The organism is Bacteroides sp. DH3716P (genome assembly GCF_025914115.1).
Lineage (GTDB): Bacteria > Bacteroidota > Bacteroidia > Bacteroidales > Bacteroidaceae > Bacteroides > Bacteroides ovatus.
In genome coordinates, this window is record NZ_CP083673.1 from 4,593,784 (window position 1) to 4,651,454 (window position 57,671).

51 protein-coding genes (1 of these 51 running past the window's edge) are annotated in these 57,671 nt (G+C 39.8%); 17 read left to right on the forward strand and 34 right to left on the reverse strand.

All coding sequences use genetic code 11. The features are described from left to right. Window positions 1-278: 278 nt before the first annotated feature. The 28 genes from rfbC to KQP79_RS17340 all read right to left on the reverse strand — a co-directional run bounded on the left by rfbC (window position 279) and on the right by KQP79_RS17340 (window position 29,764). Window positions 279-851 carry a dTDP-4-dehydrorhamnose 3,5-epimerase gene (gene rfbC, locus KQP79_RS17205; protein ID WP_061448649.1) on the reverse strand — a complete coding sequence of 191 codons (573 nt, stop codon included), beginning with the start codon at window positions 849-851 and terminating at the stop codon, window positions 279-281. A 5-nt stretch (window positions 852-856) separates the two neighbouring features. Beyond that, window positions 857-1,975, reverse strand: coding sequence for a dTDP-glucose 4,6-dehydratase (locus tag KQP79_RS17210; protein ID WP_061448650.1), 1,119 nt, complete (start codon window positions 1,973-1,975; stop codon window positions 857-859). Continuing rightward, window positions 1,972-2,874 carry a glucose-1-phosphate thymidylyltransferase RfbA gene (rfbA, locus tag KQP79_RS17215; protein WP_061448651.1) on the reverse strand — a complete coding sequence of 301 codons (903 nt, stop codon included), beginning with the start codon at window positions 2,872-2,874 and terminating at the stop codon, window positions 1,972-1,974. Before rfbA ends, KQP79_RS17210 begins: the two co-directional genes overlap by 4 nt. A 13-nt stretch (window positions 2,875-2,887) precedes the next feature. Then, entirely contained in the window at window positions 2,888-3,604 is a 717-nt protein-coding gene (locus KQP79_RS17220; RefSeq protein WP_061448652.1) for a WecB/TagA/CpsF family glycosyltransferase, read from the reverse strand. 89 nt (window positions 3,605-3,693) lie between these two features. Further along, on the reverse strand, window positions 3,694-4,929 hold the full coding sequence (locus KQP79_RS17225) for a glycosyltransferase family 4 protein (RefSeq protein ID WP_061448653.1): 1,236 nt from the start codon (window positions 4,927-4,929) through the stop codon (window positions 3,694-3,696). Between the two features lie 6 nt (window positions 4,930-4,935). Next, window positions 4,936-5,910 (reverse strand): acyltransferase family protein, encoded by a 975-nt coding sequence (locus tag KQP79_RS17230; protein ID WP_195537800.1) that lies wholly within the window; start codon window positions 5,908-5,910, stop codon window positions 4,936-4,938. An 8-nt stretch (window positions 5,911-5,918) separates the two neighbouring features. Then, window positions 5,919-6,878 (reverse strand): acyltransferase family protein, encoded by a 960-nt coding sequence (locus tag KQP79_RS17235; RefSeq protein WP_061448685.1) that lies wholly within the window; start codon window positions 6,876-6,878, stop codon window positions 5,919-5,921. 11 nt (window positions 6,879-6,889) lie between these two features. Next, window positions 6,890-7,804 carry an acyltransferase family protein gene (locus KQP79_RS17240; RefSeq protein WP_061448655.1) on the reverse strand — a complete coding sequence of 305 codons (915 nt, stop codon included), beginning with the start codon at window positions 7,802-7,804 and terminating at the stop codon, window positions 6,890-6,892. A gap of 8 nt (window positions 7,805-7,812) precedes the next feature. Beyond that, a complete protein-coding gene (locus tag KQP79_RS17245) occupies window positions 7,813-8,910 on the reverse strand; it encodes a glycosyltransferase family 2 protein (RefSeq protein WP_081104651.1) in 1,098 nt (365 codons plus the stop codon). Between the two features lie 32 nt (window positions 8,911-8,942). Then, window positions 8,943-9,800, reverse strand: coding sequence for a glycosyltransferase family 2 protein (locus KQP79_RS17250; protein WP_061448657.1), 858 nt, complete (start codon window positions 9,798-9,800; stop codon window positions 8,943-8,945). Between the two features lie 8 nt (window positions 9,801-9,808). Beyond that, window positions 9,809-10,372 carry a DapH/DapD/GlmU-related protein gene (locus KQP79_RS17255; RefSeq protein WP_008999205.1) on the reverse strand — a complete coding sequence of 188 codons (564 nt, stop codon included), beginning with the start codon at window positions 10,370-10,372 and terminating at the stop codon, window positions 9,809-9,811. After that, window positions 10,369-11,526 (reverse strand): glycosyltransferase family 4 protein, encoded by a 1,158-nt coding sequence (locus KQP79_RS17260; RefSeq protein WP_061448658.1) that lies wholly within the window; start codon window positions 11,524-11,526, stop codon window positions 10,369-10,371. The genes KQP79_RS17255 and KQP79_RS17260 overlap by 4 nt, the downstream gene beginning before the upstream one ends. A gap of 9 nt (window positions 11,527-11,535) precedes the next feature. Beyond that, complete coding sequence (locus KQP79_RS17265) at window positions 11,536-12,483, reverse strand: glycosyltransferase (protein ID WP_061448659.1); 948 nt, start codon at window positions 12,481-12,483, stop codon at window positions 11,536-11,538. A gap of 2 nt (window positions 12,484-12,485) precedes the next feature. Continuing rightward, on the reverse strand, window positions 12,486-13,691 hold the full coding sequence (locus KQP79_RS17270; protein WP_061448660.1) for a glycosyltransferase family 4 protein: 1,206 nt from the start codon (window positions 13,689-13,691) through the stop codon (window positions 12,486-12,488). A 5-nt stretch (window positions 13,692-13,696) separates the two neighbouring features. Beyond that, a complete protein-coding gene (locus tag KQP79_RS17275; RefSeq protein ID WP_061448661.1) occupies window positions 13,697-14,971 on the reverse strand; it encodes an EpsG family protein in 1,275 nt (424 codons plus the stop codon). Window positions 14,972-14,985: 14 nt separating this feature from the next. Beyond that, window positions 14,986-15,957 carry a glycosyltransferase gene (locus tag KQP79_RS17280; protein WP_061448662.1) on the reverse strand — a complete coding sequence of 324 codons (972 nt, stop codon included), beginning with the start codon at window positions 15,955-15,957 and terminating at the stop codon, window positions 14,986-14,988. Then, complete coding sequence (locus KQP79_RS17285) at window positions 15,957-16,892, reverse strand: glycosyltransferase (protein ID WP_081104652.1); 936 nt, start codon at window positions 16,890-16,892, stop codon at window positions 15,957-15,959. The genes KQP79_RS17280 and KQP79_RS17285 overlap by 1 nt, the downstream gene beginning before the upstream one ends. 80 nt (window positions 16,893-16,972) lie before the next feature. Next, entirely contained in the window at window positions 16,973-17,986 is a 1,014-nt protein-coding gene (locus KQP79_RS17290) for a hypothetical protein (protein ID WP_264386542.1), read from the reverse strand. Continuing rightward, entirely contained in the window at window positions 17,983-18,864 is an 882-nt protein-coding gene (locus KQP79_RS17295; protein WP_061448665.1) for a glycosyltransferase family 2 protein, read from the reverse strand. Before KQP79_RS17295 ends, KQP79_RS17290 begins: the two co-directional genes overlap by 4 nt. Before the next feature lie 11 nt (window positions 18,865-18,875). After that, the gene (locus tag KQP79_RS17300) at window positions 18,876-19,799 is read right to left on the reverse strand and encodes a hypothetical protein (RefSeq protein WP_061448666.1); all 924 of its coding nucleotides are present in this window, start codon (window positions 19,797-19,799) and stop codon (window positions 18,876-18,878) included. A gap of 2 nt (window positions 19,800-19,801) precedes the next feature. Further along, window positions 19,802-20,755 carry a glycosyltransferase family 2 protein gene (locus KQP79_RS17305; protein WP_081104653.1) on the reverse strand — a complete coding sequence of 318 codons (954 nt, stop codon included), beginning with the start codon at window positions 20,753-20,755 and terminating at the stop codon, window positions 19,802-19,804. 5 nt (window positions 20,756-20,760) lie between these two features. Next, complete coding sequence (locus KQP79_RS17310; protein WP_081104654.1) at window positions 20,761-22,311, reverse strand: oligosaccharide flippase family protein; 1,551 nt, start codon at window positions 22,309-22,311, stop codon at window positions 20,761-20,763. 25 nt (window positions 22,312-22,336) lie between these two features. After that, window positions 22,337-23,317 carry an acyltransferase family protein gene (locus KQP79_RS17315; protein WP_061448668.1) on the reverse strand — a complete coding sequence of 327 codons (981 nt, stop codon included), beginning with the start codon at window positions 23,315-23,317 and terminating at the stop codon, window positions 22,337-22,339. A 78-nt stretch (window positions 23,318-23,395) separates the two neighbouring features. Further along, on the reverse strand, window positions 23,396-24,709 hold the full coding sequence (locus KQP79_RS17320; protein ID WP_061448669.1) for a UDP-glucose dehydrogenase family protein: 1,314 nt from the start codon (window positions 24,707-24,709) through the stop codon (window positions 23,396-23,398). Window positions 24,710-24,745: 36 nt separating this feature from the next. Beyond that, window positions 24,746-27,163 (reverse strand): GumC family protein, encoded by a 2,418-nt coding sequence (locus KQP79_RS17325; RefSeq protein ID WP_061448670.1) that lies wholly within the window; start codon window positions 27,161-27,163, stop codon window positions 24,746-24,748. 24 nt (window positions 27,164-27,187) lie between these two features. Further along, entirely contained in the window at window positions 27,188-28,000 is an 813-nt protein-coding gene (locus KQP79_RS17330) for a polysaccharide biosynthesis/export family protein (protein ID WP_138343524.1), read from the reverse strand. 57 nt (window positions 28,001-28,057) lie between these two features. Continuing rightward, the gene (locus KQP79_RS17335) at window positions 28,058-29,464 is read right to left on the reverse strand and encodes an undecaprenyl-phosphate glucose phosphotransferase (protein ID WP_061448671.1); all 1,407 of its coding nucleotides are present in this window, start codon (window positions 29,462-29,464) and stop codon (window positions 28,058-28,060) included. Between the two features lie 150 nt (window positions 29,465-29,614). Beyond that, window positions 29,615-29,764, reverse strand: coding sequence for a hypothetical protein (locus tag KQP79_RS17340; RefSeq protein WP_008021935.1), 150 nt, complete (start codon window positions 29,762-29,764; stop codon window positions 29,615-29,617). 153 nt (window positions 29,765-29,917) lie between these two features. On the opposite strand from KQP79_RS17340, the gene KQP79_RS17345 reads away from it, so the two are divergent. Together KQP79_RS17345 and KQP79_RS17350 are read left to right on the forward strand one after the other, a co-directional pair. Beyond that, a complete protein-coding gene (locus KQP79_RS17345) occupies window positions 29,918-30,550 on the forward strand; it encodes a BT4734/BF3469 family protein (protein WP_061448687.1) in 633 nt (210 codons plus the stop codon). A gap of 36 nt (window positions 30,551-30,586) precedes the next feature. After that, the gene (locus KQP79_RS17350) at window positions 30,587-32,419 is read left to right on the forward strand and encodes a DUF3987 domain-containing protein (protein WP_061448672.1); all 1,833 of its coding nucleotides are present in this window, start codon (window positions 30,587-30,589) and stop codon (window positions 32,417-32,419) included. Window positions 32,420-32,508: 89 nt separating this feature from the next. Here KQP79_RS17350 and KQP79_RS17355 read toward each other — a convergent pair whose 3' ends face one another. Next, a complete protein-coding gene (locus tag KQP79_RS17355; protein WP_004313208.1) occupies window positions 32,509-32,727 on the reverse strand; it encodes a DUF4248 domain-containing protein in 219 nt (72 codons plus the stop codon). Between the two features lie 220 nt (window positions 32,728-32,947). Here KQP79_RS17355 and KQP79_RS17360 point away from each other — a divergent pair, with 220 nt between their 5' ends. Genes KQP79_RS17360 through KQP79_RS17370 form a run of 3 tightly spaced genes read left to right on the forward strand, consistent with a single transcriptional unit; the run spans window position 32,948 to window position 33,997 of the window. Beyond that, window positions 32,948-33,436, forward strand: coding sequence for a DNA-binding protein (locus tag KQP79_RS17360; RefSeq protein ID WP_008021928.1), 489 nt, complete (start codon window positions 32,948-32,950; stop codon window positions 33,434-33,436). Between the two features lie 35 nt (window positions 33,437-33,471). Beyond that, complete coding sequence (locus KQP79_RS17365; protein ID WP_004297473.1) at window positions 33,472-33,579, forward strand: smalltalk protein; 108 nt, start codon at window positions 33,472-33,474, stop codon at window positions 33,577-33,579. 4 nt (window positions 33,580-33,583) lie between these two features. Then, window positions 33,584-33,997 (forward strand): N-acetylmuramoyl-L-alanine amidase, encoded by a 414-nt coding sequence (locus KQP79_RS17370; protein WP_004313206.1) that lies wholly within the window; start codon window positions 33,584-33,586, stop codon window positions 33,995-33,997. Window positions 33,998-34,000: 3 nt separating this feature from the next. Here the strand turns inward: KQP79_RS17370 and KQP79_RS17375 are convergent, their stop codons facing one another. From KQP79_RS17375 to KQP79_RS17390, 4 genes are all read right to left on the reverse strand, one after another. Beyond that, complete coding sequence (locus KQP79_RS17375; protein ID WP_015531610.1) at window positions 34,001-34,750, reverse strand: polysaccharide biosynthesis/export family protein; 750 nt, start codon at window positions 34,748-34,750, stop codon at window positions 34,001-34,003. A 28-nt stretch (window positions 34,751-34,778) separates the two neighbouring features. Beyond that, window positions 34,779-35,357: a UpxY family transcription antiterminator gene (locus KQP79_RS17380; RefSeq protein ID WP_008018120.1), complete on the reverse strand. Its 579-nt coding sequence runs from the start codon at window positions 35,355-35,357 to the stop codon at window positions 34,779-34,781. A 335-nt stretch (window positions 35,358-35,692) separates the two neighbouring features. Beyond that, complete coding sequence (locus KQP79_RS17385; RefSeq protein WP_149952096.1) at window positions 35,693-36,658, reverse strand: tyrosine-type DNA invertase cluster 3b; 966 nt, start codon at window positions 36,656-36,658, stop codon at window positions 35,693-35,695. Window positions 36,659-36,866: 208 nt separating this feature from the next. Continuing rightward, window positions 36,867-37,838: a type I phosphomannose isomerase catalytic subunit gene (locus KQP79_RS17390; protein ID WP_004313588.1), complete on the reverse strand. Its 972-nt coding sequence runs from the start codon at window positions 37,836-37,838 to the stop codon at window positions 36,867-36,869. 312 nt (window positions 37,839-38,150) lie between these two features. Here KQP79_RS17390 and KQP79_RS17395 point away from each other — a divergent pair, with 312 nt between their 5' ends. From KQP79_RS17395 to galK, 3 genes are all read left to right on the forward strand, one after another. Continuing rightward, window positions 38,151-39,248 carry an aldose epimerase family protein gene (locus KQP79_RS17395; protein WP_008021915.1) on the forward strand — a complete coding sequence of 366 codons (1,098 nt, stop codon included), beginning with the start codon at window positions 38,151-38,153 and terminating at the stop codon, window positions 39,246-39,248. Between the two features lie 52 nt (window positions 39,249-39,300). After that, window positions 39,301-40,611: an MFS transporter gene (locus KQP79_RS17400; protein ID WP_004307295.1), complete on the forward strand. Its 1,311-nt coding sequence runs from the start codon at window positions 39,301-39,303 to the stop codon at window positions 40,609-40,611. A 105-nt stretch (window positions 40,612-40,716) separates the two neighbouring features. Then, window positions 40,717-41,871: a galactokinase gene (galK, locus tag KQP79_RS17405; RefSeq protein ID WP_004297463.1), complete on the forward strand. Its 1,155-nt coding sequence runs from the start codon at window positions 40,717-40,719 to the stop codon at window positions 41,869-41,871. 119 nt (window positions 41,872-41,990) lie between these two features. Here the strand turns inward: galK and KQP79_RS17410 are convergent, their stop codons facing one another. Further along, complete coding sequence (locus KQP79_RS17410) at window positions 41,991-43,973, reverse strand: alpha-L-arabinofuranosidase C-terminal domain-containing protein (protein WP_138343520.1); 1,983 nt, start codon at window positions 43,971-43,973, stop codon at window positions 41,991-41,993. Window positions 43,974-44,348: 375 nt separating this feature from the next. Here KQP79_RS17410 and KQP79_RS17415 point away from each other — a divergent pair, with 375 nt between their 5' ends. From KQP79_RS17415 to KQP79_RS17455, 9 genes are all read left to right on the forward strand, one after another. Then, window positions 44,349-45,488 (forward strand): aldose epimerase family protein, encoded by a 1,140-nt coding sequence (locus KQP79_RS17415; protein WP_004297460.1) that lies wholly within the window; start codon window positions 44,349-44,351, stop codon window positions 45,486-45,488. A 25-nt stretch (window positions 45,489-45,513) separates the two neighbouring features. Then, on the forward strand, window positions 45,514-47,208 hold the full coding sequence (locus tag KQP79_RS17420; RefSeq protein ID WP_004297459.1) for a sodium:solute symporter: 1,695 nt from the start codon (window positions 45,514-45,516) through the stop codon (window positions 47,206-47,208). A 136-nt stretch (window positions 47,209-47,344) separates the two neighbouring features. Beyond that, on the forward strand, window positions 47,345-48,061 hold the full coding sequence (locus KQP79_RS17425) for an NUDIX hydrolase (protein WP_049703387.1): 717 nt from the start codon (window positions 47,345-47,347) through the stop codon (window positions 48,059-48,061). A gap of 5 nt (window positions 48,062-48,066) precedes the next feature. Continuing rightward, on the forward strand, window positions 48,067-48,753 hold the full coding sequence (locus KQP79_RS17430; RefSeq protein WP_008648247.1) for an L-ribulose-5-phosphate 4-epimerase: 687 nt from the start codon (window positions 48,067-48,069) through the stop codon (window positions 48,751-48,753). A 45-nt stretch (window positions 48,754-48,798) separates the two neighbouring features. Beyond that, window positions 48,799-50,325 (forward strand): L-arabinose isomerase, encoded by a 1,527-nt coding sequence (gene araA, locus KQP79_RS17435; protein ID WP_009041110.1) that lies wholly within the window; start codon window positions 48,799-48,801, stop codon window positions 50,323-50,325. A 102-nt stretch (window positions 50,326-50,427) separates the two neighbouring features. Further along, window positions 50,428-52,023: a xylulokinase gene (locus KQP79_RS17440; RefSeq protein ID WP_009041109.1), complete on the forward strand. Its 1,596-nt coding sequence runs from the start codon at window positions 50,428-50,430 to the stop codon at window positions 52,021-52,023. 141 nt (window positions 52,024-52,164) lie between these two features. Then, a complete protein-coding gene (locus KQP79_RS17445) occupies window positions 52,165-54,567 on the forward strand; it encodes a glycoside hydrolase family 127 protein (protein ID WP_061448675.1) in 2,403 nt (800 codons plus the stop codon). Window positions 54,568-54,587: 20 nt separating this feature from the next. Then, complete coding sequence (locus tag KQP79_RS17450; RefSeq protein WP_061448676.1) at window positions 54,588-56,132, forward strand: alpha-N-arabinofuranosidase; 1,545 nt, start codon at window positions 54,588-54,590, stop codon at window positions 56,130-56,132. 142 nt (window positions 56,133-56,274) lie between these two features. Then, window positions 56,275-57,671, forward strand: the 5' portion of a protein-coding gene (locus tag KQP79_RS17455; protein ID WP_061448677.1) for a transketolase family protein. It continues 613 nt past the right edge of the window; the window shows 1,397 of its 2,010 coding nt (coding positions 1-1,397); the start codon lies at window positions 56,275-56,277; its stop codon lies off the right edge, out of view.

Sequence of the window (57,671 nt, forward strand, 5' to 3'; positions counted from 1 at the left end):
TACACCGTCAATAGGGCATTGGCGGCTGTCGGGGATACCTTGGGTATTAAACTTAAACATAATGCTGCTTAATTTTAATTAGTTACTTACTATTAAAAAACAATATATCAACGATCTTCACAGACAGTTGATATATTTAGAATACATATCAGCATTTTGCTAATATGAGGGGGACAGATCAGGAATATACCGCTGTATTTTTCCCAACCTGCAAAATGTAGGGGATTCATGTGTGTAGCATGAAATTAGGGACCTACATATATCGTTATTATTATATGCTATTTATATAAATCCTCTCCATACAGAAATGGAGATTCAAAATCTTTCAATAGTGGATGCTTAGTGTCCTTCTCACTTAAGATAGCCTTACCAGTAGGAATTTTCCAACAAATGCCAAGTGATTCATCTAATATACTGATACCTCCATCATGTTGTGGAGCATAAAAGTTATCACATTTATATTGAAACACTGCTGTTTCACTCAATACAGCAAAACCATGAGCAAAACCACGAGGAATAAAGAATTGACGATGATTCTCCTCTGTCAATTCTACCGCTACATGCTGACCATAGGTAGGCGAACCTTTGCGGATATCAACAGCCACATCCAGCACTGCACCCTTTACGCAACGTACTAACTTGCTTTGGCTGTAAGGCATAGTTTGAAAATGTAGTCCCCTCATCACTCCATACGAGGACATACTTTCATTATCTTGTACAAACTTAATAGGACGTACCTTTTCGTCAAACTCCCTTTGCGAGAACGATTCGAAGAAATACCCCCTGTCATCCTTAAAAAGACGCGGTTCAATGATTACCACCCCTTCAATATTTGTCTTAACAACTTCCATATAGATTATCTATTCTTATACATATCCTCGTAATAGCTCTCGTAAGCACCACTGGTGATATTATCCATCCACTCCTGATTATCCAGATACCACTGCACCGTCTTCTCAATACCCTCTTCAAACTGCAGACTAGGCTCCCAGCCCAATTCATTCTTCAGTTTCGTAGAGTCAATAGCATAGCGTAAGTCATGTCCCATACGGTCCATTACATAAGTAATCAGTTCCTCGCTGTGTCCTTCAGGATTACCTAGTAATCGGTCCACAGTCTTAATAATCACATGGATAATGTCTATGTTCTTCCACTCGTTAAAGCCGCCGATGTTATATGTATCCGCTACCTTACCCTTATGAAAAATCACATCTATGGCCCTTGCATGATCTACCACGTAGAGCCAGTCGCGCACATTCTCTCCCTTACCATACACAGGTAACGGTTTGCGGTGGCGAATATTGTTAATAAACAGCGGAATCAGCTTTTCGGGAAACTGATAAGGTCCATAGTTGTTCGAACAGTTTGTCACAATAGTCGGCATACCGTAAGTATCATGAAAAGCGCGTACAAAGTGATCACTACCCGCTTTCGAAGCCGAATAGGGTGAGTGTGGATTATACTTTGTTGTCTCTTTGAAGAACTCATCGCCATATACTTCGTGTGCAGATATATCCGAAGACTTGCCTTCCGGGTGCGTCAATTCCAATGCTCCATACACCTCATCAGTTGAAATATGATAGAAATGCTTACCCTCATAGCCTTCCGGAAGATACTCCCAAGTTAATCTGGCAGCTTGTAATAAAGAGAGAGTTCCAAGAACATTAGTACGAGCAAAAGTAAACGGATCCCTGATACTACGATCCACATGACTTTCGGCAGCTAAATGAATGACCCCATCTATATGATACTGTTTAAAAATCTTCAGCATCATCTCAAAATCACAAATATCCGCTTTTACAAAAGTGTAGTTTGGTTTATTCTCTACATCTTTTAAGTTAGCCAGATTTCCCGCATAAGTCAACTTGTCCAGATTGATAATATGGTAATCGGGATACTTGTTCACAAACAAACGTACCACATGACTGCCTATAAATCCGGCTCCACCGGTAATGATAATATTTCTTTTATTCATAAATTACTCTTTCCTGTACGTTCCACTTCCTCTACTACCTGCAACAAATACTGCCCATATTGATTCTTCAGCATCGGTGGGGCCAACTCACGCATCTTGCCAGCATCAATCCAGCCTTGTCTAAACGCTATACCTTCCAGACAAGCAACTTTCAGTCCCTGGCGTTTTTCAATCACCTCAATAAAGGTCGATGCTTCACTCAACGAGTCGTGTGTCCCCGTATCCAACCAAGCGAAGCCACGTCCCAGTGTCTGTACTTTCAACTCACTATCCTCCAGAAATCGCTGGTTCACAGTGGTAATCTCCAATTCTCCACGAGCTGACGGTTTAATGTGCTTCGCTACATCTACCACTTTATTAGGATAGAAATAAAGCCCTACTACCGCATAATTCGATTTTGGCTGTACAGGTTTTTCCTCAATGCTTAAGCAATTACCCTCGTCATCAAACTCCGCCACACCATAGCGTTCCGGATCACTTACCCAATAACCAAACACGGTAGCTTTTTGCTCCTTTTCTGCCATGTATACCGCCTCTTTCAACATGGTACTAAAGCCATTACCATGAAAGATGTTATCACCTAACACCAAACAGACCGAATCACTACCAATAAAATCCTCACCAATGATAAAGGCCTGTGCCAATCCATCAGGTGACGGTTGTTCTGCATATTCAAACCTCACGCCATAATCACTACCATCACCCAGCAAGCGCTTAAATCCCGGCAAGTCATGTGGAGTAGAGATAATCAATATCTCACGAATACCCGCCAACATCAAAACTGAAATTGGATAATAAATCATCGGTTTATCAAAAATAGGAATCAGCTGTTTGCTAATGCCTTTGGTAATAGGATACAAACGCGTACCGCTACCACCAGCTAAAACAATACCTTTCATGTCATTGTATAATCTATATCTCTTTACAAATATTCCACAAGAACAACACATTACCAATCAAGTACCTACGCCACATTCGCTTAGGTTCTTTTATCAATCGGTAGAGCCATTCCAACGAATGTTGTTGCCACCATAATGGAGCCCGTTCAGTAGTACCAGCGTAAAAGTCAAACACCGCCCCTACGGTACCCACATGACAATGAATATTCAATTTTTGCCAATTACTGTAAATCCATTTCTCCTGCTTGGGAGCCGTCATACCAATCCATAACAGATCTGGATTTGCCTCATTAATAGCCGCCACAATAGCTACATTATCTTCCTGTGAAAATTCTGGTTTATAAGGAGGTGAATAAGTCACCACTTCCAAGTTCGGATAATCCACTGCTGCCCGTTGTTTAATCAATGCCAAAACATTCTCCGAGCTACCCATAAACATACATCGACCTCCTTTCTCATTAAGGCGATTCATCTCAAAAACAAAGAGATCCCAACCTGCTATTCGTTCTCGCGGTTGGCTTTGCATCTTTAGCCATTTACAAACTTTCACAATGCTTGCCCCGTCAGGGATGAGCGCATCTCCTTTTATCAATGCATTGGCAAAGAGTGGATCCTTTAGGGCAGTGTTGTAAGAATGTGCATTAATTGTGTTTATTAGCAACTTACCTTGCGGTAATGCTTTTAGTTGATTTATACTCTCCATGATAGAGAGTTCTTTTAACTTAATCATATGAAATTAAAAAATTAGAGGATTAATTTCATTCACTTATTTTGCGGATTTTGCGGAAATTATTTCTTAGCTCTCATCAAAACGTATCACTATACGGTGAAAAAGCATGATTTATACAGTTCCAGCATCTGTTTTACCTTATTATCCCAAGACAATTCTTCTTGTCGTTGACGACAATTTAATGACAGTTGTTTTAACAAACTTCTATCTGCTTCTAATTCATTCAATACTTTAGCAAAATCCTTGACTGATTGTATTGGAGATGACAACGTTATCTTACGACCAACTGTTTCATCTATGACTGTAGCCATACCACAAACATCAAAACACACTACTGGCAACTGATTACTTACAGCTTCTAACACTACAGTGGAAGTATCTTCACTCACACTAGTAAATAAAAATATCTGGGAAGAACGCATATTCTTATGCACTTCATGATTTGGTCTATTCCCATGCCATATCACTCGATCAGCAATACCCAACGACACTGATAAAGCCTTTGCTGTAGAAACTTGGTCATCTGTACCTGTACCATAAACATCTAATAAGATTCGTTCATTCTTCGTTGCAGCAATCGCTTTCAAAGCCAAAGGCAACAGTTTCCGAAAATCAAATTTCCCTACCCATAAAACATGGAAAATGGCATTATCAAATCGTTCTGTAGAAACGCATGCCAAAGGGAAACATCCCGTTTCCGGTATTACCACTGATTCCAATCTTTTATATCTTTTAATGGCTCGATAAGAATCTGGTATAGAACTGACTAAAACATCAGCTTTTTTAAAAGCAGCATTTACTCGTTTATCGTATTTCAGCTGAAGCACATTAATAATATTCTTCAATCTATTAAACAGTTTCATTTTTAATCCAGCCCCTTCAAGGTATGCCAATGGGAATTGTTTCAATCCTCCGATAGGTCCCCACACAAACGGAACTTCCTCTATCTTCCAAAGATATCCCGGTTCACGAAAACCAATCATATTGAGTTGATGCACTATATCAATATGATGCATCTTCATAATATCAAGAGTCATCTCATACGTGCGATATTGCCAAGTACGATAGTGTTTATAAAAACGCCAGTCGCCTTGATTCCAACACATCCTTCTCACCTCTTCCGATACCGGATTATAATAGAAGTGCATATTACCACCTTGCGGCAATGTAGGTACTACCGCCTCTATTTTGTCACAGAATTCACCTTCAGTAATGATGTGTAGTTCGCAATACTTAGCCAAGTTTACACACCAATTCCAAGCCATACCCGGTTCGCTACCCATATTCGGTGAACATGCGTAGGCGTTAATTAAAATAGAAAGCATATAAAATTAAATATGAATCTTAGATTTTATGAGCTCTATGATTATAGAACATAGCAAAGAACATCCTAATACAGTAATAAACATCACAAGAGGACTATTTGTAATAAAAGAAATACCATTCAAAAAATAAAAAATGAAGAATGAATGAACAAGCCAAAGATTCATTGAATGTTTTCCAAAGAAAAGTAAGATTTTACCCCCCCCCCCCGTTTTACATATATTAACAATCCCTATACAAAACATAGGAACTATCAGCAACTCTGTAACACCAATAAGAGGCAAATAAGCTCGCACTAAAATCGGTATCACAAGAAGTAACGGAGCCAAGTATATTTTTTCATAGAGCCAATAACATCGTTCATGCAGCCATCCGAAAATATTAAACTTAGCAAAGAAACAGCCCAGCATAAAGATATTCAAATCTATTAATATCATTTTCAGATGCCTCTCCACAATCACCTCCTCATCTAAATGTAATGCGCAGTTTACCCCCCTTGTAAGAATCAATAAACCCAACATCAATAGCAGATAACCTTTCCATCCTAATTTGATCTTACTGACAAAGTAAAATAAAACGAGTAACTCCGCATAGAGCGAAAAAAACCACCATTCCCCATTGCATGAAGTTGTAAGCCCCGATAAATTATAAAAGATGTTTTTTACATCAGGGGCATAATATCCTACAATACAACCGACAGAAATAAATGGTATCGCTACCCACCAAAAAGACAGGTATAATTTCTTCAACCGTTTTCCAATGCTCATCCATGTTACTGTTCCCTTTGCTACTATACATTGCAAACCATACCCTGCCATAAAAAGGTATATAGGTACGCATATCTGAAGTGCCTTGATAATAGGCATTCCCATCCACTGCACACTAGTTGGAATACGTTCAGGAAAACCAAATAAATGAAATAATACCATACAAAGAATGGCTACTCCTTTAATTTGTATAGAATGTTCCTTAGTTAGATTCATCTTAATACTTATACAGCTTTAAACACTGCCCTCCAATCATAATCCATATCCTTGAATGTCTGTGCAAATAGCCTTGCACTGCAACGTAAGATATACGCTGCAAATACTATAATTGCAAACATTACGATTAAGTTAAGCGGAAAGACTGCATTCATCTTATCTGTAAACAAAGCAGTTTGCACCAAATATATCTCTAAGCACAAGCCACCAACCAGTTTGATAATCCAGCCTACTGTACAATGATGATAGGCCTTTTTCATAAAATCAGAGTTGCATAACTTGAAAAAATAGAATACTGTACCCAACAATGGAATCCAAGTCAACATCTGAAATTTATTATATACCGCAATATCTTTAAAGGCATATAGTGCATAAAATGCTACAACACATCCTATCAGTTTCAATCCATCCCATACAAAATGATACTTGTATTCTCGTTGTGAAATACCCATCATCGCTCCCATCAACATAAACATGAAGAAATGAAACCACTTAAAATATCCCGCTCCATACATATTAAAATCCATTGGAGTATTTATTAACATAAAGTAAACAGCACATGCTATTGCTACTGCCATAAATGCTAATCTTAAGTATTTAAACATATAGCGTTGTATAAAATATAACAACACATAATATAACATTATGCAACTAACAAACCATCCCCCTCCGGATAGAAGTACATTGTTTATATTATTTTGATAACCAAATAGTAAAGAACCAAGTATTGCCCATGCAAAAATAGTAGGATAAATACGGTTAATGCGTCGTTTATACCAATTATCAAATCGCCCCATTCTACCCAAAAATAGAGTGAAACCAGAACAAAAGAAAAAAAGAGCATCACCAATTGCACCACCAGTAGCTAATGCACCAAACTTTGGATAAAGTATATCCATATGCGAGTTGGTAATAATCAGTGCAGCAAAACATTTCAAAATATCAATACTAATATTTCTTTGCTTCATTTTTGCCAACTCTATTTAAAGAAAAAACGACAATATTTTTTCAGAATCACACCTATACCTGCCGTAGTAAAACACACAATTGCACCAACTACAAAAGCAATAATATTATTATTTGAAATATGAGCCTTATCATATAACATTCGTATTATAGGCCAATGCATACACAAAATAAAAAGAGAATAACCTCCAAGAAATGATAAACTTTTACGTAATATAAGAATTGACTCTACAATACAACTAATAGACAAAATAAAAGCAATACCCGAAAAAGAAGCTAGTAGATATAACAATATATTATCTGGAAGTTTCATCCAACGGATTCCTATATGTACAGGTATCACCCAAATAAAGAGTGCACATAACAATATCGAAAGCAAACAAATTACATATCGGTATTTTCTAAAAAAAGGTTCTATTTTTAAATAATAATTCCCTGCAAGCAAGATAGGGAGCGAAATACCAGCTTTGGTAATATCTGTATAGTCATCTATTCCATTCAGTCCTAAATAATAGCAAACACCAAAAATTACCCACAACATACAAAAACGCACATATTGAGGCAGTTCATTAAGTAATAAGAACATAATATTTAATGTAAATAATGCTATTAGAAACCAAAGAGGCCCATTATCAAACGAGTCGGGATCATAAAGATGAATTCCGTCAATAGTATTTCTACCCAACATTAATACAGCGATAGAACTGATAACTGCAAAAAACAGGTAAGGATATATCAAAGCTTTCACTTTCTTATATAAACTATTTTCTACTGTATGCGAAGATTTTATAAAAACTCCACTCAAAAAGAAAAAGACCTGTACATAGAAGAAATCAAAGAGATATGAGTAACCAAAAGGAGTGTGACTCAATACAATCAGCACAATACTTAGCCCTCTTGCTATATCCAAAGATATATTACGTTTCATACTATGATTCAAATATTAACTTTTAATCCCATCATTTTAAGAACTCTCATTCCACCTAATAATAAATAAGTCAAACGATATTTCAACATTACAATAGGCAAACGCAATTTTAAAGGCAAGTGGGACACATCTATTTCCTTAATTCCAACTCTAACATCCTCCATATTCATATATCGTTTCAATTCTTTCCTAGAAGAGAAGAAAGATATATCAGATAAACGCATTATCAATTCTAAAGCACTAAACACAATAGTACCAATATAATATGAAAAAATATCTATATTTTTCTCTTTCAAATAAAGATTTCGTAAGATAGCCCTCTGCTCAATACCTATTATTTTATCTTCCACTAGCCCCTTAACATTATTTAAAGACGAAGTCAATAAGCCCTTTTCTTTAATTACATAATTATACAACACATCATCCATCAGCGCTATCGTTTTAGCATAACAAAAGAATCTAGCATTAAACAATTTATCTTCTATTAATTTAATTCCCTTAGGAAATAATATTTTATTATCTATTAGAACAGATCTCTTATATAAAAATCGCCATACTCCAGAGAATTCTTTACTATTCCACAGATGATTCAAGTCTACAAAACTATTTATATTATCTTGAGTTATACCTAAAAAGCGAGGAAGATAGTTATGTATTATTTCGTCATTTGTCTGATATACGTATGGTGATTCAGCTTTGTCATAATGTATACCTCCTTGATCTTCATAAATAGTTTGGAAACCAAAATGTACTGCATCATAATTACCCTCTTTTGCTTTTAAATAAACTTTGGATAACATTCCTTGATTTATATAATCATCAGGATCAAAGAAATACACATACTCTCCTTGAGCTATCTTTAAACCTTCATTCCGAGCTTGAGATAATCCTTGATTCTTAAAAGACAATATTTTGATATAACCTTTCTCTGTATATCCTAAATCATCACATTTTTGCAATAAATTATCTGTACTACCATCATTTATGATTATAATCTCATAATCTTTAAAATCTTGTATCAGTATGCTATCAATAGCTCTTTCTATATATTGTGACACATTATAACATGGCAAAATTATGCTAACAGCGTATTTATTTGTATTCATATGTATTCCTCTTTATTCTAAAAGATGAAGTCTCATCCACGTTTTTCCAATAACCTATATATCCAAAATACGAGTTTATGAAATATATAATTAGAAAATGAAATACCAACCCATTCATTCAGTAAACTGTACTGATAGAAATTACCTTTCAACCTTATTAAAAAATTAGATATTTTACCATCTTCTTTTTTTTCAATAGAATTAAAGCTTTTCAAACCAACAACTTGTTGTCTGTGTTGTCTATAAAGAATTGTACTTTTCTTTAAATTACAAACTACCCCCCCCATTTTAAGAGTCATTAACACTACCCACCAGTCATGCATATAGATTCTATCATCAAAAGGAAGTGCTACCACTTTTGCCTTATCGTTTAGCATAATCGTATTGCCACATATTCGATAAGATACAATAAACCAATTCAATTTATCTAACCAATCAGGATAAAGTTTGTCATATTTATACCGCGATCCCTTCACAACGAAACCATCTTCATCTGCAATAGCCAAATCCGTATGAACTAAAATGGGTGTAGTAGGATTAACACTTTCCATTTCAAGCATCTTTAAGTAAGTAGATTCTATTTTATGAGGTAACCATATATCATCCTGATCAGAAAACATATAATATTCAGAATGAATATTTTCCAATAGCCAAATAAAACTTTTCTTTGCTCCCCTATGCTTAATTTCATCATCAACCAACATAATACGACTATCTTTTTTACAATATTCACGCACTATTTCTACAGTAGAATCAGAAGAGCCATCATCCCTTATGTATAGTGTCCAGTCCTCAAAAGACTGCCCCATAATAGATTCTATCTGATAATTTAAATAACACTCTCCATTATAAGTAGCCATTAATATTGCAATCCTCGATTTATTGTACATATCTTTGATTATTTAAAATTTGCATGACAAATATGATATTTCTTCTCTTCTTCCGTTTCAAACCTATCACGAATCTTCCTTGCTGGTACTCCACCCCATATCTCACAAGACGGTATATCTTTCGTTACCACCGATCCGGCAGCTACAATACTCCCTCTGCCTATTGTAACCCCACTCATAATGATAGCGGCAGTACCAATCCACACATCATCCTCAATAATAGTAATACCATTATCTCCACGCTCACCACTCCATATTGTTTTGCCCGGAATAGAAAATGTATGGTCTTGGCGCCCCACAAAACATACACGACCTGCCATCAAAATATTATTCCCAAAATACACATTGGAAGCTACATTGCAGTAATCACCGAATTGCACATTATGTCCTATCCGTACATCCATATTCTGTGCAAAGCCCGTGCCTTTCATTACTCGTACAAAACCCTCATATTTCACCCATGGATAACGTATATGAAACATATACCACGTACGTAACTGATTGAAAATATAGCGCAATATAAAGTTTAGTTTGCTTGCCCCATTAGGCATATTACTACAATCAATCTTCATCGCTTATATACTTTTTCACAAGCCTCAAAGATGCGGGCCGCCGCCTTATCAGGCGTATAATTACTTTCTATTTCAATCGCCTTTTGTCCCATAGCCGACAAATCAGCTTGATGAAATTTTGCTAATATATCTATAATGGATTCAGGCTTCAAAGGATCGAACTTATACCCATTCACCCCATCTTGCACCAGTTCATAATGACCACCATTATAAATAGAACAAGCCACAGGTTTGCCACATGCCATTGCCTCCGGTATCACCAAACACCAATTATCCTCAAGCGTAGGCATGATAAATACATCACAAAGTGCATAGTATTTATAGAGTTCATCGTAATTGATACCACCCATGATATGAATAGAATTATCCCCCGCATACAGTTCTTTTAGAGGCTTTTCTAAAATCCCTTTACCTATTACCAATAAGTTATCGTTTGGATATTCAGTAATATGCCGCCCCCATACTGCAAGTAATTCCTTGATACCCTTGCGTTCCACCATCTGACCCACGAAAAGGAAAGTCAGTCCATCTTTTAATTTTAATTCTTCGCGCAGAGCGTCTTTGTCTGCCCTAGTTACTTTTTCCACTGCCTGTGATAAGCCAAAACTATCCGCACACATACAACCTTTTACTTTCGGAGTTCTCTTAAAGTGCAAGCCCTCATTCAAATATTCCTCTGTAAGCGTACCATTAATTAGAAAATAATCCACAGGTATACCTACCAATCGGCGATACATCGACCGCCATGTAGGGGAGTTACGTTCCACGTAAGCTGTGCGTTCATAGAACATACAAAGTTTTTTTCGATGTGTCACCGCATAGCGAATACCAGCGGGAGCCCATCCCCCAAAGCCTTCAGTAATAATCACATCTGCCTCCACAGATTTCACAGTCTTATACAAACCTGGTTGCTTCTTTATTACTAACGCACTATTGGCAAAGTCCGACTCATCACTCCCCATTGTCATACGTTGTTCACCACTCATCACAATAGCATGATTACCTAATACCGCTTTCAACTTCCCTCTTACCAGTTCTGAAGTATTCTCTTCTGAACAAATCAAGTAGAAATTACCACTACAAAGTTTATTTAAATTTTCATATACCGGTATTCGGTAATTACCGAACCACGGTGAAATCCAAAGTATTTTCATTGTTTTTCTTTAATGAATGTATTTCCATCCATCCCTATATCCTTTTACATAAGTATTAAAATAGCGCATATCCCGTTTTACGACTCCTTTGAGTAAGGAGAAAAGAGAAGTAAAGAATATGCGTCGGACAATACACAGTATAGATAGCCATTTCTTATCCCTACATTTATAAATGAACCGATGCCAAAAGATTAAACCATTACGAGCCGAAGCATATATATTATTCAATTTTTTATTGTCATCCATTAGCGAAGAACCAGCATCAAGATGTACAAACTCCACCTCACGATTCATAGCAATCACATTACCTCTCAAATAAAGTTTATAGAACATCACCATATCATCTGGTAATGCATACTTGGCATCTTGCAACCATAACTCTTCTTCAAAATGCAACTCTTTCAAGGCTTTTGTACGTCCGAACACACACGTACCATGACCACTTTGACTATAATACTGTTTATTATCTTCTACCGCACTATTCACTATAAATCCACCAGTACGCCATACTTTCACCATGAATGAATCTTTCAAACGTTTTCTAATAGAAACGCCCAATAGCCAATCTTTTATTTTATTAATTAGTGTATATCTACCCCCCGAAATGTTCACTTCTTTTACCAGCGGAGAAACAAAATCCGCTTTACACTTTTCCATAGTATCAAATAAAGAAGCCACAAAATTTGAGGAAAACTCTACATCATCGTCTAAGGCTAAAGTATATTCTGAAGAAGACTCATCAAAACACGCAACACGCTGATTGACCATACCCTTATCTACAAACACAAAACGTTCATACCCCAATTGCTCTTTAGGGCATTCATAACCATTAGCCAAAACAATAATTACTTCTTTAGGCTGAATGCTTTGTGTGGCAATACTATCCAATGTGCGTTGATATTTATCTTCGGCTGTTCCCAACGTACGAATAGTCACGCTATAATCTCTGTTAATCATATTTACTTATTCTTATAATCCTCTACCACTTCCTTATAATAAGGAATCTGCTGCTTTATAATCATATCCAAGCTGAAAGCATTTTTGATACGCTGCTTAGCGCTCAATGAGACATTGGCCCTCTCTCCTTCCGATAAATTAAATATCTGCCTTATTTTATCGGCTAAACATCGAGGATTACGAGGTTCTATCAGAAATCCACTTTTACCATCCTCAATAATTTCACTCATACCGCCCGAACTACTACCTAATACTATTCCTCCGCAAAGCATCGCTTCAATACATACCATAGGCATATTTTCCCACCATGAAGGAAAACAAATTACATCAGCGGTAGTATATCTTTCCATCAACTCCTCACGTTGTACCTTACCTACTAAATTAAACCAAGGTTCATCTCCATACTTAGCATGTAATTGTTCCGCAAAAATTCCAGTTTTTCCCACTAAACTTAAACGAAACTGGCAAGAAGCATTCTCTTGATGAAGTATTCGGCAAGCTTCCGCTAAATCGCCACATCCTTTCCAATCACAAATAGTACCAGCAAAAAGAATCTCTTTCACTTCACGGTATTCTTCTTTTCTCTGAAAGCCCTTCCACGCATTCATATCAATAGGATTATAAATCACCCGCGCTCTGTCTTTCATTACTCCGGCATACTGTTCTGCCCATATTTTGAGCGAAGTACTACATGATGACAAATAGGCAGCTTTTTTCATCTCTTGGAGCTCCTTTTTTCCTTGCCAGTAGTAATGCCAATTATTTTTTGAGAAAGATTGAAGAGAAAATCTATAATGATCGAGTAACATTGGTGTATGCAATCGTACCACCACGGGAATATTCAGTTGATGTAAGAAATACCCTTCTGCTCCATATTCAGGCACTTCTATTATATCCACATCACCTAACGTCCTTATAGCTAGCACAATGCGCTTACGATAACTATAAAAACGATATAGAGGACGAAATTTCTTCCATAAAGAAGGCTTCTCGACTTCAGGAATAAGAAAATCCCCCCCTCTAAGACGTATTACGCATATACCTTCATCATCATACATTGATTCTTGACATGTATTATCCGATGCGCAAATCACTGTAATTTGATGTCCAACTGCATGTAAACCATGTACAACTTCTTTTATGTACGAAGCTATTCCACCACCTCTTAATGAAGGTGGATATTCACGACAGACAAAACAAATATGCATATCTACTATACCGTATAATAATTACCAAATAACAGAAAAATCGGACTCTTAATAATAATATCCACTAGAGAAGCATAATCCCAAACAATTAGTTCGAACTGATAGTAAAACCACAAAATCATCACTACTGCAATCACTTTAAGCAACATATCCCTATTTCTGATATTATCAAAAGCAAAAGGATAAATAAAAGGCATGAAGGCAAATAACATCATAAAATAACGATATTGCGCTAATGGCTGTCTATACATTGCTACTATAGTAAGCAATAATAAAAGAGTAATATTCAGAATAAAGGCACTACTATCAGATAATGTTTTACGTTCTAGCCATAGTTTGCGGAATGCAATTAATGCCATAGGAAGAGCTATTATAAAGACTTGAGCCCATACAAGGCCAAACTCCGTATCATTAAGAGTTTCACTGGTCGCCAAGCGAGATACACCATATGTCAAAGCAGAACTAGTATCTGTTGCTATACCTGATGCCAATCTAGGAGCTATAATAATTAGTATAGCAAAAGCTGCTCCAATAAAAAACAAGCCCTTTTTCGTTAATCTGCGATGTAGAGGTTTGAAAATAAAGAAAGGTACAAAGAGCAACGTTGCAGCATGAGTAAACACTGCACAAACAGCCATAATCCAATCCTTCTTTCGCATTTTACCATAATAGGCATAATTTCCTAAAACGTACATCATAATACACTGGGCAAGAAATTGCTTTTGAATTTGCAAGGTATATTGAAAAAAAAGATAAAAAAACGATAATGTAAAAATCCCGGCTATTATAGGTATATGCGGTTTCTTCATTGATAAACAAAATCTGCGTAATCCCCAAAAAACAAGCAAGTAGTCCATAAAAGTCAACAACGCTGCATACAGAGGATAATAACCAAAGGTAAGATAATATCCCAAATAGTTATATATACCATTCATAAACTCTCCTGAAACTTGCATTCTAGACGAATCTTTAAAATAGTCTATTCCATAGATGTAAACCAATGATTTCCAGAACCCCACATCTGGAACATTCATATAAGCAACATAATATTGCCATTGATCTCCCCCCATACGTTTCGTGGCATTAATAGCTGCAAAATAACCTGCAATAGCAAAGAAACACAGATAATAATCAGATTTAGTCGCATGGGATTTAGTGACCATATAAACTATTATGGTGGGAATAGCAATAAAAGGAGGTGCAATCAAGAATAATATGAAATATCCAATGATATAACCCCAGTTTGTTTTGGAGTCTTTATTTAGGAATTGATGGATCATTATATCTACCTCTATTACATTAATCGATTTAATATCCTTTTAAGAAGAAAAAGACTCCTCCATAACTTAAAACCTTTATCCCCCAACAAAGAGATACATTTCCATTCCACCATAACCGGCCTATTTGTACATTGACATATAATAGCATCTAGATCACCATCAAGAACATTCATATTAGACTTCTCCAAATAAAGATGAATGGCAAGACTTTCTGCAACAGTCTTAAAGGAAGTCCTCAAATTATTAGTTATGTTTTCAGACATTTGAATAATTTCAGTAAACACTAGTTTCACATCCTCATAATTCTTCATTGAAAACTTAGCAGTCACAGCTTCACTATATTTCCTATACCCATACACCTTGATTGGAATATAAAAGTTTTTCTTGCTATATAATAAACTTTTCAATATAAATAGTGTATCCTCATTATAAGTACAATCTGGTAAAAATGAAATATGATGAGATTTAATAAGCGAGGATTTAAAGATATTGAGACACATATAGTACTCATTTAATAAAATTTTGTTCATGAAAGTAGCCGCGTCCAATTCACAACCAACATATTTCTTACGCCTTCTTATATTGTAATTTGGATACAGTTCATTTCCTTCTTCATCTATAGTCTGATGCTCAAATCTCAATAAATCGGCATTTGTTGTTCGAAGCATTGCAGCTATTTTATCTAGTGTGTTAGGATATATTATGTCATCCGCATCCAAGAACATGATATAATTCCCTCTACTTACTTCTAACCCCTTATTACGTGTTGTAGCAACACCTTCATTGCACTTATCTATAAAAACTATACGCTGATCATTAGAAGCATATCGCTGTGCTATCTCCGCACTTTCATCAGTTGATCCATCATTGATCAGAATAATTTCATAATTAGTATACTGCTGATTCAGAATACTATCCAATGTTATCGATAAAAATTGAGCAACATTATATACTGGTACTATAATTGAAATAAAAGGAACACTCATCACTTTTTCAGAAACTTTTTTAGTGCAGCGAGATGTAAAATATACTTAATCCACGGATATAAATAGAGTCTAGGATTTATTAACAACGAAACAAGAATCTTTATCGATGAATATTTGAGATCAATGCCAAAAGGATGCAAATCAAGCCCTGACAAATATAAACTATTTTTACGATTCAATTTTATAGTATTTATCGCATTCGAGTTATGTAATATTTCGAGCCACAGTGGCTTTTCTGAAATATGAATTACAGGCATAAATTCCTCTACAAAGAAATGATCCCAATAAAATACAGTTCGCAAGGGTTTATCCAGCTTTTCGAGCATCGATGTAAAATGATTATTAGGATAATAAAAGCGTTGAGCTATACACGTATTATTAAAATACTGTATCCCCATATCAAAACTTAAAATATGATCAACCGTATCGATTGTTGCATACTTCTTTACAGCCTCTACCATATCACACTCAAAACAATCATCGTTATCAATACGGGTTGTTATCACATATTCTATAGAATCTTCACAATACGAACGAATCAGCAAATTGTAGTATTCAGCCAACCATATTCGCCCCATCATTACACCATAATCATTCTCATTAACAGGAGCAATCTCATTAGCGTATATTACATAAGACGATTCAATTGCTAAATTGGCTATATAATTCATATCAACATAAATTGGCTTAAAATTTTTGCACAACTTCTGTAATTGTTCATTCCGATGTACAAAAGACTTGGGCGTTCTTTTATCAAAAAATACCAACCATATAAAATCTTTATTTTTTTGATTACACATTGAAGAGAAACATGTATTCTCAAATATAGAATAACGTTCATTCAAATAAGAATCAGAAAATAGAAAGTCTACACTATCTTTACGAATGAAAGGTATATTGAAACGAGTTAGGATAAAATGCTTAAAGTCATTCATGCTAGCCTTGTTTTAGCTTCAGTGTTAATACTTATCTAGTTATACTATTACGACAGTTTAATATTTAATTATTTTAAATATTACCCCCCCAATTTAGCAGCATTTAACGAAAATCCAGACGTAAACATACGCTCTTTTTTGCATACATAAATAAAACTACTCCGTGCTAACATCAACATATCAAGAAACTCTTTACTATAATCTGTTTTTACTAATGTACACTGTTTATCAATATGCACTATTTCACCGGAAACAGTAAATACATACGATTTTTCACTAGCGGCTTTGATAAAGTCTTTACTATCAGAAGTCACAAATATCATTTGCTCACCATTATTTTCTTCATAAACCTTATCTATAAGATGCAAACTATCCTCAATGTATTGTTTCCGTTCTGCCACTGACAATACTTCTCCACCAGACGCATCCTCAAAATCACCTAATAATTGCCTAAATCTAAAAGCCATTGAAAGATATGGAGAATAATTATGTACCTTGCTATAAAAAGAAATCTTTTCTTGGAGTCCTTCGGAAGGAACAAAAAGTTCTTTAAATAATTCGGCATATTCCTTATCATCTACAAAGTGAGCATTAGTATAAAAATGAAACTGTTTTATATGTAGATGGGAATCTATAATCTCATTCATCTTTTGATATTGAAACTCCGCTTCTTTTGCTTCAGATAAAGAATATTGCTTATAATAACTGCCCAAAGTAACAGGGAAAGAATCACCCATAAAATAAGATATTTCATCTTGATCTATTTTCCAATCATATTCATTGCAAGTTAAGTATTCATGAATATCAAAAGGAGATTTCCAATAAATTCTAAAATCCATACCCCTTTCTTTTGCAAACTTATACAGATTAATACATCCACGCAATCTATCCGCCAAACCACCATGTGGGAAACGCCCATCTACCATCATAATCAAACAAGGAGCAGAAAACTCACCAACTACTTTGCATGTTCTAGTATAATAATTACCTACATGACTACGAAGAGACTCATTATCCTCCCAAAACATATACGCTAGTTTCGAACAAAACATTTTTAGTATTTTCCTCTTTAAACGATAAAATATACTATTCATCTGAAAAGTTTTAAGAATTTGTATTTCAAATGTTTTTTTACAATGAAAAAAGGGGTCTTATATATATATTTAAAAAACTGTATAAAAAACAATGGATAGCTAATTTTGCGAAGATCTAATAAATACCCCCATATCTCATTATAATATTTAATTTTTCCATGATTCCTTAAGAAAGTATTAACTTTATATCCTACCTTCAAACGAGCTAACAGCCTCTCTTTATCAAGAGAATATTGCAAAGATCCCTGTCTAATTGTTCTTGTATATACTATTTCTTTAGAAATTTCTATTTTTCGCGCATAAAATCCAACTTGTACACTATACCATACATCATTTGAAGCAGGTGTCTCATCGAACATGATATGATACTGATTTATTAACGACATCTTCACCATTTTTGTCCATGGAGGTTGAGACTTGTATCTTAAAGGATCAAATTCATTTTCATGATTACACTCTTTAGCTAATTCCGCCACTTTTAAATCTTGATTTTGTGGAATGAATGTATCACAATCAATCGTATTATTAGTAATAAAAACTACATCTGCAGTAGAATCTTTATATTTATCCAAAAAGACATTCAATTCTGGCGTAAAAAAATCATCTGCATCTGCAAATAAAACCCATTTACTCTGTACTTGTTTTAACCCTACATTACGAGCATAACCTGCTCCATATCCTTCTTTCGTAAATATAACCTCCACAAAAGGATTATTAAGACCCGGGAAATGGCTAAAATCCACTTGACAAGAATCACTATTATCATCAACTACTACGATATGCACATCTTCCCTTTGAGGGATAGAGTCAATACACCGTTGTAATAAAGAGGGTATATTTTTATGAGGAATAATGAAAGTAAAATTACAAAGATGCATAAAATAGTTATCTAATTAAACAGTTTCCACAAATCAAAATAATCAAAAACAGCGTGCACAGCCTTATCATTCAGATTTTTTTCTATATTATCCTTACACAATGCACTAGTTTGCACTTCCTTTATACCAGTATGGAAGCGCATTACAGGCTTATTTAATTTTATTTGCCTGCAATTTGTACCTTGCTTTAAAGACATTGCTTTCAACCAAATATCATCGGCAGTAGGAGCTAATTTCATAAATAAAGTCTCGTCAGTCACTTCTTCAGCCAAAGAATGAGGAGGATATAAGATACCTCCAATTCCTGTAGGAAAATTCTTAATATTACATTCTAATGCCGTCAAATGCTCATCATACCAAGTTACATAAGGTTTTATGTTTCCATTTTTATCAAAGGCCATCTTACTACCACTCATAAACCAAATATATTCAGGTTCCTGTAAATAAGCATTAATCAAATATTCTAAAGTTTCATGTCCATACAGCACATCATCATCTATTGTTATAATTACATCTTCCGAATATTTCCGGAGAGTAGGAATAATCTTCTTATACGAACGGTAATCCGGACAATAAGCTATTTCCACCCCCCTACTTCTCAAATCTTTCAATGATTGTGGCAAATTTTCATCATTATATTCTTGTTCAGAAAGCCATAGTATTATTCTGTTAGGTTGTACGGATTGCATCAAAATGCTATATATTACATAGCATACAGAATATACTCTATCACCATAAGAAGTTAAAGATACCGTCACAGTATGCGTATAGCCTTGGCTATCTACAAAAGGATGCAAATTTACCCCCCCCAATTTGTTAATATTTGCAAATACATCAAGTTTTAAGAATCTAAGTTTATATGAAACAATATCATCTATTATTTCATCAATATACAGCATATTAGAAAATACTCTTTTCAGTTTTGATAACCACATACTCATCTGTTTTTTATGTAAACTATAATTTTATGAATTTTAAAAAGCAAAAGCCCCAACCACATGTTATAATAGCACAATCTAAACTTTCTTATATTCTTTATTTCAGGCAAATAAGAAACGGTCTTATTATATTCAGAGATAAAGAAACTTGCTCTTTCCTTCACCGATATATCTGTTGTAAAATCATTCATATAAGATTCATACAACCTTTTTACTTGAACATAAACATTAAGTAAAGGCACATCGTGCAATATACAATAAGATAATATATTGTTAGCAGAAAGCAACCGACTCTTAATCCATGCCTCCGAGTGTTTCTTATGTGAAGCAGAATATATATTTGTACAATTATAATTATAAACTATCAAATTGAAAGATTGCACTACGCGGGCTTGACACAATGCTTTTATATTGAAGTTTTGATCTTCTGTACAAATCACACCTTCAGGGAAATTTATATCATTATTTATCAATAGAGTACGTCGAAACACATAATTCCAACTTGCCAATTTAAATGATGCAGAATTTAAAATCTCTATTGGTGCACACACCCTATCCTGTTCACGATGCTCTATAATCTTATCCTGCAGAATTGTATTATAACCAAATGTACAAATATCAATAGCTTCACCAAGCTGCTTCAAATTCGTAATAAGAAATTCCATATCACGTTTATTTAACCAATCATCAGCATCCATAAATAAAACCCATTCATTATGGGCCCTCAAAAGCCCTTCATTGCGTGCTGCACTAACACCTTGATTATCCTGTGAGAAAACAAAAATATTGGAGTGCCGACTAGCCATCTGATTGCAAATAGTCAAAGTATTATCTGTACTACCGTCATTTATAACAATAATCTCCGCTTCTGCTTCCATCAGACTCAGACAACTATTTATACAAATACCTATAAAAGGAGCCGCATTATATGCTGCAATAACAATTGAAATCATAACTATTAGTTCTTTATTGGAAGATTTCTATTCTTTATCATATTTCTGATTTTTATCTTGGCAAATAACCGTTCTTGATGGTTCATCCCAATAAAATATACCATAGTAATGACAGATAGTACAGACGATAAGCACACTGTAAGAAAACGAATAAATGGTAGCTCTACGATCAGGTAAAAAGAAATTGGCAGTACAGAAGATAAAATTCCAACGCCCATACATCGAATGATAACATCTACAAAATAATGCTTGGGAGATAAACCAATAAAAGGTTTAAGCATAAAGACTCGAATTATTAATGAGAGAAATAAAATAAGCAAATTTACTATAAAGACAGAATAAGCAGGTGCTCCAAACTTCAAAAAAAGATAAGACAAAGGAAGAATACATAATAATAGAGGGCAGATTACCAGCTGCAATTTTTTAACATTACCAGTTGCTAAAGCAGACACTAGAAGGGGATTAGTTGTGGTCTCTATATAAGTCGTAAACAACATGATCCTCAAAAATACAACAGTATTCTCCGGTACATTTACAAGCCACCAGTTCAATATCAATTGTGCTTCAACAAGTACAGGCAAAGACAACAATAAAAGTAAATATAATGAAAATTTTGATTCAGCAAAAATCAGTTTTTGCATATACTCATAATTCCCAACTGCGTAATTTTTTGTTATTTGTGGGTGAATGGCTGTTTGAAAATTGGATGCAAAATTAGAAATAATACCTTGTACTCGGATCGCAATTCCTCTGGCAGCATTCACCGATGGACCAAAAAACATATTTATCAGCAAGTTTAAACCTTGCGTATAACAGACAAAAGCGAAATTACCAGTCATGTTCCAACCTGCAAAGCCACACATTTCCACAAATAGCTTTTTATTCCATGTTAAACTATATTTTGCCTCTTCAAAATGTACCTGACAATATATGATATAAATGAGTTGATTGACTATCTGCGTAATAAACAGCAATAATGCATAAAGCAATAATTTATCCCAAGGCAAATAAATGACAATATACACAATCAGCAATTTAAAGACTACATCCGAAATACTAATATAAGCAAAAGCATTCATCTTCTCATGTGAAATAATAGAAGAATTGTAAGGCACACTCATTATAGACAACATCGTAGTTATTATAGAAAGCTGATATAAGATAAATGCTGTATCCATCCTCTCTGCTGGTATAATCATCTTATGGTAAAAAAACCATAAGCCAAAAGTTTCTGCCAAGAGTAAAATAATAAAAGCTAATATGGCATGAATAGTAACAGCAAAGCTAAAAGTTGCCTTCAATTCTTGGGAATTTCCTTTTGCCAAACTCACAGTCAAGAAACGAGAAGTAGAACTATTCATAGAGCCATTAATGAATGTAAACATCACTACAATACCACCAACTACATTATAGATACCAAAATCGGTTTCTCCTAAAGCATTCAGAATTAGTCTTGACGTAAATAGGCTAACTCCCATATTTACGAACATCCTAAGATAGAGCATCAAAGAATTTTTAACTAGCAGTTTATTATTTGATACAGTAGATTGATTCATGAACGCAGATAAAAATTCAGCAATATTAAATAGTTACACACTTTTTCGACAACAATTTATACATATTAATAATATAAGTAGCAACTACAATTGTACACACAAATACAATAATAGGGCATAGGAATCTTATCATTAATGAAGAAGAAAAATCTATATAGAAAGACAATATTCTAAGAATGAAAATATGTAGAATATAAATAAATACAGAATACTCCCTTCCTATTATTGCGACAACACTTCCTTTGCCAAAATAAGGATATTGTAATGCCAAAATAAAAAGAATTCCACTCATCAATATTATAAAAACATAATGATCACGAATAGGATCCATACCTACTATTTCATACAATTTATATTCACCCAACAGGCCGATAGTAGCAGCAGGAATAAAGTAAACTATTTTTACCCCCCCCAGTTTATATATTAACATTTCTTTATACTCAAATATTATACGCCCCAAAAGGATATAAGGAACGCCCATAAATGCCCAATTACGATACCATGAATAAGGCCACCCTTTGCATCCTACATATAATCCAATAAGAAAAAGAATAGGAATCACCCATTTAACTTTGATTTTCAATTTATCTATAACATAAATAGCTATAAATGAATAAAGCATAGCATATAGATACCACAAATGCCCAATGCCTGGAGTGTCATTTATAAGCACCCAATTCAGTATCGATATAGAATTAAAAGTGTCCATAAACCATTGATAGAACACATTATTTTTTAGAGCCATACAGCCATAGTATATCCAATAAAACAGAGAAGATGCAATAGCCAACAAAAAGATCTTTTTCAGTTGCACTCCATATTTTCCTTTTTCTACAATAGATGTGTAATAATAACCCGTGATTAAGAAAAACAAAGGAACAGCCAGTCGTGCAATTACATTCAATAACGGACACACAGTCGCAGGAATAGTATGCAATTGCACCACAAAAAATGCCGCAAAACATTTCACAACATCAAAACTGTCTTTTCTACTATTCTTCTCCATACCGTAACACCCACTATCATTAGTATTCTTTGAAAACGTATAATGCCAGAAATACTGTTAATCCACTATTATTTTACTCTATTTCTCTCCAATCCGTGTATAACTAAATCCCATTTCTTCCAGCTCCACACGATTCCAAATGTTACGTCCATCTACGATATACTTATCAGTCATCACCTTCTGAATCACGTTCCAAGTAGGCAGGCGGAATTGTCGCCATTCAGTCATCAGCAGCAACGCATCAGCACCATCGGCACAGTCATAGAGATTTTCAGTATAAGTCACAACATTGCCGATACGACGTTTACATTCAGGCATAGCGATGGGATCAAACACTTTCACGGTAGCACCATCCTTCAGCAACTTATCAATGACTACTAGAGCTGGAGCTTCACGCATATCATCAGTATCAGGTTTAAAAGCTAAACCTAACATAGCGATAGTTTTACCTTTTACATCACCCATCAAACGGATAAGTTTATCATAAACAATACTCTTCTGACGGTCGTTGACACGTTCCACCGCTTCAATCACCTCCATGTGATAACCGTTGTCGATACCTGTATGCATCAAAGCTTTCACATCTTTCGGAAAGCAGCTACCGCCATATCCACAACCGGCATAAAGGAATTTTTGCCCGATACGCACATCAGCCCCAATACCTTTGCGCACATGATCTACGTTAGCCCCTACCCGCTCGCACAAATTGGCAATATCGTTCATAAAGCTGATACGAGTGGCCAGCATAGCATTGGCAGCATACTTAGTCATTTCGGCAGAAGGAATATCCATAAAGATTACACGGAAATTCTGGAGCAAGAAAGGTTGATAAAGCTTGGTCATCACCTCTTCGGCTTTCTTGCTCTCAACGCCAACCACCACCCGATCAGGACTCATAAAGTCTTTGATAGCGGCCCCCTCTTTCAAGAATTCGGGGTTACTGGCTACATCGAAGGGAACATCTGCCCCACGCTTGTTCAACTCCTCTTGAATGACAGCCTTCACCTTTTGAGCAGTACCCACAGGTACAGTAGATTTGGTGACCAGAATGGTATATTTATTGATGTTTTGTCCAAACTGACGGGCTACGGCAAGCACATACTTCAGATCGGCGCTACCATCTTCGTCAGGAGGAGTTCCTACTGCGGAAAAGACGACTTCCACATCATCCAAAACTTCGATCAAATCTGTTGTAAAGTGAAGACGCCCATAGCCAACGTTGCGTTTTACTAATTCTTCCAACCCCGGTTCATAAATAGGCATTTCACCGGCTTTCAACTTGCTGATCTTATCGGTATCTACGTCAACACAAGTCACAGTGGCACCCATTTCTGCAAAACAAGTACCGGACACCAAGCCAACATAGCCTGTGCCTACAATTGCTATATTCATATATTATTATTGTTGAGTACTTACTATTTTAGATATTTATTCTTCCTTTACCGTATGTTCTCCATAGCCGTATCCATAGCCATAACGTTTACCATAACCATAGTATTTACCATATTTACCGTAACCATAATAATAACCATATTTCTTCTTTTTGAGATCAAGACCATTAATAATGGTACAGATATTGGGAAGTTTATTATCAGCAGCCAACTCATTAATCAAGGTAAACTCTGCTTTTCGGCTATAATCAGCACGACATACATAAACAGACAAGTCAGCAACACGACCTACAAGCAAAGTATCAGTAACCATACCAGCAGGGGCAGTATCCAAAATTACATAGTCAAAGTTCTTTTTCAATGTTTCAATCGCTTTATCTAAACCATCACGAGCCAGTAATTCCGTAGGATTAGGTGGTACTATTCCACCAGGAAGAATATATAAATTCTTACTAACATCCGAAGGCTGAACGAAATCCATTAGATTCTTCTCCGGATTTGACAGGTATTGAGTAATTCCTTGCTCCTTTCGGGGGATATTAAAAATTTTATTCAAACCGGGTTTACGAATATCAAGCCCTACAATTATTACCCTCTTTCCTAACAAAGACAGACTAATCGCAAGATTTGAAGAAATAAAAGACTTGCCCTCACCACTAACTGTCGAAGTCACTAAAATTACTTTCTGATCATTCTCAAGCATAAACTGAAGGTTAGTACGGATATGACGGAAAGTCTCACTCATTAAAGTATTTTGATTCTCAAACACAGCAATAGAACCTGCTTTCTCGTTGGTTAACGGTACATCACCGACAATAGGTAACCTTGTTAATTTCTCCACATCACCACGACCTTCAATCTTGAATTTTGTTAGACCTATCAGAAAAATGACACCAACAGGCATCCCCACTCCTAGTACCAGAGCAATCATATAAATCATATTAGGTTTTGGAGAAAGCGGTCCTCCTGTCGCCACTGGTTCGTCAATAATCTTGGCATTATTCGCAGTAGCAGCTAATGTAATAGCATTCTCTTCACGTTTCTGCAAAAGCATCAAATAAAGCCCTGCCTTGATTTCCTGTTGACGTGCAATACTCACATACTGCCGTTCCTGTCCCGGAGCGTCACTGATACGACGGGAGAAGCGGCCCGCCTCACGCTCCAAATCAGCCTTGACAATAAGCAAGCCCTGCAAAGTTCCATTAATTGCAGCCTGCACGTTTGACTTCATTGCACGAATACTCGTATCCAGATTCACAATCATCGGATTACTCTCCGTAGAAGTACGAAGCAAACGCTTACGTTCGATTATCAATTCATTATAACGTCCTATCTGGGTGGTCAGTCCAGCGTCAGACAAACCAATATTACCAGGTAACAGTTCATACTCATTCAACGGATTATTGATGTATTTAATGAGATCACGAACTAAATTTATCTGTGTTCCGTTATCCACACGCCTCTTTTCATATTCCGCATTTCCAGATACGGCCAATTGAGCGTCACTGCTAATGTCCGTCAAGCCTGCGTTTCTTTTAAAAGCTTCCAGCTTATCCTCCGTACTACCCAGTTCCTCGTCTATAATTTTAATACGCTCATTGATAAATTCCCTCGTCTTTTCAGCCACCTCATTCTTGTCATTATTCGTATTCCGGTTATACATCTCCATCAACTTATTGATAAAGTCACGGGCACGTTGTATATTCGTATTCATCAATGAGACCACGGCAACAGAAGTAGTCCTAGAAGTCGGGGCTATACTTAACGCGCCCTGATATCCCTTTGCCACTCCAAATGGTCGGCTGACCACCGCGCGGATATGCCGTTCACCTTTATGCCCCTCCATCTGACCGCCTGACAATGAATCTTTCAACGCAAATCCAAACGTACCCGCGTCAGTAGGTAAGACGGCAGGCAGTTTTTCAAAACGCTGATTATATTCATTCAAACCGACTTTCAGATTTACATCCAGAACGCCTTCAGGAGACAATTTCATGGCAAGCAAAGCAGAACCCGGCAATTTATCCGCTTCTTGGGCTGTCAGGTTGACTATGACTGGAGAAGTCTGATACAACTCTTTTTCCGGAAATTCATCCTCATCATAATAAGTGATATAAAGTTCCAGATTATTGACCACTTCTTTCAATATTGTTTTTGAACGCAAGACTTCTATTTCATTATCAATACCTTGCGTGGAAGTAATTACTCCACCTATTCCCAAGTTCCCCAAATCAGTAGAACCACTGCCCTTCTTATCATCCTTAATCATGATGGAAGCGGAAACTTGATACACGGGAGTTTGAAAATGTAAATACACCCAGGCACCAATCAGACAGACCAAAACAGAAGCGACAAACCAAGGCCAATGGATTATATATCTGAAAAGAAGTTCCTGATAATTGATTTTCTCCTCATCCTGTTCATTCATATTATTTTCGTACGGATTTTCTTTCATTGTTGATCAATTATTTTATTAATTTTATCGTAATATAGTTATTAATAAATTGGCTATTGACATCAAAATTGAAATGCCAGAGAACCACAAGCCGGTACTGGCCCCAATATCCGAATTCTTCGCCTTAGTCTTATTAGGTGTCACATAAATTATATCATTCTGTTGTAGCTGATAATAAGGCGAAAGTACCGTTTCGGCCTTATTCAAGTCCAGAGTTATAATCTCCTGTTTATTATCCAGTCCAGTCCGGATTAATTTCACATTATCGCGCATACCATAAATAGTCAAATCACCTGCCATAGCGAGTGCTTCCAGCAAATTAATCTTTTCGTTAGAAACCACAAAACTACCCGGACTAGCGACTTCACCCAACACTGAAATCCGATAATTAACAATACGCACAGTTACAAGCGGTGCTTCTTTTAAATAAACCTTCAACTTATCTATAATCAGATTTTCTATCTCCAGTTTAGTCAATCCACCTACATGAATCTCTCCTAACACTGGAAAGTTTATATTCCCTTGATTATCTACTAAATATTGCTGTAGAGCAGATGACGCGTTTCCTTGTCCTACCGTCTTTCCCTCTGTTCCATTAGCAGTACCCGAATTTACCAGATTGAAAGGTGCAGCCAGTTCCGGAGTAGAACAAGATACGGCAATCGTCAACAAATCCTTGGGCATAACCTTCACACCTGTCTGACGAACACTCTGTTCTGTATCATTCACAAAAGCCGTATCCTGCAAATAAGGCACTTTCTTATATGATTGGCAGGATACCAGCAAAAAAGCAAGTAACGCACCCAAAGTCAATCGTTTCAATTTTCTCATAACCACCTACTCATGTAAATTACAACTATTGATTTAATTTTTATTCAAATTCCAACTCTTCGCCTAATAAGCCTCTTTATCCCCGCGGATTACATTATACACAGTCTTATACATGATATATAAATCCAAAAGAAACGTCCAATGCTCAATATACCAGATGTCACGTTGCACACGTCCTTCCATCTGCCAAAGCTCCTTCGTTTCTCCACGGAAACCTGTCACCTGTGCCCAGCCTGTAATACCCGGCTTTACAAAATGACGAACCATATATTTATTTATTAAATGAGAATATTCTTCTGTGTGCTTCAACATGTGCGGACGGGGACCCACTAAAGACATATCCCCTTTCAGGACATTAATAAATTGAGGAAGTTCATCCACATTCGTCTTACGAATCAGATCGCCAATTCGGGTTTTACGAGGATCATGTTCTGTAGCCTGTAATGTATCACATTGAGCATTTACCCGCATTGAACGAAACTTATAACACCAGAATTCACGACCATCCTCCCCACTTCGTTTCTGTTTGAAAAAGACAGGCCCAGGTGAACTTATCTTTATAGCCAGTCCCACAATGATGTATATAATCGGGAAAAGGGTACAAAGAAACAGTAGCGAGCAAATAATATCAAAGCCACGTTTCATAATACGGTTCTCCAATAACTCAAGTGGCTCACGACGGATAGAAAGTACCGGGACATTACCTAACATTTCAAAATACATTCTCCGTTTCAAATAGTTCCGGACATTGGGAACGCTAAAGAAACGAATCAGATGATTCTCACAATAGTTGATAATCGGCACTATTTCAACACTACGGGCGGAAGGAAGACTACAATAAAGTTGGTCTACCTTTCCCGCATTACGAGTCAAATAATCAACAGCTTCACACGGCTGTCCCAAATAAGCTATGTTCATAGGATAGCGGTCTGACGGAAAATCTTCAAAATATCCCAATACACGATACCCGGATGTCGGATCATCCGTCATGGAATGATAAAGTTCCTGCATATTTTCATGGCTACCCACCAACACTACCTTTCGGACATTTTCCCCACTTTTGCGATAAAGCTCCAGAATAGATCGGAACATCAGACGATAGGAAATGATAACGATAATGAGAACTATATAAAATACCCCCAACTGACGCAGATTGACACATTCAAAATGGAATATATATGAAAGCCCAAAGACTATCAATACAAAAGGAATCATATTCCGGGCCACCCGAAGCATAATTTGTTCCGGGCGAACCACCGGACGATGAAGGATCACTCCTGAACGGATGTTGCAAACCAGATAACATAAAGTCATCAGAGCCATATTCTGGAGAAGAGGCATTGAATACTCAAATAGAGACCGGTTTTCCCAGATCGAAGTAAACATCCATAACAGCAAGTTCAATAAGATGATGTCCCCTAGAAGGACAAAAGATTTTAGGACTTTATTGAAACGTTGGACTTCCTGCATTATTTTATTATCAATTGATTAAATTTCTTTCCCATCACCCGTGTTTCTCACGATAATCAATATAACGGTCGACCCATTCAATTGCTTTGGCTCGAAATTCCTCTTTGGTATGACAGTCATAGAAGTAAGCCAAAAGACGGGTGAAATGGCTTAAACGAACGTCTCCCCTTTTATAACCTTTGCATAGTAGACAGCTTTGCCCAAACCTATTTCAGCGCACATGGGAGCTATCTTCACACCTGCTTTCTTAAACTGCTCGGCGATGAAAAGGCCGAGTGCTACATGAGAGTACTTTTTCATTTTTGTAATTCTGTTAATTGTTAAAGTTATTAAATAATACATGATTCTACCTATAACTGTTCTGATATGTCAGAACAGTTGATTTAAAAGCTATTCCTACCTTCGCCCCGCGTTTTGAAAATTCAAGGCGATAATCAAATAATTAGATACGTTATGACAAACGATTTTAGAATGTCTTATTTCATGCCTCCCATTGCGCCCATTAAAGACGAACACGGACAACTAGTTACTCCTCCTACGCTTATTCCCTGCTGCGAAGTCTCCGTAGAGCAAGTCTTTCAAATGATTACCTGCAACGAGAATCTCAAAGTTCTGACCGAACAAGTACGCAACTCCGAAGATATACGGACGGCAAAAGCATCACTATTACCATACGTGACTCCCTGTGGTACATTCTCGCGTCGCAGCAGCAAATGCCTCATAGATCCTTCCCTCCTAACAGTAGTAGATATAGACTATCTCACCTCCTATCAGGAAGCAGTGGAGATGCGTAAGACGTTGTTCAATGATCCTCTTCTCCACCCTGTGCTCACGTTTATCAGTCCTAGCGGACGAGGCGTAAAAGCCTTCATACCCTATAATCATTTACCCATGGCCGATGACGCAAACTGTATTACGGAAAAAATGAAGTTAGCAATGTTATACACTGTGATGATCTATGGTACAGGAACACCTCCTCCTTTCGGAGAAAAGAAAAAAGGCGTGGACTTTTCCGGTAAAGACATTGTGAGATCCTGCTTCCTTTGCCATGACCCGGGAGCATTATTTAGAGCCACCAACGAATAACCATAAATCATAAATTATAAATCATAAATCAAAATAATGACTGATATTGAATCTTTACGCCGCCTCACTGAAGCGGTTGAAACTGCAGGAGCGGATATTGCTCCTACCTATGCTGAATATGTACAACTGGCGTTTGCCATCGCAACAGATTGCGGAGAAGCGGGACGCGAGTTTTTCCACCGTTTGTGCCGGATGTCCGCCAAGTACCAACGTGAACATGCCGAACGGATATTCTCCAATGCTCTCACTACCCGGCATGGGGAAGTACACCTGGGTACGGCTTTCCATCTTGCCGAGACGGCCAATGTGAAACTCTGTAATACGGAAGTTATGAACAACCGTAGAAATACAGAAAATACGGAAAATACACCGTCCAAAGTTCTCACACACGCACACGTATATAATAAGGTGGAGAATGACGAACCGGACGAATCCGAAGAGCTGCTGAACGGTAGTGACCCGAACCAGCCATTGCCCACTTTCCCCGAAGCGGACTGGCCGAAAATCCTCTTGCTCATCATGAGCTATGCCACCAGCCCTACCCAGCGTGACGTCATGCTGATTGGAGCATTGACTGCCATAGGTGCCAGCATGGAACGATATGTGAGATGTCCATACGCCGGCAAACTCCAGTCTCCTTGCCTGCAAAGTTTCATCGTGGCTCCTTCTGCCTCGGGTAAGGGAATTCTTTCGCTTATCCGTCTGCTCGTCGAACCTATCCATGACGAGATCCGCCAACAAGTAGCGACAGAGGTCAAGGCTTACAAGAAAGAGAAAGCCGCCTACGACGTCATGGGAAAAGAGCGTAGCAAAGTGGAAGCTCCCCAAATGCCCAAAAACAGAATGTTTCTCATCTCGGGCAATAACACCGGAACAGGTATTCTGCAAAATATCATGGATGCCAACGGCACAGGACTTATCTGCGAAACGGAAGCAGATACTATTTCTGCTGCCATCGGCTCGGAATACGGACACTGGAGCGACACGCTCCGCAAAGCGTTCGACCATGACCGTTTGTCGTACAACCGGCGTACCGACCAGGAATACCGGGAAGTAAAGAAAAGCTATCTGTCCGTCCTGCTTTCCGGTACGCCCGCACAAGTGAAACCACTTATTCCCTCGACAGAGAACGGTTTGTTCTCGCGCCAACTGTTTTATTACATGCATGGTATATGGGCATGGATCAATCAGTTTGAAAGTGGCGAAGCCGATCTGGAAGCTATCTTCACAGACATAGGCCTGGAATGGAAAAAGCAACTCGACCTGATGAAAACACATGGAGTCCATACGCTCCGGCTCACCGACGAGCAAAAGCAAGAGTTCAACACTCTCTTTTCCGATTTGTTCTTCCGTTCGGGACTTGCCAACGACAACGAAATGAGCAGTTCCATCGCCCGACTGGCTGTCAACACGTGCCGTATCATGGCAGAAGTAGCTATGATACGTGCATTGGAATGTGATCAACCTTACCAATTCAAGAATTCTTCTATCCATCTGCTTACTCCTGATAAGGAGATTGCCACTGATAATATCAAAGACGGCATTATCACCCGTTGGGATGTAACGATCACCGCTGAAGATTTTAAAGCGGTTCTGGAGCTTGTAACTCCGCTTTATCGTCATGCCACGCATATCTTGTCTTTTCTTCCCTCCACAGAAGTCAAGCATAGAGCCAATGCCGACCGGGATGCACTTTTCGAAGCAATGGGCAACCAATTCACCCGTGCACAGTTGTCGGAGCAGGCTACAATCATGAAAATCAAACCTAACACTGCTCTTAGCTGGCTGAACCGTCTGATAAAAAAAGGATTGCTTATCAATACAGACGATAAAGGCGTTTATACGCGCACGCATGTGTGCGTGTGTTAGGGAGCCCTCGGAAAAAGTGCATTCTTTGCATTTATATAACAACAAGACGTTTCATGAATCCTAAAGCGGTGCTTTACTTCTCCGCTCTTCTAAGGTTCTCCCAAGGCATCTACAATCACTCTCACCTCCAACGGGGTGAATGAACGACGCTTTGATTCGTAACCTAAGTCGTACAGGCGTTGCAGAAGTCCGGGACATAAAGAGATCCATTTCTTCATTTTTCGATAAGCAGCAATGTCGGTAAGTGTCGGAGAATAAAGTTGCGCCAGTTCCATGCGCCCATAGGCACGTATTTTGAATTCGGTCATAATGGATAAAATTCTGATTTACAGTTACAAAAATAACAAAATAGTACCACATAACCAACGCTTTTCCATTGAATAAACGACCATTACGACATATAATTGACAACAATCGTGTGCAATCGCAAACAATTGATTTATCGATATTTCAGGGTAGTATCTTTGTATTGTCGGAAGGGGAAAAGAATCCCCGGACAATATGTTTAACCCTTTAATTTATTGTTTTATGATTCGTTACAAAATTTATCAAAACCAACAGCAGAAAGGCCTGAATGCAGGCAAGTGGTTCGCCCGTGCGGTAAGCGACGAGACGTTTGATTTGGCCAAGCTTGCCGAACACATGTCGAAACACAATTCACCGTATTCCGGTGGTGTCATCAAAGGTGTACTTTCTGACATGGTAGACTGCATCAAAGAATTGCTGCTCGACGGCAAATGCGTGAAAATCGACGACCTTGCCATCTTTGGGGTAGGTATTCGCAGTAAGGCGGCTGATACGCTGGAAGATTTTTCGTTAGAGAAAAACATCACAGGTATGCGTCTTAAAGCTCGTGCCACCGGTAATTTGTCGACTACCAACCTGAAACTCGACAGTCAACTGAAGCAGCAAGCGGAGTATCAGAAACCAACTACTCCTGGTGGAGATTCCGATTCAGGCAATACGCCGAATCCAAATCCGGGCGGAAGCGGTGAAGCACCTGACCCGGCTGCCTAAGGGAATATTATTAATTTATTTAAAACCTCTTCTTTATGAGTAATTCATCTTCTCCCCGCTCCGTATGGAGCTTCATTATCAAAGTGATTATCACCGTTGCCACCGCTATCGGAGGCTTGATCGGAGTACAAAGTTGTATGTAGCCCCATGCGCACCATCACGCTGATTATCATTCATTGCAGTGCCACGCCGGAAGGAAAATTCCTTTCGGCGGAGGCTTGCCGACAAGATCATATCCAACACCGCGGGTTCCGTGACATTGGTTACCATTTCTACATCACCCGCGATGGAGAAATTTGCCAGGGCCGTCCTCTGGAAAAGGTCGGAGCACACTGCCGTGACCATAACACCCATTCGATAGGTATTTGTTACGAAGGAGGGCTGGATATTGCCGGACGTCCCCAAGACACACGTACATTGGCGCAACGAGGTTCCTTGCTCGCTTTGCTCCGCGAATTGAGGAAAAGATTCCCCAAAGCATTGATTGTAGGCCATCATGATTTAAATCCGATGAAGGAATGTCCGTGTTTTAACTGTATCAAAGAATATGGAGAGTTGTAGGGATCATCTAAGTATATTAACCAGCAGACTGGCAATAGACACTAAGATGGAAAATCCCGAAATCCACATCGTGGTACTTGTTCCGATGTCCGCGCTCTGTGCTTTGGTTTTATTGGGAGTGACATACAGGATGTCATTCTGTTGCAACTGATAGTAAGGAGATAATAACAAATCCGCGTCGTTCAGATTGAGTGTAACAAACTGTTTATGCCCGTTCTTGTCTTCGCGGATTAGTTTCACATTATCACGAACACCATAAATGGTCAAATCTCCTGCCATGGCAAGGGCTTCGAGTACATTGATCTGCTCATTCACCACCGGATAAACACCCGGAGACGCCACTTCTCCCAAAACCGAAACTTTAAAACCGGACATACGGACTACTACCGTAGGTCTTTCTTTCACGTAAGATTTCAGTCGCTCCGTTATCAGGTTTTCAGCTTCGCGACTCGTTAATCCGTTTAAAGGGAGTTTACCTAAAACCGGATAATTGATATTTCCCTGGTCATCCAACAAAAAGGTACTGCCTTGTGCATTGAATGGCTGCGAAACAACCGGATCGGAAGTAGAAACAAGAATGGAAACCTCATCCCCCGGTATCAACCTTGCGTCCTGAACAGGGGAAACTTGCGTATTCACCTGTTTCAAAACCTCCGCATCCTGCAAATAAGGTACTTTCTTATAGGATTGACAAGCTGAAAAGAAGAAGAAAGAGAATATCAGTGCAAAAGCACAAGAAAACTTCATATTCATGTAATTTGTGGATAAATGATGACGAGTACTAGTTTTTCTCGCAGATAGCCTCGACATAACCAATAGGCATATTCACGCAAGCGCATCCCAGCATATTCAGCCGGACGGCAATCTTGCTTTTGCCATCTACATTAACCAGTTCACCAACCAGCCCGGTCAGAGGTCCTTTCACAACACGAACCTTCTCACCACGTGCCAAAGGAGAGCTATTCATACAAATAGCTTCCTCTGAATAGTCGAGCATGAAACGAAAACGAGCCATCTGCTCATCTGGAATCACCGCTGGAGAGCTCTCACCACGCATCACCATATAACGGCTCACTGTAGAAAAACTTAGAACTTCTTTGCGTTCTTTCGGATTAACGTGTACAAACACCATCATTGGAAGAAGGACAGACTCAACCATCTTGCGCCGGTCACTCCACTGATGAATTTCCTGCTGAACAGGAACAAAATTCTCAATCCCTATTTTATCTAAACGTTCGGCTACTTTCTTCTCATGATGCATACGAACCAGAGCAACATACCAGCGTTTAGAGTGTGCTACGCCTTCCCCTGTCCCATCGCTAGGCCCAGCACTAATTGATTTCGGCTTTGTTAAAATCATGTTTTTTTACCTCATGTTCTTCCGTTACTTCTTAGGTAACGGACAATACATACACAAGGCACACATCTCAACAAAAAATGGAAATCACATATAGAAATAGGGCATAAGAAGGAAACAGCCTAATACTCAACGGGAAGAATCCAGAGATTAGGCAATAAAAAGTATAGGGCATGAAAATAATCTTATTTCATGTTCGGATAGTTTTTTTCCTATATTTTAGATAAAACGAAAAAAAATGGAAGAATATTTGCTTACTATTTATGTTTTTGTCTATCTTTGCGTCAAATTTAAGTTCCGTTACCTAAGAAGTAACACACATATATCAGTTCTGATTATTAGAACTTTACGCTTTCATTTCTGCCTACACAGCAGTTTCTTACGTAAGATAAATTCCCTTTATTTACCTCCGTACGTTCTTTAAGCTCAAAGCCTTTCAAATAGATTTGTGTGGTTTTTATAGATTTATGGCCCAATGATTCACTAATCATTTCAATGGATACTCCCCGATACTTCGCAGTCGTTGCCCAGGAATGACGAAGCGTATAGGAAGTGACAGGAGATTGCAAATGCAAGGTTCTTGCCAGGTCCTTCAGATTATTATTAAATCGACGAAGAGCGGACTGATATTCCCGATAACCTCTTTCATCTTTCCGTTTCTTATCCCCACGAAGAATATCAAACAGATAATCCGGACAATCGGGGTGAGAACTTTCCTTACTACGGAGCTGGTTAATCATTTCCTTTGCAGTATTCAGCACTTCCACGCTCATCGGAGTTTTGGTTTTGATACGATTGTATCGCAACACATTCTGATTCAAAGCCGACTTCTCCAAATGGGCTAAATCGGCAAATGACATTCCACAAAACTGAAACATCAGAGCAGCGATAGCTTGCGTACGGCGTAAACGTTCCGATTTGGGATCTTCATACAGAAGCTTATGCAATTCCGTAGCAGGCAGAGCCTTTTTCTGGCGGACATCCACACCTGTATAAACATCATGAAACAGTCGCGGCACGTATGGCGCACTGCCCGCTTCCACTCCACGGTTATAGATACTACGAAGCATACGCATATACGTAGAAATCGTATTGGGCTTCAAGCCACACTCATAAAGATACTGACCGTAACGCCGTAAACGCTCACGGGTGATCTGTCTGAACGACACGTTAGACGTGCCGCAAAATTTGCTGAAAGAAAAGAGGGCATTCTTGTAGACATGCGCCGTAGAATGCCGTCCCTCCTTTCGCAAACGACCGATGTAGAATTCCGCACACCGGCTAAATCCATTTTTGTTCATCATTTGCATCACTAGTTATTTTATATATTATGCCACTTGGCAAGTGGCAAAAGAACGAATCTTTTTGTGTCTTCAACGCAAAGTTTTTGATAAATATAGTTAAAGACTTTCCTGCCGTTTTTACTCTATTGGTAATAAAAAAAGTCATCCGGCTTTGTCCATCACTAGAATGGAGCAAAGTCGGATGACTTTAATTCTGTATAATAATCTCTTATACGTATGTTTCCAACAATTTCACATTTCCTCCTTCAGGAGTGATTGTGATGTCTTGTGTAGTTGCAGGCAACAAAATAGATTCTCCGGCACTAACAGTCAGTTCATTGCCTTCATTGTCTCTCATCTTGCAGGATCCTTCCATACAGATAAAGATCACGAATGAATCGAGTTCGGAATAGTCGCAACTGATTTCTTCAGTCATGTCATACAGAGAAGTCGTGAAGTAGGTGCAGGCAACCAGTTCTACCGGTTCGTCCTTCAACGGTTCGTATTTAGTGCGATAGTCATCCAACACTTCGTAGTTGATGGCTTCACGGGCTAAGTCGGTGTGAAGTTCGCGGGTTTTACCATTCGCATCTTTACGGTTGAAGTCGTAAATACGATAAGTAATATCAGAGGTTTGCTGAATCTCGGCGATGAAAGAACCTGCCCCGATGCTGTGTACGCGTCCGGCAGGAAGGAAAAACACATCACCCGGATGGATCTCATATTCCTGCAATACGTCGGTAATCGTATTGTTCAACACGCGTTCTTTATATTCTTTCGGGGTAATCTGTTCAGAGAATCCTGAACGCAATTTAGCTCCTTTGTCGGCATCTACCACATACCACATCTCGGTTTTTCCCATCGAATTATGGCGTTTCTTCGCCAACTCATCTGTTGGGTGTACCTGGATTGACAAATCCTGTTTGGCGTCGATGAACTTAATGAGTAGCGGAAATTTGTTGCCGAAACGGGCATAATTCGCTTCACCAACCAGTTCCTCACGATACTTTCTTACCATATCGGCTAAGGTTAAACCTTTATCCGGGCCATTAGCCACAACGGATTCATTGTCCTCAACACCGGAAATCTCCCAGCTTTCTCCTACTCCTTTCAAGTCAGAGTTCAAATGCTTGAACGGAATAATTTTGTCGCCCCCCCAAAGCGTCTGCTTCAGAATAGGTTCGAATTTTAATGGATACATTTTAGTTTTTCTTGTTATAAACTTAGATTAAATTCGCTCGGATTGTTACAATCCGGGAACAAACATACAAAAAATTGTTCACTTTTTAAGAAAAGAAGGATGAAAATTCATTTAAGAAAGATTCTTTCGTTTATATATCGAATATTTTTCAATTCCAATTCTGTATCAACGGCAAGACTTTTGTCATTTCCGAAAAAAACATGAAGTAATAAAGCTAAACTTTCCTAAAGCACCTGTTATATTTAGTCGGAATAATTTGTGAGAAAGAAAGAATTTCCCTTTATTTGCAGGAAATTTTTAATAATACCAGACATGAATAACACATTCCCAACAGAAGGGAATCTATCAGGGCTCAGCCGGAAAGATTTCCAAAAGGATATAAATGATAAGAAAACTGATTTATTTATCCTCAAAAATACAAAGGGAATGGAAGTAGCTGTAACCAATTACGGATGCGCCATTCTTTCTATCATGGTACCGGACAAAAACGGTAAGTATGCCAATGTAATCCTCGGACACGACAGCATCGACCACGTCATCAACAGCCCGGAACCTTTCCTAAGCACTACTATCGGACGCTACGGCAACCGCATCGCCAAAGGAAAATTCACTCTGTTCGGCGAAGAACATGAACTCACAATCAACAACGGACCTAACTCCCTGCACGGAGGACCTACCGGTTTCCACGCTCGTGTATGGGACGCTATACAACTTGACGAGAGCACAGTGCAATTCAACTATGTTTCTGCCGATGGCGAAGAAGGATTCCCCGGCAACCTGGAAGTAGAAATGACCTACCGCCTGGAAAACGAAGTAAACGCACTGACTATCGAATACCGCGCAACAACCGACAAAGCCACAGTCGTAAATCTGACTAACCACGGTTTCTTCAACCTCGCCGGTATCTCCACTCCTACTCCTACCGTCAACGACCACATCGTTACTATCAACGCTGATTTCTATACGCCTATCGACGAAGTTTCTATCCCAACAGGCGAAATTGCCAAAGTAGAGGGTACTCCGATGGATTTCCGTACTCCGCATACCGTAGGCGAACGTATCAATGACAAATTCCAGCAACTGATTTTCGGTGCCGGTTACGACCACTGCTATGTACTGAACAAGATAGAGAGCGGCTCACTCGACCTAGCTGCTACTTGCAAAGACCCGAAAAGCGGCCGTATCATGGAAGTGTATACCACCGAAGCCGGCGTGCAACTCTATACAGGCAACTGGCTGAATGGATTTGAAGGCGCACACGGAGCTACATTCCCTGCAAGAAGCGCTATCTGCTTTGAAGCACAGTGTTTCCCGGATACCCCGAACAAACCGCATTTCCCATCGGCTACTTTGCTGCCGGGTGATGAATACCAACAGATCACTGTCTACAAGTTTGCAGTAGAAGAATAAGATTTGAAAAAACAACTAACCTAATTTTATAAACTAACATTTTTTTTGAACCATGACACAAGAAAAAAAGAACGGTAAAATCATTGCAATCATTACGATGATTTTCCTTTTTGGTATGATTTCATTTGTTACCAACCTCGCTGCTCCTATGGGTATCGTGTTGAAAAACCAGTTTGACGTATCAAACGCATTAGGTATGCTGGGAAACTTCGGAAACTTTATTGCATACGCAGTAATGGGTATTCCGAGCGGTATCCTGTTGCAACGCGTGGGTTATAAGAAAACAGCACTGATCGCAGTAGCTATCGGTTTCATTGGTGTAGGTATCCAATTCTTATCCGGTCATTCAAGCCCGGAAATGGCATTTGCCGTTTATTTGATTGGTGCATTCGTAGCAGGTTTCTCTATGTGTTTGCTTAACACTGTTGTAAACCCGATGTTGAACAAACTGGGTGGTGAAGGTAACAAAGGTAACCAGCTTATCCAGGTAGGTGGATCTTTCAACTCTGTAATGGCTACCATTACTCCGATGTTTGTAGGTATCCTGATCGCCGGATCTATCGAAAAAGCTACTATTTCTCAAATATTCCCTGTGATGTACACTGCTATGGCTGTGTTCGCTTTCGCATTCTTCGTACTTCTGTTTGTACAAATCCCCGAACCTAATGCCAATGCTGCAACAGAGCCTATCGGCAAATTGATGAAGGGTGCTTTAAAGTTCCGTCATTTCATCTTGGGAGCTATTGCAATCTTTGTATATGTAGGTATTGAAGTTGGTGTACCGGGTACTTTGAATCTATTCCTGACAGACCCTGTAGAAAAAGGCGGAGCAGGTATCGCTTCTACGATTTCAGGTTTCGTGGTAGGAACTTATTGGTTCTTAATGTTGATCGGCCGTCTGGCAGGCGCATCACTCGGTGCTAAAATTTCCAGTAAAGCGATGCTTACGTTTACATCTGCACTGGGTTTGATTTTAGTATTCCTTGCTATCTTCTCTTCTACCGGAACATTGGTTAACCTGCCTGTACTTCAACAGAGTGCTACCGGCGGTTTGTCATTCGGTTTTGCTGAAGTACCTATCAACGCTATGTATTTGGTATTAGTAGGTCTTTGTACTTCTATCATGTGGGGTGGTATTTTCAACCTTGCAGTAGAAGGATTAGGAAAATATCTGGCTGCTGCTTCCGGTCTGTTTATGGTACTGGTTTGTGGTGGAGGTATCCTGCCTGTTATCCAAGGTTGGGTGGCTGACATCGCCGGTTTCATGCCTAGCTACTGGGTTATCATCGCCGCACTTGCTTACCTGCTGTTCTACGGCCTAGTAGGTTGCAAAAATGTAAACAAGGATATTCCTGTGGAATAAATTTCGATTTCTGATTTCTGAATTATGAATTGTTCATAGCTCATAATTCAGAAATCAGAAATCATAATTCTCTATATTATTATTCACCTTTAAAATATAAATATCATGGATACAGAATACGTAAGAAGTCGCTTCATTAAACACTTTGACGGAACTACTGGATTTTTATATGCTTCTCCGGGCCGTATCAACCTGATCGGTGAACACACTGACTACAACGGTGGATTCGTATTTCCGGGAGCCGTAGACAAAGGCATGATTGCTGAAATCAAACCAAACGGTACTGATAAGGTTAAAGCTTACTCTATCGACTTGAAAGACTATGTAGAATTTGGTCTGAACGAAGAGGATGCTCCACGTGCCAGCTGGGCAAGATATATTTTCGGTGTATGCCGTGAAATGATTAAACGTGGCGTTGACGTGAAGGGATTCAATACTGCTTTTGCAGGTGATGTGCCTCTGGGTGCAGGTATGTCTTCTTCTGCTGCTTTGGAAAGTACGTATGCTTTCGCATTGAACGAATTGTTCGGTGAAAACAAAATAGATAAATTTGAATTGGCTAAAGTGGGTCAGGCAACAGAACATAACTACTGCGGTGTTAACTGCGGTATCATGGACCAGTTTGCTTCTGTGTTCGGTAAAGCAGGCAGCTTGATCCGTCTGGATTGCCGTTCACTGGAATATCAGTATTTCCCATTCCATCCGGAAGGCTATCGTCTGGTTCTGATGGATTCAGTGGTTAAACACGAATTGGCTTCTTCTGCTTACAACAAGCGTCGCCAAAGCTGTGAAGCTGCTGTTGCCGCTATCCAGAAAAAACATCCGCACGTAGAATTCCTGCGCGACTGTACGATGGCTATGCTGGAAGAAGCGAAAGCTGATATCAGCGCTGAAGACTATATGCGTGCAGAATATGTAATCGAAGAAATCCAACGTGTACTCGATGTTTGCGAGGCATTGGAAAAGGATGATTACGAAACTGTAGGTAAGAAGATGTACGAAACTCATCACGGCATGAGCAAGCTGTACGAAGTAAGCTGCGAAGAACTCGACTTCCTGAATGACTGCGCTAAAGAATACGGTGTAACCGGCTCACGCGTAATGGGTGGTGGCTTCGGTGGTTGTACGATCAACCTTGTTAAGGATGAGTTGTATGACAACTTCGTTGAAAAAACAAAAGCTGCTTTCAAAGCTAAATTCGGCAGAAGCCCGAAAGTGTATGACGTAGTAATCGGCGACGGTTCTCGTAGACTGGAATAAGAATTTATTCGTTATTAAATAAGTAAGAAGGGCGGCTTCCGTGATGGGAGCCGCCCTTACTTTTTACAATTAACAAAAATCTAAAACCTATTGATCTAGTAACATCTAATTAGTTTTACTTATTTCTTCGTGAATTTATATACCGCGAACGTAGTGGGTTCCAGTTCGGTAGTAAACACGTTGCCTTCAATAGATACCGGAGTTTCCTGCGGAACGATGGCAAAAGGTTGCTCAAGTGTATTATCCTTATCCAAATCAATCGAACGAAGTTTGATACAACGGCCATCAGACAGTACATCTTGTTTTTTCAATCCTTCAAAATTCAAGGAAATTGGCTGTATTGTGGCGGAAGTATTGGCAACCTTTACAATCAGTTCATTCTTATCCTTATCGTAAACAGCACTGGCAAAGAGTCCGTTCTGTCCTTCGGCTCCCATTACATTTTTCTTGTTCATGGTAAGGGGAAGAACATTTGTTCCTTTGTTTTGTGCATACAGTTGTTGTACATAATAGCTAGTGGTACGCACAGAGTTCAGGTTATCGAACCAAATCATATCAGGACGCCATTGCCATCCTTCCACATGAGCAAAAAGCGGAGCATAGGTGGCCATGTGGACGATGTCAGCATTACGTTCCAATCCGGTCATGAAAGCAGCTTCGAGCAAAGCAGCATGATAATGGTTCCATTTCTTTCCTTTTCCATGACAGGCATATTCGCCGGCAAAGACTTTCGGACCTTTACGATCGTAGTTGTCATAGCGGGCACCTTGTGCCAGGAACCAACTTTCGGGACGATAGAAATGTTCATCCACCAAATCGGCTTTCAGACGTTTCATTTCAGGCCACAAGTAATCAAATTCTTTTCCTTCGGAATTCGGACCGGAGCTACCTACTATTTTAATTTCCGGGTGAGCTTTACGAATGGCTTTGATAAACGGTTCGAGACGTTCGGGATATTCTTTTCCCCATTGTTCGTTACCGATACCGACAAACTTCAGGTTAAACGGTGCAGGATGTCCCATATCGGCACGTACCTTTCCCCATGTGGTATTCACGTCTCCATTAGCAAACTCAATCAGGTCGAGTGCATCCTGAATATAGTTATCCAAATCACAAACGGCTACGTGAGCTTTCGGATCATTATTCTGATATTGGCAGGAAAGCCCGCAATTCAGAATCGGCAGAGGTGCCGCACCCATTTCTTCAGACAACAGGAAATATTCGTAGAATCCCAATCCATAGCTTTGATAATAATCAGGGAAGAATCGGTGAGTAAAAGTATACTGCCAACGATTTTCATTTAAGGGACGGTTCTCTACCGGGCCAACTGATTTTTTCCAGTCGTAACGAGTCTCCAGGTCGGTACCTTCTACAATGCAACCACCGGGAAAGCGAAAGACTCCGGGATGAATATCCGCCAGTGCTTGTGCCAAATCTTTACGAAGACCATTTTCGTGTCCCTTCCAAGTATCAACCGGGAAAAGAGAGACGTGCTCCAAATCTACTGTTCCTTTGGAAGTAAGGAAAATACGAAGTACGGATTTCGGATGAGTACTGCCGGGCTTCAAGATTATCTGGTATTTTTTCCAGTCCTTAGAATCAATCGTAAGATTCCCTGCAACAAGTGCCTGACGTTCGCCCATTGATTGGGTATCTACAAGTTCGATTCTCAATGTTTCTTTCGTACTTCCTTGCGGCAAACGCGCCCAAACAGAGAAACGATACTCCTCTCCCTTCTTGACACCGATGCCGAAGAAACCTTCGTTATCCAATCCGGTATGCTTATGTGCGTGTCCGGGGTCGGAAAGGCGCACATAATGCGGATTACGCTCAAAAGGACCATCGTTCATTAATGACACTTTTCCATACGTTTTCCATCCCATCAGGTGTTGTGGAAACTCAAAGGAACGATTCTTCACCAGTTCGGCATAAAGTCCGCCGTCGGCAGCGTAGTTGATGTCCTCAAAAAAGAGTCCATACATAGTAGGTTGGATTTCTGCACCCAGCTTCTTCGTCTGTATCACCAACTCATTGGTTTGAGCATGAAGGGCAAGGTTAGTAGACAAGGCTAATACTGCCAATAAATTTGCGTATCTTCTCATGGTTCTCAATAAAAAATTATATATAGTTAAAATCCAAAGATAATCAGATTCTCTATTTTCTCCGTACCCAAATTTATCATTAATAGGTGTTTATCGGTCAAAAAGGATCAAATTCCATTCATTTGCACAATTTTCCATCCGCATCTGATATTTATAATACGAAACCAGATTAAAAAGCACCTATTTGCACGCTCTATTATATGAAAAACAAACGGATGGAAAGCGTACATTTATATATAATAAGGTGTATGGAAAATCATAAAATACACCATTTATGCTGCACAACATATAAGAGTGTATTTGATACACCAAACGAAAGTGTTACTTTTACACCCAAAATAAGATAAGCATCTCATTTACATTAAAAATAAAACCATGAAAAAACATTTTCTACTTGCAGGATTTGCCGCGCTGATGCTGGCTGCGTGCAATAACAAGCCGGCTTCCGAGCTGACCTTGTCCGGTCTCGACCCGGTAAAATTTCAAACAGAAGTGAACAATGCCCAAACAGCTCTTTATACCTTAAAGAACAAGGCAGGTATGGAAGTATGCATCACTAACTTCGGAGGACGTATCGTGTCTGTCATGGTACCCGATAAGAACGGTAAGATGCAGGATGTAGTTTTAGGTTTTGACAGCATTGCTGACTATATTAATGTACCCAGCGACTTTGGTGCTTCTATCGGACGCTATGCAAACCGTATCAACCAGGGACGTTTCGCATTGGACGGTGATACCATCCAACTGCCGCAAAACAATTTCGGCCACTGCCTGCATGGAGGTCCGAAAGGTTGGCAATACAAAGTTTATGAAGCTAATCTGATTGATCCGACAACGTTGGAACTGACACTTGTCTCACCGGACGGAGACGAAAACTTCCCGGGGAATGTAACAGCTAAAGTGACCTATAAACTAACTGAAGACAACGCTATCGACATCAAATATAGCGCAACTACCGATAAAAAGACGATCATCAATATGACCAACCATTCTTACTTCAACCTGGCTGGTGATCCGTCAAAAGCTTCAACTGACAACATACTGTATGTGAACGCAGACTATTATACTCCGGTAGACAGTACTTTTATGACTACAGGCGAAATCGCTCCGGTAAAAGACACTCCGATGGACTTCACCACTCCGAAAGCGGTAGGTAAAGAGATCAACAATTATGATTTCGTTCAACTGAAGAACGGAAAAGGGTATGACCACAACTGGGTGCTCAACACTAAGGGAGATCTTTCTCAAGTAGCAGCCAAACTAACTTCACCTGAAAGCGGCATCACTCTGGAAGTATATACCAACGAACCGGGTGTACAGGTTTACACAGGAAACTTCCTTGATGGAACCGTAACCGGAAAGAAAGGTATCGTTTACAACCAACGTGCTTCTGTCTGCCTGGAAACACAACACTATCCAGATAGCCCCAACAAGGCAGACTGGCCTTCTGTTGTACTGGAACCGGGACAAACTTATAATAGCGAATGTATTTTCAAATTCTCTGTAGAGAAATAATATTAACTTATAAATCATATTTATTGTGGAAGCATTAGATTGGCTAGTAATCGGAGTCTTTTTTCTGGCTCTGATCGGTATTATTGTTTGGGTAGTCAGACAAAAACAAAATGACTCGGCGGATTATTTTTTGGGTGGACGCGACGCAACATGGCTTGCAATCGGTGCCTCTATCTTTGCATCAAACATTGGTTCGGAACATTTGATCGGACTGGCAGGAGCCGGAGCATCCAGTGGTATGGCTATGGCACACTGGGAAATCCAGGGATGGATGATCTTGATTTTGGGATGGGTATTCGTTCCTTTCTATACACGAAGCATGGTATATACAATGCCGGAATTCCTGGAGCGTCGTTATAATCCTCAATCACGTACTATTTTATCTGTAATTTCTCTTGTAAGTTATGTATTGACCAAAGTAGCCGTAACTGTTTATGCCGGTGGCCTCGTATTCCAACAAGTATTCGGCATCAAAGAGCTTTGGGGAATTGATTTCTTCTGGATTGCAGCTATCGGTCTGGTAGTGTTAACTGCGCTTTATACTATCTTCGGTGGTATGAAATCAGTTCTTTACACTTCTGTTCTTCAAACCCCTATCCTACTGCTAGGATCATTAATAATTCTAGTGCTCGGTTTCAAAGAATTAGGTGGATGGGACGAAATGATGAGAGTCTGCGGCGCTGTTACTGTAAATGATTACGGTGATACAATGACTAACCTGATTCGTAGCAACGATGATGCAAACTTCCCTTGGTTGGGTGCTTTGATCGGTTCGGCTATTATCGGTTTCTGGTACTGGTGTACCGACCAGTTCATCGTACAACGTGTACTTTCAGGTAAAAATGAAATGGAAGCTCGTCGTGGTACTATTTTCGGTGCTTATCTGAAACTGCTACCCGTATTCCTTTTCTTGATTCCTGGTATGATTGCATTTGCATTACATCAAAAATATATCGGTGCCGGTGGTGAAGGTTTCTTACCGATGCTGGCTAACGGAACAGCAAATGCTGATGCCGCCTTCCCGACATTAGTAGCCAAATTACTTCCTGCGGGCGTGAAAGGTTTGGTAGTATGTGGTATTCTTGCCGCTTTGATGAGTTCCCTTGCATCTCTGTTTAACTCATCAGCCATGTTGTTTACTATCGACTTTTACAAACGTTTCAAACCGGAAACTCCGGAAAAGAAGCTGGTGGGTATCGGTCAGATTGCAACAATTGTAATCGTTGTTTTAGGTATTCTTTGGATTCCTATCATGCGTAGTGTAGGTGATGTACTTTATACTTACTTGCAGGATGTTCAGTCTGTATTGGCACCAGGTATCGCTGCCGCTTTCTTACTGGGGATCTGCTGGAAACGTACTTCCGCCCAGGGTGGTATGTGGGGATTGATCTCCGGCATGGTAATCGGGTTGACCCGCCTCGGCGCAAAAGTATATTATAGCAACGCAGGTGAAGTAGCTGATTCTACATTCAAATATTTGTTCTATGACATGAACTGGTTATTCTTCTGTGGATGGATGTTCCTGTTCTGTATTATTGTAGTAATCGTAGTCAGTCTGGCAACAGAAGCTCCAACTGCAGAAAAGATTCAGGGACTAGTATTCGGTACGGCTACTAAGGAACAAAAAGCCGCTACACGTGCAAGCTGGAATCACTGGGATATTATTCATACGGTAATTATTCTGGCCATTACTGCTGCTTTCTACTGGTATTTCTGGTAAAAATAAGCTTCTCTTTCAACCCTCCTCTTAGGGAAGGGTTGAAAGAGAAGCCTGAAAATAGTCTTATCTACGGAAAGACTGTTTTATTATAACTAAAATCACAATCTAAATGGATAAAGATAATTCACAAGAGCCAATGATAACCTCTAATTCCCCCTCTTTGGAAAAGGGGCGGGAAAAGGTTTATTATAGCTCGAATCCGGCCTTCTATGTCGGCATAGACTGTATCATTTTCGGTTTCTACGAAGGGGAAATCAGCCTGTTATTGTTAAAGAGAAACTTCGAGCCGGCAATGGGTGAATGGTCACTGATGGGAGGATTTGTACAAAACAATGAAAGTGTGGATGATGCCGCTAAACGTGTATTGCATGAGCTTACCGGACTGGAAAACGTTTACATGGAACAGGTGGGAGCTTTTGGAGCTATCGATCGCGATCCGGGTGAACGGGTTATCTCCGTGGCTTATTATGCATTGATTAACATCAATGAGTATGACCGGAAACAGGTTCAGAAACACAATGCTTACTGGGTGAATATAAATGAACTTCCCCCGCTTATCTTCGACCATCCTGAAATGGTAGAAAAAGCACGGGAACTGATGAAACAGAAAGCATCTGTAGAGCCCATCGGTTTCAATCTATTGCCGAAGCTATTTACATTATCCCAATTACAAAGTTTATATGAAGCCATTTACGGTGAAACAATGGATAAACGGAATTTCCGTAAAAGAGTGGCTGAAATGGATTATATAGAAAAGACTGATAAAATTGACAAACTGGGTTCGAAACGTGGTGCTGCCTTATATAAGTTCAATAGCAAGGCTTACCGCAAGGACCCGAAATTTAAATTATAATCATTATGCTGGAAGAACTAAAAGAAAAAGTATTTCATGCCAATCTCGAATTGGTAAAGCATGGATTAGTCATCTTTACTTGGGGAAATGTTTCTGCCATCGACCGTGAAAGCGGATTGGTAGTAATCAAACCCAGTGGTGTAAGTTATGATGATATGAAAGCCGAAGATATGGTAGTAGTGGATCTGGATGGCAAGGTCGTTGAAGGACGGCTGAAGCCATCCTCGGATACTCCTACTCACGTAGTACTTTACAAAGCATTTCCGGAGATCGGAGGAGTGGTACATACGCACTCTACCTATGCTACAGCCTGGGCACAAGCCGGATGTGACATTCCGAATATCGGAACCACTCATGCAGATTATTTCCATGATGCCATTCCCTGCACAGCGGATATGACAGAAGCGGAAGTGAAAGGTGCTTACGAGCTGGAAACCGGTAATGTGATAGTGAAACGTTTTGAAGGCTTGAACCCTGTACATACACCGGGAGTATTGGTGAAAAATCATGGTCCTTTCTCTTGGGGAAAAGACGCGTATGATGCCGTACACAATGCTGTGGTTATGGAACAGGTAGCTAAAATGGCAAGTATCGCTTATGCGGTGAATCCCAATTTAACAATGAATCCGCTGCTGATAGAAAAACATTTCAGCCGCAAGCATGGTCCGAATGCTTATTACGGACAGAAATAATTAAAGATTAAAAATTAGAACAATAACAATTAAAGCAATAACATTATGAACGCATTTAATCAATATGAAGTATGGTTCGTAACAGGAGCACAGCTTTTGTACGGAGGTGACGCAGTAATCGCAGTAGATGCACACTCTAATGAAATGGTTAACGGATTGAACGAATCCGGTAAACTTCCTGTAAAGGTGGTATACAAAGGAACAGCTAATTCTTCTAAAGAAGTGGAAGCTGTTTTCAAAGCAGCCAATAATGACGAAAAGTGTGTCGGTGTTATCACTTGGATGCATACGTTCTCTCCTGCTAAAATGTGGATTCACGGCTTGCAACAGTTGAAGAAGCCTTTGTTGCACCTGCATACTCAATTCAACAAGGAAATTCCTTGGGATACAATGGACATGGATTTCATGAACCTGAACCAGTCTGCTCACGGTGACCGCGAATTCGGACATATCTGTACCCGTATGCGTATCCGTCGTAAAGTAGTGGTAGGCTACTGGAAAGAGGAAGAGACTTTGCATAAGATTGCCGTTTGGATGCGTGTTTGTGCCGGTTGGGCAGATTCACAGGATATGCTGATTATCCGTTTCGGCGATCAGATGAACAACGTAGCTGTAACCGATGGTGATAAAGTGGAAGCTGAACAACGTATGGGTTACCACGTAGATTACTGTCCGGTAAGCGAATTGATGGAATATCACAAGGATATCAAAAATGAAGAGGTAGATGCATTGGTAGCTACTTACTTCAAGGAATACGATCACGATGCTTCTCTGGAAGATAAATCAACTGAAGCTTACCAGAAAGTATGGAATGCTGCCAAGGCTGAACTGGCTATACGTGCTATCCTGAAAGCAAAAGGTGCCAAAGGATTTACTACCAACTTCGACGATTTGGGCGACATTGAATACAATGGTTTCGATCAAATCCCGGGTCTTGCTTCACAACGTCTGATGGCGGAAGGTTATGGATTCGGTGCTGAAGGTGACTGGAAATCGGCTGCTCTGTACCGCACTGTATGGGTAATGAATCAGGGTCTTCCTAAAGGCTGTTCATTCCTGGAAGATTACACACTGAACTTCGATGGTGCAAACAGCTCTATCCTTCAGTCACACATGTTGGAAATCTGTCCGCTTATCGCAGCCAACAAACCTCGCCTGGAAGTACACTTCCTCGGTATAGGTATCCGCAAGAGTCAGACTGCACGTCTGGTCTTCACTTCAAAAGTAGGTACAGGCTGTACTGCTACTGTTGTAGATATGGGTAACCGTTTCCGCCTGATCGTGAACGACGTAGAATGTATCGAGCCGAAACCGCTGCCTAAGTTGCCGGTTGCTTCTGCTCTCTGGATTCCGATGCCAAACCTTGAAGTAGGTGCAGGTGCATGGATTCTGGCTGGTGGAACTCACCACTCTTGCTTCTCTTACGACCTGACAGCAGAATATTGGGAAGATTATGCTGAAATCGCAGGTATCGAAATGGTGCATATTAACAAGGATACTACGATCAGCTGCTTCAAGAAAGAACTGCGCATGAACGAAGTTTATTACATGTTGAATAAAGCACTTTGCTAAAAACAATTATTCAAGTTTCGCATGGCTTAATTATTTCGTTAAGTTTTTGCGAAACTTGATTTTTTTATAATGATCGTTATACCTTAAAATATTGATTTCAACATGAAATTAGATGCAAAATCAACCATCGAGGCAGGTAAAGCAATTCTTGGTATAGAACTCGGTTCTACACGAATAAAAGCTGTCTTGATCGACCAGGAAAACAAGCCTATTGCTCAAGGTAGCCACACTTGGGAAAACCAGTTAGTTGACGGACTTTGGACGTATAGCATTGAAGCCATCTGGTCAGGGCTGCAAGATTGTTATGCTGATCTTCGTACTAACGTAAAGAATGCATACGGCATAGAGATCGAGACTCTGGCTGCCATCGGTGTCAGCGCTATGATGCATGGTTATATGCCATTCAACAAAAAAGAAGAAATCCTCGTGCCTTTCCGCACTTGGAGAAACACTAATACAGGTCGCGCAGCGGCTGCTTTATCCGAACTATTTGTCTATAATATCCCTCTGCGTTGGAGCATTTCCCACTTGTATCAGGCTATTTTAGACAATGAATCACACGTTAATGAAATCGACTTCCTGACCACTCTAGCAGGTTATGTGCATTGGCAGATCACAGGCGAAAAGGTGCTGGGAATAGGTGATGCATCAGGTATGCTTCCTATTGATCCGACTACCCATAACTATTCGGCTGAAATGGTGGCTAAGTTCAACAAACTGATTGCTCCGAAAGAATATAACTGGAAACTGGAAGATATTCTGCCTAAAGTATTGTCAGCTGGTGAAAATGCCGGTGTCCTCACTCCGGAAGGAAGTAAAAAACTCGATGCATCGGGTCATTTGAAGGCAGGAATACCGGTTTGTCCGCCGGAAGGAGACGCAGGTACCGGAATGGTTGCGACTAACGCAGTCAAACAACGTACCGGAAATGTATCCGCAGGTACCTCTTCATTCTCAATGATTGTATTGGAGAAAGAACTGTCGAAGCCATACGAAATGATTGACATGGTGACAACTCCTGACGGAAGTCTGGTAGCCATGGTGCATTGCAACAACTGCACTTCTGATCTCAACGCATGGGTTAACTTGTTCAAGGAATACCAGGAGCTTCTGGGCATACCTGTAGATATGGATGAAATCTATAGTAAACTCTACAATATTGCGCTCACTGGTGATACTGATTGTGGAGGTTTGCTTTCATACAATTATATTTCAGGCGAGCCTGTAACAGGACTTGCTGACGGAAGACCTTTGTTTGTACGTTCGGCAAATGACAAGTTCAACCTGGCAAACTTTATGCGGACTCACTTGTATGCTTCGGTAGGAGTACTCAAGATTGGTAACGACATCCTGTTCAACGAAGAAAAAATCAAAGTGGACAGAATTACTGGTCACGGAGGATTATTCAGAACAAAGGGAGTAGGCCAAAGAATACTTGCTGCAGCCATCAACTCGCCTATTTCCGTGATGGAAACAGCCGGTGAAGGTGGTGCCTGGGGTATTGCCCTGTTAGGTTCTTACCTCGTGAACAATGAAAAGAAACAATCTCTTGCCGATTTTCTGGATGAAAGCGTATTTGTCGGTGACGCGGGTATCGAGGTATCACCTACGCCCGAAGATGTAGCCGGCTTCAATGCATACATCGAAAATTACAAGGCAGGATTGCCTATCGAAGAGGCAGCAGTCAAATTTAAATAATTGACAGTCGGCAATCCATTGTTGTTCATCAGAGATTGCCGATAAATCGCTGTTTATCAAGAGCCAATTCTAACTAAGTATTAACATTAATTATCTCCACCCCTCTCCTCTTTTGGAGAGGGAGATGGGGAGACTATTATCATGAAAACCACCTCGTTCATACTTGCACTTGTCCTGTCCACCTCACTGGCCAAAGCTCAAAACGCTCCACAGGTGTCTTACTTCCCTTTACAAAATGTGAAACTATTGGATAGTCCGTTTCTGCAAGCTCAACAGACTGATCTACATTACATACTTGCATTAGACCCCGACCGTCTGCTCGCTCCTTTTCTCCGCGAAGCAGGGTTACAGCCTAAAGCCCCCAGCTACACCAATTGGGAAAATACCGGATTGGACGGACATATCGGCGGACATTATTTATCCGCACTTTCCATGATGTATGCCGCCACCGGAGATACCGCAGTCTATAATCGCCTCAACTACATGCTGAATGAGTTGAATCGGGCACAGCAAACTGTCGGCACAGGATTCATCGGAGGAACTCCGGGAAGCCTTCAACTTTGGAAAGATATAAAAGCAGGAAAGATCCGTGCCGGAGGTTTCGACCTTAACGGCAAATGGGTACCTTTATACAATATACATAAGACTTACGCCGGATTGCGGGATGCATATATCTATGCAGGAAGCGACCTTGCACACCAAATGCTTATCGCTTTTACAGACTGGATGATCGATATCACTTCCGGCTTGAGTGACGAACAAATGCAGGATATGCTTCGTAGCGAACATGGCGGATTAAACGAAACGTTCGCTGACGTGGCCGAAATCACAGGCGACAAGAAGTATCTGGAACTGGCACGCCGTTTCTCTCACAAGCTTATCTTAGACCCGCTTATCAAAGAGGAAGACAAATTGACGGGGATGCACGCCAACACACAGATTCCGAAAGTGATCGGCTACAAGCGAATAGCCGAACTTTCACAAGACGACAAGAATTGGAATCATGCTGCAGAGTGGGATCATGCCGCCCGTTTTTTCTGGAACACGGTAGTCAATCACCGTTCTGTCTGCATCGGAGGAAATAGTGTACGCGAACATTTCCATCCGTCGGATAACTTCACGTCCATGCTGAACGACGTTCAAGGACCGGAGACCTGTAATACTTACAACATGCTCCGTCTTACCAAAATGCTTTATCAGAATTCTCACAATCCGAATCAAACAAACGAACCTGATCCCAACTACGTAAACTATTACGAACGTGCGCTTTACAATCATATTCTAGCGTCACAAGAGCCGGATAAAGGTGGATTTGTCTACTTCACTCCCATGCGTCCGGGACACTATCGTGTGTACTCACAACCGGAAACATCAATGTGGTGCTGTGTAGGTTCAGGCTTGGAGAATCATACCAAATACGGTGAATTTATCTATGCGTATCGGAAAGACACTCTTTATGTCAATCTCTTCATTCCTTCACAACTGACCTGGAAAGAGCAAGGCATTATTTTGACACAGGAAACCCGTTTCCCCGATGACGGCAAGGTAACTTTACGAATAGATGAAGCGCCTAAGAAAAAACGTACTTTAATGATACGTATTCCGGAATGGGCGAACCAATCCAAAGGATATAGCATCAGCATCAATGGAAAAAGAAAAATGTTCGTTATGGCAAAAGGTAACCAGTATCTTCCTCTCTCCCGCAAATGGAAAAAAGGAGATGTCATTACTTTCCACTTGCCTATGAAAGTCAGCGTGGAACAAATTCCCGACAAGAAAGATTATTATGCTTTCTTATATGGTCCGATCGTTCTTGCAGCTTCCACAGGCACTGAACATCTTGATGGTTTATATGCCGATGACAGCCGTGGCGGACATATCGCTCATGGCAAACAAATTCCTTTGCAAGAAGTCCCGATGCTGATAGGAAATCCAGATTCAATCTGCAAATCTCTTCAGAAAGAACAGAATAGCCGGATTACTTTCAGCTATAACGGAGAGGTTTATCCTGCACAAGGCAAAGCATTGGAACTCGTCCCGTTCTTCCGCCTGCACAATTCCCGTTATGCCGTTTATTTCCGGCAGGCAAGCGAAGAGCAGTTTAAAGCGATTCAGGAAGAGATGGCAACGGCTGAACGAAAAGCAACGGAATTAGCTAATCAAACCATTGACCTGATCTTCCCCGGCGAACAGCAGCCGGAGTCTGACCATGGCATCCAGTATGAGCAGGCAGAAACAGGGACGAATAAAGACCGGCATTTCCGACGTGCCAAAGGTTGGTTCGGCTATCAGCTGAAAGTGAAAGAGGAAGCAAGCCGCATACTGATTACAATACGGAAAGATGACCGCAATAAAGTGGCTATTCTTTTGAATAACGAAAAGTTGGCTGTTCATCCGACTATCAGTGAAGCAGATAAAGACGGTTTCATTACTCTTTCTTATGTTCTGCCTCAAAAACTGAATACGGGTAGTTGTCCGATACGTTTTATCCCTGACGGGACGGAATGGACCTCTGCCGTTTATGAAGTTCGTTTACTAAAATAATCATTAAACAAATACCATTTATGAAAGCAAAACTATTAGTCAGCACGGCTTTTCTGGCAGCATCCGTATCTCTTTCTGCACAAAAGAGTGCTACCATAACCGTACATGCCGATCAAGGCAAAGAAATCATACCGAAGGAAATTTACGGCCAGTTTGCCGAACACCTGGGTTCATGTATCTACGGCGGTCTTTGGGTAGGCGAAAACTCGGATATTCCCAATATCAAGGGATATCGCACAGACGTATTCAATGCACTGAAAGACTTGTCCGTTCCCGTTCTTCGCTGGCCGGGCGGATGCTTTGCCGATGAATACCACTGGATGGACGGCATTGGTCCGAAAGAGAACCGTCCGAAGATGGTGAACAACAACTGGGGCGGTACCATTGAAGATAACAGTTTCGGAACGCACGAGTTTTTGAATCTTTGCGAAATGCTGGGTTGCGAACCATACGTGAGTGGAAATGTAGGTAGCGGCACAGTGGAAGAGCTTGCCAAATGGGTGGAATATATGACTTCTGACGGAGACTCGCCTATGGCTAACCTTCGCCGTAAGAATGGTCGCGACAAAGCATGGAAATTGAAATATCTCGGCGTAGGAAATGAAAGCTGGGGGTGCGGTGGCAGCATGCGTCCGGAATATTACGCAGACTTATATCGTCGTTATTCTACTTATTGCCGCAATTATGACGGCAACCGTCTGTTCAAGATTGCCAGTGGCGCAAGTGACTATGATTACAAATGGACAGATGTATTGATGAATCGTGTAGGACACCGGATGGACGGTCTTTCTCTACACTATTATACCGTAACCGGATGGAGTGGCAGCAAAGGATCAGCCACTCAATTCAACAAGGATGATTATTACTGGACGATGGGCAAATGTCTGGAAGTGGAAGATGTACTCAAGAAACATTGTACCATCATGGACAAATATGACAAGGACAAGAAAATCGCTCTCTTACTGGACGAATGGGGAACCTGGTGGGATGAGGAACCCGGAACCATCAAAGGACATCTGTATCAGCAGAACACACTTCGTGATGCTTTCGTAGCTTCTTTGAGCCTTGACGTATTCCACAAATACACCGACCGCTTGAAGATGGCAAATATCGCACAGATTGTCAACGTACTTCAATCGATGATTCTGACGAAAGACAAAGAAATGGTGTTGACGCCTACTTATTATGTCTTCAAGATGTATAAAGTACACCAGGATGCCACTTATCTTCCTATCGACCTGACTTGCGAAAAGATAAGTGTACGTGATAACCGCACTGTACCGATGGTGAGCGCCACAGCTTCCAAAAATAAAGATGGGGTGATCCATATTTCTCTTTCCAATGTAGATGCTGATGAAGCGCAGGAAATCACCATCAATCTGGGTGATACGAAAGCAAAAAAAGCTGTCGGAGAGATTCTGACCTCTGAAAAACTGACCGATTACAATTCTTTTGAAAAACCTAATATTGTAAAACCGGCACCTTTCAAAGAGGTAAAAATCAATAAAGGTACAATGAAGGTAAAACTTCCTGCTAAGTCCATTGTTACTTTAGAGTTACAGTAATTTTAGAGTAATTACTTATTGTATCACAAACAAGAAGACCGTAAAATTGTCGATAAAAAAGATAGCTCTTTTGGATTGTTAAATCCACATAAAGAGTTATCTTTGCGAACAATCTGACAGAAATCAATTAAATTTTAATGATATGAACGATAACAAACTTATGAATCGTGCAGCGGATAACATCCGTATTCTTGCTGCTTCAATGGTTGAGAAAGCCAATTCCGGTCACCCGGGTGGCGCCATGGGTGGTGCTGATTTTGTAAATGTACTCTTCTCTGAGTTTCTAGTATACGATCCTGAAAATCCCCGTTGGGAAGGACGTGACCGCTTCTTCCTCGACCCGGGCCACATGTCTCCGATGCTTTATTCTACGTTGGCATTGACAGGAAAATTCACACTGGACGAGCTGAAAGAATTCCGTCAATGGGGAAGCCCTACTCCGGGACATCCTGAAGTGGACATCATGCGTGGCATCGAAAACACTTCCGGTCCGCTGGGACAAGGACACACTTTTGCAGTAGGTGCTGCTATCGCTGCCAAATTCTTGAAAGCCCGTTTCGACGAGGTGATGAATCAGACCATTTACGCTTACATCTCTGACGGTGGTATTCAGGAAGAAATCTCTCAAGGTTCCGGACGTATTGCCGGTGCACTGGGATTGGACAACCTGATTATGTTCTATGATTCCAACGATATTCAGCTTTCTACAGAAACGAAAGACGTAACCGTTGAAGATACTGCCATGAAATATGAGGCATGGGGATGGAACGTACTTAATATCAACGGTAATGATCCTGACGAAATCCGTGCGGCAATCAAAGAAGCACAGGCTGAAAAAGAACGTCCGACACTAATTATCGGTAAAACCGTAATGGGTAAAGGTGCACGCAAGGCAGACGGCAGCAGCTATGAAGCTAACTGCGCTACACACGGTGCTCCTCTCGGCGGCGACGCTTATGTAAATACAATCAAGAATCTGGGTGGTGATCCTACTAACCCGTTCGTTATATTCCCGGAAGTAGCCGAACTGTATGCAAAAAGAGCAGAAGAGCTGAAGAAAATTGTAGCTGAAAAATATGCTGCAAAAGCTGCATGGGCGAAAGCAAACCCGGAACTGGCTGCAAAACTGGAACTCTTCTTCTCGGGCAAAGCTCCGAAAGTTGACTGGGCTGCTATCGAACAGAAAGCAGGTAGCGCTACTCGTGCTGCATCTGCAACCGTATTGGGCGCACTTGCCACACAGGTAGAAAACATGATCGTTGCTTCGGCCGACCTTTCTAACTCTGACAAGACTGACGGTTTCCTGAAAAAGACTCATTCTTTCAAGAAAGGTGATTTCAGCGGAGCATTCTTCCAGGCAGGTGTATCTGAATTGTCAATGGCTTGTATCTGTATCGGTATGTCTCTCCACGGTGGTGTGATCGCTGCTTGCGGTACATTCTTCGTATTCTCCGATTACATGAAACCTGCCGTACGTATGGCTGCTTTGATGGAACAACCGGTGAAATTCATCTGGACACACGACGCATTCCGCGTAGG

Excerpts from the sequence above, each read along its gene's own strand:
- KQP79_RS17430 (WP_008648247.1), top strand. The coding sequence starts at position 48,067 with ATGCTGGAAGAACTAAAAGAAAAAGTATTTCATGCCAATCTCGAATTG.
- KQP79_RS17230 (WP_195537800.1), bottom strand. The coding sequence starts at position 5,910 with ATGAATCTAACTAAGGAACATTCTATACAAATTAAAGGAGTAGCCATT.
- KQP79_RS17440 (WP_009041109.1), top strand. The coding sequence starts at position 50,428 with ATGAAATTAGATGCAAAATCAACCATCGAGGCAGGTAAAGCAATTCTT.
- araA (WP_009041110.1), top strand. The coding sequence starts at position 48,799 with ATGAACGCATTTAATCAATATGAAGTATGGTTCGTAACAGGAGCACAG.
- KQP79_RS17370 (WP_004313206.1), top strand. The coding sequence starts at position 33,584 with ATGCGCACCATCACGCTGATTATCATTCATTGCAGTGCCACGCCGGAA.
- KQP79_RS17300 (WP_061448666.1), bottom strand. The coding sequence starts at position 19,799 with ATGTGGTTATCAAAACTGAAAAGAGTATTTTCTAATATGCTGTATATT.
- KQP79_RS17280 (WP_061448662.1), bottom strand. The coding sequence starts at position 15,957 with ATGAGTGTTCCTTTTATTTCAATTATAGTACCAGTATATAATGTTGCT.
- KQP79_RS17445 (WP_061448675.1), top strand. The coding sequence starts at position 52,165 with ATGAAAACCACCTCGTTCATACTTGCACTTGTCCTGTCCACCTCACTG.
- KQP79_RS17315 (WP_061448668.1), bottom strand. The coding sequence starts at position 23,317 with ATGGAGAAGAATAGTAGAAAAGACAGTTTTGATGTTGTGAAATGTTTT.
- KQP79_RS17400 (WP_004307295.1), top strand. The coding sequence starts at position 39,301 with ATGACACAAGAAAAAAAGAACGGTAAAATCATTGCAATCATTACGATG.
- KQP79_RS17355 (WP_004313208.1), bottom strand. The coding sequence starts at position 32,727 with ATGACCGAATTCAAAATACGTGCCTATGGGCGCATGGAACTGGCGCAA.
- KQP79_RS17225 (WP_061448653.1), bottom strand. The coding sequence starts at position 4,929 with ATGCTTTCTATTTTAATTAACGCCTACGCATGTTCACCGAATATGGGT.
- KQP79_RS17340 (WP_008021935.1), bottom strand. The coding sequence starts at position 29,764 with ATGAAAAAGTACTCTCATGTAGCACTCGGCCTTTTCATCGCCGAGCAG.
- KQP79_RS17275 (WP_061448661.1), bottom strand. The coding sequence starts at position 14,971 with ATGATCCATCAATTCCTAAATAAAGACTCCAAAACAAACTGGGGTTAT.
- KQP79_RS17265 (WP_061448659.1), bottom strand. The coding sequence starts at position 12,483 with ATGATTAACAGAGATTATAGCGTGACTATTCGTACGTTGGGAACAGCC.
- KQP79_RS17210 (WP_061448650.1), bottom strand. The coding sequence starts at position 1,975 with ATGAATAAAAGAAATATTATCATTACCGGTGGAGCCGGATTTATAGGC.
- galK (WP_004297463.1), top strand. The coding sequence starts at position 40,717 with ATGGATACAGAATACGTAAGAAGTCGCTTCATTAAACACTTTGACGGA.
- KQP79_RS17320 (WP_061448669.1), bottom strand. The coding sequence starts at position 24,709 with ATGAATATAGCAATTGTAGGCACAGGCTATGTTGGCTTGGTGTCCGGT.
- KQP79_RS17395 (WP_008021915.1), top strand. The coding sequence starts at position 38,151 with ATGAATAACACATTCCCAACAGAAGGGAATCTATCAGGGCTCAGCCGG.
- KQP79_RS17380 (WP_008018120.1), bottom strand. The coding sequence starts at position 35,357 with ATGATTTTAACAAAGCCGAAATCAATTAGTGCTGGGCCTAGCGATGGG.
- KQP79_RS17295 (WP_061448665.1), bottom strand. The coding sequence starts at position 18,864 with ATGCATCTTTGTAATTTTACTTTCATTATTCCTCATAAAAATATACCC.
- KQP79_RS17285 (WP_081104652.1), bottom strand. The coding sequence starts at position 16,892 with ATGAATGACTTTAAGCATTTTATCCTAACTCGTTTCAATATACCTTTC.
- KQP79_RS17220 (WP_061448652.1), bottom strand. The coding sequence starts at position 3,604 with ATGATTAAGTTAAAAGAACTCTCTATCATGGAGAGTATAAATCAACTA.
- KQP79_RS17350 (WP_061448672.1), top strand. The coding sequence starts at position 30,587 with ATGACTGATATTGAATCTTTACGCCGCCTCACTGAAGCGGTTGAAACT.
- KQP79_RS17235 (WP_061448685.1), bottom strand. The coding sequence starts at position 6,878 with ATGAAGCAAAGAAATATTAGTATTGATATTTTGAAATGTTTTGCTGCA.
- KQP79_RS17240 (WP_061448655.1), bottom strand. The coding sequence starts at position 7,804 with ATGAAACGTAATATATCTTTGGATATAGCAAGAGGGCTAAGTATTGTG.
- KQP79_RS17260 (WP_061448658.1), bottom strand. The coding sequence starts at position 11,526 with ATGAAAATACTTTGGATTTCACCGTGGTTCGGTAATTACCGAATACCG.
- KQP79_RS17310 (WP_081104654.1), bottom strand. The coding sequence starts at position 22,311 with ATGAATCAATCTACTGTATCAAATAATAAACTGCTAGTTAAAAATTCT.
- KQP79_RS17305 (WP_081104653.1), bottom strand. The coding sequence starts at position 20,755 with ATGATTTCAATTGTTATTGCAGCATATAATGCGGCTCCTTTTATAGGT.
- KQP79_RS17360 (WP_008021928.1), top strand. The coding sequence starts at position 32,948 with ATGATTCGTTACAAAATTTATCAAAACCAACAGCAGAAAGGCCTGAAT.
- KQP79_RS17450 (WP_061448676.1), top strand. The coding sequence starts at position 54,588 with ATGAAAGCAAAACTATTAGTCAGCACGGCTTTTCTGGCAGCATCCGTA.
- KQP79_RS17365 (WP_004297473.1), top strand. The coding sequence starts at position 33,472 with ATGAGTAATTCATCTTCTCCCCGCTCCGTATGGAGCTTCATTATCAAA.
- KQP79_RS17270 (WP_061448660.1), bottom strand. The coding sequence starts at position 13,691 with ATGCATATTTGTTTTGTCTGTCGTGAATATCCACCTTCATTAAGAGGT.
- KQP79_RS17245 (WP_081104651.1), bottom strand. The coding sequence starts at position 8,910 with ATGAATACAAATAAATACGCTGTTAGCATAATTTTGCCATGTTATAAT.
- KQP79_RS17425 (WP_049703387.1), top strand. The coding sequence starts at position 47,345 with ATGATAACCTCTAATTCCCCCTCTTTGGAAAAGGGGCGGGAAAAGGTT.
- KQP79_RS17385 (WP_149952096.1), bottom strand. The coding sequence starts at position 36,658 with ATGATGAACAAAAATGGATTTAGCCGGTGTGCGGAATTCTACATCGGT.
- KQP79_RS17290 (WP_264386542.1), bottom strand. The coding sequence starts at position 17,986 with ATGAATAGTATATTTTATCGTTTAAAGAGGAAAATACTAAAAATGTTT.
- KQP79_RS17415 (WP_004297460.1), top strand. The coding sequence starts at position 44,349 with ATGAAAAAACATTTTCTACTTGCAGGATTTGCCGCGCTGATGCTGGCT.
- KQP79_RS17255 (WP_008999205.1), bottom strand. The coding sequence starts at position 10,372 with ATGAAGATTGATTGTAGTAATATGCCTAATGGGGCAAGCAAACTAAAC.
- KQP79_RS17335 (WP_061448671.1), bottom strand. The coding sequence starts at position 29,464 with ATGCAGGAAGTCCAACGTTTCAATAAAGTCCTAAAATCTTTTGTCCTT.
- KQP79_RS17375 (WP_015531610.1), bottom strand. The coding sequence starts at position 34,750 with ATGAATATGAAGTTTTCTTGTGCTTTTGCACTGATATTCTCTTTCTTC.
- KQP79_RS17325 (WP_061448670.1), bottom strand. The coding sequence starts at position 27,163 with ATGAAAGAAAATCCGTACGAAAATAATATGAATGAACAGGATGAGGAG.
- KQP79_RS17410 (WP_138343520.1), bottom strand. The coding sequence starts at position 43,973 with ATGAGAAGATACGCAAATTTATTGGCAGTATTAGCCTTGTCTACTAAC.
- KQP79_RS17345 (WP_061448687.1), top strand. The coding sequence starts at position 29,918 with ATGACAAACGATTTTAGAATGTCTTATTTCATGCCTCCCATTGCGCCC.
- KQP79_RS17250 (WP_061448657.1), bottom strand. The coding sequence starts at position 9,800 with ATGTACAATAAATCGAGGATTGCAATATTAATGGCTACTTATAATGGA.
- KQP79_RS17390 (WP_004313588.1), bottom strand. The coding sequence starts at position 37,838 with ATGTATCCATTAAAATTCGAACCTATTCTGAAGCAGACGCTTTGGGGG.
- rfbA (WP_061448651.1), bottom strand. The coding sequence starts at position 2,874 with ATGAAAGGTATTGTTTTAGCTGGTGGTAGCGGTACGCGTTTGTATCCT.
- rfbC (WP_061448649.1), bottom strand. The coding sequence starts at position 851 with ATGGAAGTTGTTAAGACAAATATTGAAGGGGTGGTAATCATTGAACCG.